General features: G+C 53.2%; 59 protein-coding genes and 1 pseudogene (2 of these 60 cut by a window edge). 48 read left to right on the top strand and 12 right to left on the bottom strand.

Annotated elements, in window-relative coordinates:
* A protein-coding gene (locus tag BMX91_RS11020) for a DUF554 domain-containing protein (protein WP_143059377.1) crosses the window boundary here: on the top strand, nucleotides 1–733 show its 3' portion. It extends 5 nt beyond the left edge of the window; the window shows 733 of its 738 coding nt (coding positions 6–738); its start codon lies beyond the left edge, outside the window; it ends in the stop codon at nucleotides 731–733.
* On the opposite strand, the gene yyaC is transcribed toward BMX91_RS11020, so the two are convergent.
* Nucleotides 614–1249, bottom strand: coding sequence for a spore protease YyaC (yyaC, locus tag BMX91_RS11015; protein ID WP_092053881.1), 636 nt, complete (start codon nucleotides 1247–1249; stop codon nucleotides 614–616). The two genes, BMX91_RS11020 and yyaC, sit on opposite strands and share 120 nt — an antisense overlap.
* 85 nt (nucleotides 1250–1334) lie before the next feature.
* Here yyaC and BMX91_RS11010 point away from each other — a divergent pair, with 85 nt between their 5' ends.
* From BMX91_RS11010 to ychF, 3 genes are all read left to right on the top strand, one after another.
* On the top strand, nucleotides 1335–2252 hold the full coding sequence (locus tag BMX91_RS11010) for a mechanosensitive ion channel family protein (protein WP_092053877.1): 918 nt from the start codon (nucleotides 1335–1337) through the stop codon (nucleotides 2250–2252).
* A gap of 44 nt (nucleotides 2253–2296) precedes the next feature.
* Nucleotides 2297–2500, top strand: coding sequence for a DUF951 domain-containing protein (locus BMX91_RS11005; RefSeq protein WP_092053873.1), 204 nt, complete (start codon nucleotides 2297–2299; stop codon nucleotides 2498–2500).
* Nucleotides 2501–2589: 89 nt separating this feature from the next.
* Nucleotides 2590–3690, top strand: a complete 1101-nt coding sequence (gene ychF / locus BMX91_RS11000) for a redox-regulated ATPase YchF (RefSeq protein ID WP_092053868.1) — start codon at nucleotides 2590–2592, stop codon at nucleotides 3688–3690.
* A gap of 288 nt (nucleotides 3691–3978) precedes the next feature.
* Here ychF and BMX91_RS10995 read toward each other — a convergent pair whose 3' ends face one another.
* Nucleotides 3979–4587 (bottom strand): DUF3267 domain-containing protein, encoded by a 609-nt coding sequence (locus tag BMX91_RS10995; protein WP_245744411.1) that lies wholly within the window; start codon nucleotides 4585–4587, stop codon nucleotides 3979–3981.
* A gap of 374 nt (nucleotides 4588–4961) precedes the next feature.
* On the opposite strand from BMX91_RS10995, the gene rpsF reads away from it, so the two are divergent.
* The 22 genes from rpsF to BMX91_RS10885 all read left to right on the top strand — a co-directional run bounded on the left by rpsF (nucleotide 4962) and on the right by BMX91_RS10885 (nucleotide 29054).
* A complete protein-coding gene (gene rpsF / locus BMX91_RS10990) occupies nucleotides 4962–5252 on the top strand; it encodes a 30S ribosomal protein S6 (RefSeq protein WP_092053859.1) in 291 nt (96 codons plus the stop codon).
* Nucleotides 5253–5293: 41 nt separating this feature from the next.
* Complete coding sequence (gene ssb, locus BMX91_RS10985; RefSeq protein ID WP_092053856.1) at nucleotides 5294–5806, top strand: single-stranded DNA-binding protein; 513 nt, start codon at nucleotides 5294–5296, stop codon at nucleotides 5804–5806.
* Between the two features lie 42 nt (nucleotides 5807–5848).
* On the top strand, nucleotides 5849–6082 hold the full coding sequence (gene rpsR / locus BMX91_RS10980; protein ID WP_092053851.1) for a 30S ribosomal protein S18: 234 nt from the start codon (nucleotides 5849–5851) through the stop codon (nucleotides 6080–6082).
* 182 nt (nucleotides 6083–6264) lie between these two features.
* Entirely contained in the window at nucleotides 6265–7206 is a 942-nt protein-coding gene (locus BMX91_RS10975; RefSeq protein WP_092053845.1) for a YybS family protein, read from the top strand.
* Nucleotides 7207–7217: 11 nt separating this feature from the next.
* Nucleotides 7218–9194, top strand: coding sequence for a DHH family phosphoesterase (locus BMX91_RS10970; protein WP_092053841.1), 1977 nt, complete (start codon nucleotides 7218–7220; stop codon nucleotides 9192–9194).
* Nucleotides 9191–9637 (top strand): 50S ribosomal protein L9, encoded by a 447-nt coding sequence (rplI, locus tag BMX91_RS10965; RefSeq protein ID WP_092053836.1) that lies wholly within the window; start codon nucleotides 9191–9193, stop codon nucleotides 9635–9637. Before BMX91_RS10970 ends, rplI begins: the two co-directional genes overlap by 4 nt.
* 12 nt (nucleotides 9638–9649) lie before the next feature.
* Nucleotides 9650–11002: a replicative DNA helicase gene (gene dnaB / locus BMX91_RS10960; protein ID WP_092053833.1), complete on the top strand. Its 1353-nt coding sequence runs from the start codon at nucleotides 9650–9652 to the stop codon at nucleotides 11000–11002.
* 137 nt (nucleotides 11003–11139) lie between these two features.
* Nucleotides 11140–12426, top strand: coding sequence for an adenylosuccinate synthase (locus BMX91_RS10955; protein WP_092053829.1), 1287 nt, complete (start codon nucleotides 11140–11142; stop codon nucleotides 12424–12426).
* A 573-nt stretch (nucleotides 12427–12999) separates the two neighbouring features.
* Complete coding sequence (locus tag BMX91_RS10950) at nucleotides 13000–14379, top strand: peptidoglycan DD-metalloendopeptidase family protein (RefSeq protein WP_177168358.1); 1380 nt, start codon at nucleotides 13000–13002, stop codon at nucleotides 14377–14379.
* A gap of 277 nt (nucleotides 14380–14656) precedes the next feature.
* Nucleotides 14657–15364: a response regulator YycF gene (yycF, locus tag BMX91_RS10945; RefSeq protein ID WP_092053822.1), complete on the top strand. Its 708-nt coding sequence runs from the start codon at nucleotides 14657–14659 to the stop codon at nucleotides 15362–15364.
* 6 nt (nucleotides 15365–15370) lie between these two features.
* On the top strand, nucleotides 15371–17194 hold the full coding sequence (gene walK / locus BMX91_RS10940) for a cell wall metabolism sensor histidine kinase WalK (RefSeq protein ID WP_092053817.1): 1824 nt from the start codon (nucleotides 15371–15373) through the stop codon (nucleotides 17192–17194).
* Nucleotides 17185–18513 (top strand): YycH family regulatory protein, encoded by a 1329-nt coding sequence (locus tag BMX91_RS10935; protein WP_092053813.1) that lies wholly within the window; start codon nucleotides 17185–17187, stop codon nucleotides 18511–18513. The genes walK and BMX91_RS10935 overlap by 10 nt, the downstream gene beginning before the upstream one ends.
* Nucleotides 18500–19312 carry a two-component system regulatory protein YycI gene (locus BMX91_RS10930; RefSeq protein ID WP_092053808.1) on the top strand — a complete coding sequence of 271 codons (813 nt, stop codon included), beginning with the start codon at nucleotides 18500–18502 and terminating at the stop codon, nucleotides 19310–19312. Before BMX91_RS10935 ends, BMX91_RS10930 begins: the two co-directional genes overlap by 14 nt.
* A gap of 11 nt (nucleotides 19313–19323) precedes the next feature.
* Complete coding sequence (locus tag BMX91_RS10925; protein WP_092053804.1) at nucleotides 19324–20112, top strand: MBL fold metallo-hydrolase; 789 nt, start codon at nucleotides 19324–19326, stop codon at nucleotides 20110–20112.
* Between the two features lie 122 nt (nucleotides 20113–20234).
* Nucleotides 20235–21416: a S1C family serine protease gene (locus BMX91_RS10920; protein WP_092053800.1), complete on the top strand. Its 1182-nt coding sequence runs from the start codon at nucleotides 20235–20237 to the stop codon at nucleotides 21414–21416.
* Nucleotides 21417–21602: 186 nt separating this feature from the next.
* On the top strand, nucleotides 21603–21794 hold the full coding sequence (locus BMX91_RS10915) for a CxxH/CxxC protein (RefSeq protein ID WP_092053796.1): 192 nt from the start codon (nucleotides 21603–21605) through the stop codon (nucleotides 21792–21794).
* A 62-nt stretch (nucleotides 21795–21856) separates the two neighbouring features.
* Nucleotides 21857–22336 (top strand): 23S rRNA (pseudouridine(1915)-N(3))-methyltransferase RlmH, encoded by a 480-nt coding sequence (rlmH, locus tag BMX91_RS10910; RefSeq protein ID WP_092053792.1) that lies wholly within the window; start codon nucleotides 21857–21859, stop codon nucleotides 22334–22336.
* A gap of 106 nt (nucleotides 22337–22442) precedes the next feature.
* Nucleotides 22443–23402, top strand: coding sequence for a zinc-binding dehydrogenase (locus tag BMX91_RS10905; RefSeq protein ID WP_092053789.1), 960 nt, complete (start codon nucleotides 22443–22445; stop codon nucleotides 23400–23402).
* A gap of 168 nt (nucleotides 23403–23570) precedes the next feature.
* Nucleotides 23571–23765 carry a hypothetical protein gene (locus tag BMX91_RS10900; protein ID WP_008300401.1) on the top strand — a complete coding sequence of 65 codons (195 nt, stop codon included), beginning with the start codon at nucleotides 23571–23573 and terminating at the stop codon, nucleotides 23763–23765.
* A 169-nt stretch (nucleotides 23766–23934) separates the two neighbouring features.
* A complete protein-coding gene (locus BMX91_RS10895) occupies nucleotides 23935–28134 on the top strand; it encodes an RHS repeat protein (RefSeq protein ID WP_177168357.1) in 4200 nt (1399 codons plus the stop codon).
* The gene (locus BMX91_RS10890; RefSeq protein ID WP_008300396.1) at nucleotides 28109–28747 is read left to right on the top strand and encodes a hypothetical protein; all 639 of its coding nucleotides are present in this window, start codon (nucleotides 28109–28111) and stop codon (nucleotides 28745–28747) included. Before BMX91_RS10895 ends, BMX91_RS10890 begins: the two co-directional genes overlap by 26 nt.
* A complete protein-coding gene (locus BMX91_RS10885) occupies nucleotides 28734–29054 on the top strand; it encodes a ribonuclease E inhibitor RraB (RefSeq protein WP_008300395.1) in 321 nt (106 codons plus the stop codon). Before BMX91_RS10890 ends, BMX91_RS10885 begins: the two co-directional genes overlap by 14 nt.
* Nucleotides 29055–29278: 224 nt before the next feature.
* On the opposite strand, the gene BMX91_RS16005 is transcribed toward BMX91_RS10885, so the two are convergent.
* Both BMX91_RS16005 and rluF read right to left on the bottom strand, forming a co-directional pair.
* Nucleotides 29279–29671 (bottom strand): hypothetical protein, encoded by a 393-nt coding sequence (locus tag BMX91_RS16005; protein WP_322787464.1) that lies wholly within the window; start codon nucleotides 29669–29671, stop codon nucleotides 29279–29281.
* Between the two features lie 214 nt (nucleotides 29672–29885).
* Nucleotides 29886–30593 carry a 23S rRNA pseudouridine(2604) synthase RluF gene (gene rluF / locus BMX91_RS10875; protein WP_092053782.1) on the bottom strand — a complete coding sequence of 236 codons (708 nt, stop codon included), beginning with the start codon at nucleotides 30591–30593 and terminating at the stop codon, nucleotides 29886–29888.
* Between the two features lie 215 nt (nucleotides 30594–30808).
* Here rluF and BMX91_RS10870 point away from each other — a divergent pair, with 215 nt between their 5' ends.
* Together BMX91_RS10870 and BMX91_RS10865 are read left to right on the top strand one after the other, a co-directional pair.
* On the top strand, nucleotides 30809–31141 hold the full coding sequence (locus BMX91_RS10870; RefSeq protein ID WP_092053778.1) for a DUF378 domain-containing protein: 333 nt from the start codon (nucleotides 30809–30811) through the stop codon (nucleotides 31139–31141).
* 352 nt (nucleotides 31142–31493) lie between these two features.
* Nucleotides 31494–32999, top strand: a complete 1506-nt coding sequence (locus BMX91_RS10865; RefSeq protein ID WP_092053774.1) for a malate:quinone oxidoreductase — start codon at nucleotides 31494–31496, stop codon at nucleotides 32997–32999.
* A 41-nt stretch (nucleotides 33000–33040) separates the two neighbouring features.
* On the opposite strand, the gene BMX91_RS10860 is transcribed toward BMX91_RS10865, so the two are convergent.
* Nucleotides 33041–33580, bottom strand: coding sequence for an ECF transporter S component (locus BMX91_RS10860; protein WP_092053769.1), 540 nt, complete (start codon nucleotides 33578–33580; stop codon nucleotides 33041–33043).
* Nucleotides 33581–33762: 182 nt separating this feature from the next.
* Between BMX91_RS10860 and BMX91_RS10855 the strand changes: the two genes are divergently transcribed.
* The 9 genes from BMX91_RS10855 (at nucleotide 33763) to BMX91_RS10815 (ending at nucleotide 41909) form a co-directional block, all read left to right on the top strand.
* Nucleotides 33763–34524 (top strand): SDR family oxidoreductase, encoded by a 762-nt coding sequence (locus BMX91_RS10855; RefSeq protein ID WP_092053766.1) that lies wholly within the window; start codon nucleotides 33763–33765, stop codon nucleotides 34522–34524.
* A gap of 413 nt (nucleotides 34525–34937) precedes the next feature.
* A complete protein-coding gene (locus tag BMX91_RS10850) occupies nucleotides 34938–35939 on the top strand; it encodes a PstS family phosphate ABC transporter substrate-binding protein (protein ID WP_092053762.1) in 1002 nt (333 codons plus the stop codon).
* Nucleotides 35940–36023: 84 nt separating this feature from the next.
* The gene (pstC, locus tag BMX91_RS10845; RefSeq protein WP_092053758.1) at nucleotides 36024–36971 is read left to right on the top strand and encodes a phosphate ABC transporter permease subunit PstC; all 948 of its coding nucleotides are present in this window, start codon (nucleotides 36024–36026) and stop codon (nucleotides 36969–36971) included.
* 70 nt (nucleotides 36972–37041) lie between these two features.
* A complete protein-coding gene (gene pstA / locus BMX91_RS10840) occupies nucleotides 37042–37884 on the top strand; it encodes a phosphate ABC transporter permease PstA (protein WP_407640878.1) in 843 nt (280 codons plus the stop codon).
* Nucleotides 37885–37916: 32 nt separating this feature from the next.
* A complete protein-coding gene (gene pstB / locus BMX91_RS10835; protein ID WP_245744409.1) occupies nucleotides 37917–38741 on the top strand; it encodes a phosphate ABC transporter ATP-binding protein PstB in 825 nt (274 codons plus the stop codon).
* 25 nt (nucleotides 38742–38766) lie between these two features.
* Nucleotides 38767–39429, top strand: coding sequence for a phosphate signaling complex protein PhoU (gene phoU / locus BMX91_RS10830; protein ID WP_245744407.1), 663 nt, complete (start codon nucleotides 38767–38769; stop codon nucleotides 39427–39429).
* An 85-nt stretch (nucleotides 39430–39514) separates the two neighbouring features.
* Nucleotides 39515–40306, top strand: coding sequence for an ABC transporter ATP-binding protein (locus BMX91_RS10825; RefSeq protein WP_092053741.1), 792 nt, complete (start codon nucleotides 39515–39517; stop codon nucleotides 40304–40306).
* Nucleotides 40307–40334: 28 nt separating this feature from the next.
* On the top strand, nucleotides 40335–41114 hold the full coding sequence (nadX, locus tag BMX91_RS10820) for an aspartate dehydrogenase (RefSeq protein ID WP_092053737.1): 780 nt from the start codon (nucleotides 40335–40337) through the stop codon (nucleotides 41112–41114).
* Nucleotides 41115–41126: 12 nt separating this feature from the next.
* Nucleotides 41127–41909 (top strand): MBL fold metallo-hydrolase, encoded by a 783-nt coding sequence (locus BMX91_RS10815; protein WP_092053734.1) that lies wholly within the window; start codon nucleotides 41127–41129, stop codon nucleotides 41907–41909.
* 46 nt (nucleotides 41910–41955) lie between these two features.
* Here BMX91_RS10815 and BMX91_RS10810 read toward each other — a convergent pair whose 3' ends face one another.
* From BMX91_RS10810 to BMX91_RS10800, 3 genes are all read right to left on the bottom strand, one after another.
* Nucleotides 41956–43293: a CitMHS family transporter gene (locus BMX91_RS10810; protein WP_092053730.1), complete on the bottom strand. Its 1338-nt coding sequence runs from the start codon at nucleotides 43291–43293 to the stop codon at nucleotides 41956–41958.
* A 160-nt stretch (nucleotides 43294–43453) separates the two neighbouring features.
* On the bottom strand, nucleotides 43454–44152 hold the full coding sequence (locus BMX91_RS10805) for a response regulator (RefSeq protein WP_092053725.1): 699 nt from the start codon (nucleotides 44150–44152) through the stop codon (nucleotides 43454–43456).
* Nucleotides 44149–45747 carry an ATP-binding protein gene (locus BMX91_RS10800; RefSeq protein WP_245744391.1) on the bottom strand — a complete coding sequence of 533 codons (1599 nt, stop codon included), beginning with the start codon at nucleotides 45745–45747 and terminating at the stop codon, nucleotides 44149–44151. Before BMX91_RS10800 ends, BMX91_RS10805 begins: the two co-directional genes overlap by 4 nt.
* A 72-nt stretch (nucleotides 45748–45819) precedes the next feature.
* Between BMX91_RS10800 and BMX91_RS10795 the strand changes: the two are divergent.
* Nucleotides 45820–46329 (top strand): annotated as a pseudogene (locus tag BMX91_RS10795) (tetratricopeptide repeat protein).
* 31 nt (nucleotides 46330–46360) lie between these two features.
* On the opposite strand, the gene pgeF reads toward BMX91_RS10795, so the two are convergent.
* Nucleotides 46361–47122 (bottom strand): peptidoglycan editing factor PgeF, encoded by a 762-nt coding sequence (pgeF, locus tag BMX91_RS10790; RefSeq protein WP_092053721.1) that lies wholly within the window; start codon nucleotides 47120–47122, stop codon nucleotides 46361–46363.
* Between the two features lie 165 nt (nucleotides 47123–47287).
* Between pgeF and BMX91_RS10785 the strand changes: the two genes are divergently transcribed.
* Complete coding sequence (locus BMX91_RS10785; RefSeq protein WP_092053718.1) at nucleotides 47288–47908, top strand: biotin transporter BioY; 621 nt, start codon at nucleotides 47288–47290, stop codon at nucleotides 47906–47908.
* Nucleotides 47905–48894, top strand: coding sequence for a biotin synthase BioB (bioB, locus tag BMX91_RS10780; protein ID WP_092053714.1), 990 nt, complete (start codon nucleotides 47905–47907; stop codon nucleotides 48892–48894). Before BMX91_RS10785 ends, bioB begins: the two co-directional genes overlap by 4 nt.
* Before the next feature lie 137 nt (nucleotides 48895–49031).
* Here the strand turns inward: bioB and BMX91_RS15780 are convergent, their stop codons facing one another.
* On the bottom strand, nucleotides 49032–49196 hold the full coding sequence (locus BMX91_RS15780; RefSeq protein ID WP_177168356.1) for a hypothetical protein: 165 nt from the start codon (nucleotides 49194–49196) through the stop codon (nucleotides 49032–49034).
* Between the two features lie 77 nt (nucleotides 49197–49273).
* The gene (locus BMX91_RS10775) at nucleotides 49274–49894 is read right to left on the bottom strand and encodes a LysE family transporter (RefSeq protein WP_092053710.1); all 621 of its coding nucleotides are present in this window, start codon (nucleotides 49892–49894) and stop codon (nucleotides 49274–49276) included.
* A 187-nt stretch (nucleotides 49895–50081) separates the two neighbouring features.
* On the opposite strand from BMX91_RS10775, the gene BMX91_RS10770 reads away from it, so the two are divergent.
* Entirely contained in the window at nucleotides 50082–51002 is a 921-nt protein-coding gene (locus tag BMX91_RS10770; protein WP_177168355.1) for an aminoglycoside phosphotransferase family protein, read from the top strand.
* A 156-nt stretch (nucleotides 51003–51158) separates the two neighbouring features.
* Here BMX91_RS10770 and BMX91_RS10765 read toward each other — a convergent pair whose 3' ends face one another.
* The gene (locus BMX91_RS10765; RefSeq protein ID WP_092053703.1) at nucleotides 51159–52547 is read right to left on the bottom strand and encodes an MFS transporter; all 1389 of its coding nucleotides are present in this window, start codon (nucleotides 52545–52547) and stop codon (nucleotides 51159–51161) included.
* Between the two features lie 168 nt (nucleotides 52548–52715).
* On the opposite strand from BMX91_RS10765, the gene BMX91_RS10760 reads away from it, so the two are divergent.
* The 7 genes from BMX91_RS10760 to BMX91_RS10730 all read left to right on the top strand — a co-directional run.
* A complete protein-coding gene (locus BMX91_RS10760) occupies nucleotides 52716–53768 on the top strand; it encodes a serine hydrolase domain-containing protein (RefSeq protein WP_092053699.1) in 1053 nt (350 codons plus the stop codon).
* Entirely contained in the window at nucleotides 53765–54196 is a 432-nt protein-coding gene (locus BMX91_RS10755; RefSeq protein WP_092053695.1) for a VOC family protein, read from the top strand. The genes BMX91_RS10760 and BMX91_RS10755 overlap by 4 nt, the downstream gene beginning before the upstream one ends.
* Nucleotides 54197–54211: 15 nt before the next feature.
* Entirely contained in the window at nucleotides 54212–54739 is a 528-nt protein-coding gene (locus BMX91_RS10750) for a DUF1572 family protein (RefSeq protein ID WP_092053692.1), read from the top strand.
* Nucleotides 54740–54798: 59 nt separating this feature from the next.
* Entirely contained in the window at nucleotides 54799–55416 is a 618-nt protein-coding gene (locus BMX91_RS10745; RefSeq protein ID WP_092053688.1) for a class I SAM-dependent methyltransferase, read from the top strand.
* 107 nt (nucleotides 55417–55523) lie between these two features.
* Nucleotides 55524–56015, top strand: a complete 492-nt coding sequence (locus BMX91_RS10740) for a flavin reductase family protein (RefSeq protein WP_092053684.1) — start codon at nucleotides 55524–55526, stop codon at nucleotides 56013–56015.
* A gap of 190 nt (nucleotides 56016–56205) precedes the next feature.
* Nucleotides 56206–56850, top strand: a complete 645-nt coding sequence (locus BMX91_RS10735) for a LytTR family DNA-binding domain-containing protein (RefSeq protein WP_092053681.1) — start codon at nucleotides 56206–56208, stop codon at nucleotides 56848–56850.
* 162 nt (nucleotides 56851–57012) lie between these two features.
* Nucleotides 57013–57671, top strand: the 5' portion of a protein-coding gene (locus BMX91_RS10730; RefSeq protein ID WP_092053677.1) for an acetyl-CoA hydrolase/transferase family protein. 865 nt of this gene lie beyond the right edge of the window; 659 of the gene's 1524 nt are visible here — the first part of the coding sequence; it begins with the start codon at nucleotides 57013–57015; its stop codon lies off the right edge, out of view.

Genomic DNA, 57671 nt, shown 5'->3' with positions numbered 1-57671 from the left:
ATTATTCGGAACACTGGTGAACGTGCTCCTCATCATTATCGGATCGGTCATCGGCCGGTTTCTCGGAAGGATACCCGAACGCATCAGGGAGACGGTGACCTATGCCATCGGCCTCGCAGTCATGGTCATCGGCATCCAGATGAGCTTTGCCACTTCACAGGTCATTATTGTCATCATCTCGATTGTCGTCGGAGCGGCCATTGGTGAATGGCTCGACCTGGATGGACAGTTGAACCGCCTCGGCCGCTGGATGGAATCCAAGGCAGGCAAGAGTCCCGGCGAAGATGGCCAGGGCGGCATTGCCCAGGGATTCGTCACGGCGACTCTCATCTTTGTCATCGGCTCAATGGCGGTGATCGGGGCGATCGACAGCGGGCTCCGGAACGACCATGACGTGCTGATTGCGAAGGGCATCATCGATGGCTTTACCGCGCTGATTCTCAGTTCGACGCTCGGTATCGGTGTCATCCTCTCCGTCGTACCCGTCTTTCTCTACCAGGGGGCGATCACGATGCTCGCATCGGTCATCAGCCGATTTATCCCGGATGACATGATGCAGTTTTTCATCGAAGAGATGACAGCGACCGGCGGCCTCATGATTCTTGCGATCGGACTAAACCTGATCGGGCTGACGAAGATCCGGGTGGCCAATCTCATCCCGGGCATCCTCATCGTGGCTCTCGTAACCGGACTCTTGTACGGGTTTGGTTTCATGCCGGCAGCAGGCGAGTGAGATCGCCCTGGCGGTTACACGGCTCATCATGAATGGCAGATGCAGGCGGGTATTCTGGAGGACTTCCTGGCTGTTCGGTGCCGCGGCATTGACAACGCCCTTGATCGACAGGTCTCCGATCGGCGGCAGCGTCTTTCCAACGGCCCGGCCCGGAAAAAGCGGGCGGTCTTCGATGACAATCTGTCCGATGTGTTCGGCTCTGCCAAGACAGGCATCAATCGCCACAGTGAACACATCCCCTTCTGTCTCGGCGATCCGCTGCAGATTCAGCGCATGGACCGGCATGTCGAGCGTGCCAAGGACCGGGTGGCGGAAACTGCCGGGATCCGTTAGCGCGGTTCCGGTCAGCGGCCCGTAGGCATCCCCTGTGGACCGGTCTGTCCCGATGCACACAAAGCGGACCGGCCGTTTGCCGAACGGTATGTGGCGGAGGAGGACGGAGGCGATTCTCCAGGCGGCCCCCGTCTCCGTGTAATGGAAACGACCCTGTTCAGAACTCGTCCCGATGCGGATCATATGAACCTCTTTTCTATGCGTGTTTTTGGAAGTATACGCTGGAATCTGAGAGGATATACAGGAAACAGAGGAGGTGGACACAGAAATGGCTACCGAAAAAACGGAAATACCTGCAACAGAAGAATTCAGTGAGGAAATTCAGAAGTCTTTCGATTTATTCGGCAAGGCGAAAGATGCACTTCTAAGCGAGGCACTCTGGCTGAATGTCGGCTTGATTGCCCTGAAAATCCTGCTCATCATCGTCCTTGCTGGCCTGGTCGTCCGCATCGGCAAGGCGGTCCTCAGGCGGATCTTCAGCGTCAGGCTGAAGCGTCCGCTTTCGGATCGGCGGGAACGCACACTTCTTAAACTTTTGGAAAATGTCATTTCCTACGTCGTCTACTTTGCGGCGATCCTCGCCATCTTGTCGACGTTCAATATCAATGTTGCCGGCCTCATCGCAGGGGCCGGGGTGCTCGGCCTGGCTGTCGGTTTCGGTGCGCAGAGCCTCGTCAAGGACGTCATCACCGGGTTCTTCATCATCTTTGAAGACCAGTTCTCGGTCGGTGACTATGTCCGTATCGGCGAGGCGGAGGGCACCGTCGAGGAGATCGGCCTCCGCACAACCAAGATCAAGGTCTACACGGGGGAGCTTCACATCATCCCGAACGGCAACATCCAGGAGGTCGTCAACTCGTCCATCTACAACTCATTGGCGATCATTGATGTCAGGGTCTCTTATGAGACAAATATTCCGAAAGCCGAGTCGCTGATTAAGGAATTCCTGGCGAGCCTCATGGATGATGAAAACTACGGGGATTTGCTTGCCCCGCCTGACCTGCTTGGTGTGCAGGCACTGGAACCGAACCACGTCGTCATGCGAATCTCCGCGGAAACTGCCCCGATGATGCACTTCGGTCTGGCGCGCCGGCTGCGCATGGACCTGAAGCAATTCCTCCAGGAAAACGGAATCGAGATCCCGTATCCGAAAATGGTCATGGTGGATTCGAAACCATCAGGCTGACGTGTTAGAATTATGAGGAAAGCAGAATCCCGGAGGTGGTCCCGGTGGAGCCGAAACAATATGGCATCGGAGACGTGGTCGAGATGAAAAAGCCGCACCCGTGCGGCACGAATGCATGGAAGATCATCCGCCTCGGAGCGGACATCCGGATCAAGTGCACCGGTTGCCAGCACAGCGTCATGATTCCGCGGCGCGATTTCGAGAAAAAGATGAAAAAGATGCTTGAACGTGCAGAGGCAGGGGAATGATGGACATCCCTGCCTTTTCTACTTATACTTAATTGGTTGTGAGTATCGAATTCAATGAACTGATATAGATTGAAAGGTTGTGGAAACCCATGGCATTAACTGCCGGAATCGTCGGGCTCCCGAACGTCGGGAAGTCGACCCTGTTCAACGCCATCACCAAAGCCGGGGCGGAAGCGGCAAACTACCCGTTCTGCACGATCGACCCGAACGTCGGGATCGTCGAAGTGCCTGATGCGCGCCTCGACAAACTGACGGAACTTGTCAAACCGAAAAAGACGGTGCCGACCGCATTCGAGTTCACCGATATCGCGGGGATCGTCAAAGGCGCCAGCAAAGGGGAAGGCCTCGGCAACAAATTCCTCTCGCATATCCGTGAAGTCGACGCGATCTGCCAAGTCGTCCGCTGCTTTGCCGACGAGAACATCACGCACGTATCCGGAAAGGTCAACCCGATCGATGACATTGAAATCATCAACCTCGAGCTGATTCTCGCGGACCTGGAAAGTGTCGACAAGCGCCTTACACGCGTGTCGAAGATGGTCAAGTCGAAAGACAAGGAAGCCATGATTGAAGAGCCGCTGCTGAAGCGTCTGAAAGAGGCTTTCGAGGACGAGAAGCCGGCCCGTTCCGTGGACTTCACAGAAGACGAGCTGAAGGTCGTCAAGAGCATGAACCTTCTCACGATCAAGCCGATGCTATATGTGGCAAACGTCTCGGAAGACGAGATCTCGGATCCGGACAACAACGAATACGTACAGCAGGTGCGTGAATTCGCGAAGGGCGATAATGCAGAAGTCATCGTCGTCTGCGCGAAAATCGAGGAAGAGATGGCCGAACTCGATGATGACGAGAAAGCCATGTTCCTCGAAGAACTCGGCATCGAGGAAGCCGGTCTTGACCAGCTGATCCGCGCAGCCTACAACCTGCTCGGACTGGCCACCTATTTCACGGCCGGCGAAAAGGAAGTGCGTGCCTGGACGTTCCGCAAGGGCATGAAGGCACCTCAGTGTGCTGGCGTCATCCACACCGATTTCGAACGCGGATTTATCCGCGCGGAGACGGTCTCCTATGAAGATCTGCTTGAAGCGGGGTCTATGCCCGCTGCCAAGGAAGCCGGGAAAGTCCGCCTGGAAGGCAAGGAATACGTCGTTCAGGACGGCGACGTCATGCTGTTCCGATTTAACGTTTAAACACACGAAAAAGCCCCGGATCCGCTTGTTGCGGAGCCGGGGCTTTCGTATACGTATAGAAGGAAGAAGTGCCGGAAGCGCGCATAGAATCCGGATAAACGCGCATAGAACCCACGGGAGCGCGCATAGAACGCCGGAGACCGCGCATAGGAATATATGCGCGCCCATCCGGTGTTTGAGTGAGCGCTCGCTCCGTGTCGCGACCACAATTCCCGGACGGGCCTTCACTCCGAGAGAGTACTTATTAATGAGCTTTGTGGGGACAGCAGACCGGAAAGCCGGGGACGCTCAGTTTTCAGGACCTGTGCCATCTTTCTGTGTTTCCGCCGTTCCTTGCGGATCATAGGCGTAAAGCTTCGGTTTCTCGGGGTCATCCCGGATCAGCCAGTCATCATGAAGCCGCTTGAGCTGGCGGTTCATCTCCAGGTCGCCCGCCGCCCCGCCGATCAGAAAGGCTGACAGCAGGATCAGGAGATGGCTGTCGAGCCAGATACCGATGATGCCCGGGAGGACTCCGGTCAGCCATAGCGGCAGGAGCAGCGCCCGCCGCATCGGCCTGTTCGGGAGCGGGATCTCGGTCGTCGCGTAGGCAATGCCCATTTCCAGATTCACCCCGTAAGCCATCTTCTTGAACGGCACCCCGCCGAAAATCCGGAAACCGAGCAGGTGGCACGCCTCATGAAGTACGATGAGCAAGACGTAGCCGACGGCGAACAGCAGCAATCCGAGCATGAAACCCCCGAACGAGACGGACACCGAAAGCTCTCCCCGCACGAGGAAACTGACCAGATAAAGAACGGCAACGCTTCCACCCGTCAGCCAGAGACTCTGCTTCATCACCCGCCGGAGATCCAGCTCAATCACCCGATCCGGCTCCCGCGATTCCAAATCTTCCATATTCACTTAATTGCCCCCTAGTTTTAAATGTCTGTTTGGTGTTGATTGCAGCGGAAGGCGGCGACTCCAGCGGGAATAGCTTGAGCCGAAGACCGCCGTCTGTTGCGCAACGCTTCGCGATGCACACAGACGCCAGTCTCCGTACTGGCGCCGGCTAAGGCCAAGCCCGCGGAAAGCGTCCGCCTGGAGCGAATATCAACCTGCCCCATACAACAAATTATACGACAACTTCCTTCTCCGGACTTTCCATAGAAAATAGTTGAAAACGGACAGGCACCGTGGTAGAATAAACCGATGTGAGTAAGTATTGAATATTTTACTCCTTGCCTGCCGCATCGCGGCCGGCCACAAGTCCACAAGGAGGTGACATCTTGATGAACAAGTACGAAGTTATGTACATCATCCAGCCGAAAATCGAAGATGAGGCGAAAAAAGCACTCGTTGAGCGCTTTGACGGAATCCTCACTTCAGAAGGTGCGGAAATCATCGAGTCAAAAGAATGGGGCAAGCGTCGTCTCGCTTACGAGATCAACGACTTCCGCGAAGGAATTTACCATATCGTAAAAACCAACGCACCCGCAACTGCAATCGATGAATTCACACGTCTTGCGAATATCAACGAAGACATCATCCGTCATATCGCAGTTCGCGAAGACGAGCAATGATTCTCCGTTAAACAGAATCTACAAAAGGGGGTTGTTGTCTGATGATTAACCGTGTTGTCCTGGTCGGCCGACTTACAAAGGATCCTGAACTGAAATACACGCAGTCAGGCCTCGCCGTCACCCGATTCACCCTCGCCGTGAACCGTCCGTTCACGAACCAGCGCGGAGAGCGGGATGCGGACTTTATCAACGTGGTGACCTGGAGGAAGCAGGCCGAGAACGTGGCCAACTTCCTGCGCAAAGGAAGCCTCGCGGGTGTCGATGGCCGCATTGAGACGAGCAGTTTCGACGGCCAGGACGGAAAGCGCGTCTTCATGACTGAAGTCGTTGCGGACAGCGTCCAGTTCCTGGAACCTCGCGGAGCAGGCGGCGATCGCAGCCAGCAGGGCTCCCCGTCTTATGGGAACCAGCCTCAGCAAAGCCAGCCGTCCTTCAACAATAACAATTATCAGGGGCAATCCCCGAATCAGAATAACTATACACGCACCGATGATGATCCGTTCTCGCCGGGCGGCGGTCCGATCGAAGTATCGGACGACGACCTGCCGTTCTGATCATCACGCCGGTCAATCCAAGAATAAAGGAGGCGAACCAGTATGGCACCACGTCGCGGACGCAGACGCCGTAAGGTCTGCTACTTCACGTCCAACAACATCACGCGCATCGACTACAAAGAAGTCGATCTGCTTAAGAAATTCATCTCCGAGCGCGGGAAAATCCTCCCACGCCGTGTGACGGGTACTAGCGCAAAATGGCAGCGCAAGCTTACAGTTGCCATCAAGCGTGCCCGTATCATGGGTCTTCTTCCATTCACTACGGAAGAGCGCTGATCATGAGAACAAAAGACGTTCCGGCCCATGCCGGGATGTCTTTTTTCTATCCGGGGGACGGGCGCTGCGGGCAACCGCGGGAGGCCCGTCCCCTTTTTGGTCCCGGCAGGAAAACATGATACAATGATAGGAAGATTCCACTTGAAAAAACGGTGGATATCCTATTGGAAAGAAGGCTGACCATGGGTAACGACAACGCGAGAAGACTGACCTTCGGCGCGATGATGGCCGCCTTGTTCACACTGCTCGCGGCCATCACTTATTATGTGCCGGTACTCGGTGTGCTCACGGTGTTCTTCATCCCGCTGCCGGTGGCGCTCTACAGTGCGCGCTACAGCCGGGGCCCGTCCCTGACGGTGACGGGCGCGGGGGTCATTCTCTCCTTCCTGATCGCCGGTCCTGGCGGGCTGATTCTGGCCCTGCTGAATGCTCCTGTCGGATTCATCATCGGGGACGGTATAAGGACCGGCAAGTCCAAACTGTATATTTTCATGGCGTCGGGGCTCGCGGTCCTCATCACCGGGGTACTGCAGTACGCGGCCGCCGCACTATTGCTGAATATGAACATCATCGCTGAAATGACCGGACAGATGCGTGCGATGTACGCCCAGGCGGGGGAAATGATGGACCGCATGGGCCAGAAGCCGGCAGAATATGATGAGATGGTTTCCGTTGCTCTGTTGCAGGTGGAAACGCTCATCCCGTCCGCATTCATCTTCGTTTCGTACGGGACCGCTTTCGTGACGCTTGCCATCCTCTTCCCGGTTATGCGGAAGCTGGGTACGGCGGTGCCGAAGTTTTCCAGGTTCCGTGACATGAGGCTGCCTGCGGTTCTCCTCCTCTACTATGTCATCGTGCTGGTCGCGTCACTGATCGGTGAATTCGAGCCCGGATCGACGGGCTATCTGATCGTCATGAATGCGATGCTGATCCTGCGCACGCTCTTTTTCCTGCAGGGTCTGTCATTGATCGCGTATCTCCTCCATGCCTCCGGCAAACCGGGCTGGCTCCTCCTGTTCGCGGTCTTCCTGGCGCCGCTGCTGTTCCCGATCATCTCTTTGCTCGGGATCATCGACATCGGCTTCAAGCTGAGGGGATTCATTACAGGAAGCAAAGGAAAGTGAGTGGCTGACGAATGGGAAGTTTTTTCAGACAACGGCCGATACGGACACCGCTTGCGGTCCTGACGGTGCTTTTTCTCGGGGCGACCGTCCCGATCTGGATTTATAATCAATGGGCGGCCGTCGCATGGCTGATCGTCGCCGTCCTTGCACTTGCAGCCGCCTGGCGGATGGAAGCGAGGACCTATGCGGAGACCGAAAAGCATATCGAGAACCTGTCCGTCCGGATGAAGAAGGTCGGTGAGGAAGCACTCCTCGAAATGCCGATCGGCATCATCCTCATCAACGACCAGTTCACGATCGAGTGGGCAAACCCCTACATGTCCCAGCTGCTTGAGCACGACACGCTCATCGGCGAGGAGCTGTTCGGGCTGTCTGAGGATTTCAAGACCTTCATCAAGGACGGAGCCGATCATGAAGGGGTTCTCTCCCTCGGCAACCGGAAATACAAGGTCATCTACAAGCCGGATGAAAAGCTGTTCTATCTGTTCGACATCACCGAACAGCTGGAAATCGAAACGCTTTACTATGCCGACCGGACTGTGCTCGGCATGATACTGGTCGATAACTATGACGAGCTTTCCTCCGGCATGGACGACCAGACGAAAAGCAGGCTGAACAGCCTGGTGACCACCCGCATCAACGACTGGGGCGCCGAATACGGCATTTATGTGAAACGGTTCAGCTCTGACCGTTTCCTCGCCGTCCTGAACGAGTCGATCCTCCACGATCTCGAGAAAGACAAGTTCCGCGTTCTCGATTCAATCCGTGAAGAGACGGCAAGGGAAAGCTCGGCACTCACCCTCTCCATCGGAATCGGAGCTGACTCCGCTTCTCTCCCGGAGCTGGGGGAACTCGCCCAGTCCGGCCTTGATCTCGTCCTCGGGCGCGGAGGCGACCAGGTGGCGATCAAGCAGCCGAGCGGCCGTGTCAAATTCTACGGAGGCAAGACAAATCCCGTCGAGAAGCGTACGCGGGTCCGTGCGCGCGTCATCTCACATGCACTGCGCGACCTGATCCAGGAAAGCGACAAAGTGGTCATCATGGGCCACAAGCTGCCCGACATGGATGCCATCGGGGCGGCTGTCGGCGTGCGCAGGATGGCGCATCTCAACGGCGTCGAAGGCTATGTCGTCATCAATCCGGACGAGCTCGACGCAAGCGTCCTCCGCCTCATGGAAGAAATCCGCTCGGAGCCGGACCTGTACCGGCACTTTATCACGCCGGATGATGCACTCGGCATCATCACGGACCGGACACTCCTCGTCATCGTAGATACGCACCGTCCGAATTTCGTCGTAGACGAAAGGCTCCTGGGCAAGGCGGAAAAAACAGTCGTCATCGACCATCACCGGCGCGGTGAGGAATTCATTGAAGATACTTTGCTCGTCTATATGGAGCCGTATGCATCCTCGACGGCTGAGCTCATAACAGAACTCCTTGAATACCAGCCGAAGGGCGAAAAAATTCTGCCGCTCGAGGCCACCACGATGCTGGCCGGCATCGTCGTCGATACGAAGAGCTTTACACTCAGGACGGGCTCCCGTACATTTGAGGCGGCTTCCTACCTCCGTTCTAACGGAGCCGATACGGTTCTGATCCAGCGGTTCATGAGGGAAGACATCGGCACGTATCTGGAACGGGCGGACATCATCCGGACGGTGGATATTCTCGAGGGCGGCATCGCCATTGCGCACGGAGCCGAAGGCCAGGTGCACAGTCCGGTCCTCGTCGCCCAGACAGCGGATACGCTGCTCACGATGAAGGGCGTCGTCGCGTCGTTTGTCGTGGCACTCCGGCCTGAAGGACGGGTCGGCATCAGCGCACGTTCTCTAGGAGACCTGAATGTCCAGCTGATCGCGGAAAGGCTTGGCGGAGGCGGACACCTCACCAATGCAGCGGCACAACTCGATACGGACTCTGTCAGTGAGGCACTGGCCATGCTGACAGATACGATATATGAAATGACAGAAGGGGGAACAGAAGAATGAAAGTAATCTTCCTCAAAGACGTAAAAGGCAAGGCGAAAAAAGGAGACATCAAGGAAGTCTCCGTCGGTTACGCACAGAACTTCCTGTTCAAGAACAATGTCGCCGTCGAAGCGACAGCAGCGAATATGAGCAAGCTCGAAGGCCAGAAAAAACGCGCCGAGAAAGATGCTGCCGAAGAACTGGCCGATGCAAATAACCTGAAGGGCCAACTCGAGCAGCTGACGGTTGAGCTCAAGGCGAAATCGGGTGAGGGCGGCCGGCTGTTCGGCTCGATCACGACGAAGCAGATCGCTTCGGCGCTTGAAAAGCAGCAGGGCATCAAGATCGACAAGCGGAAGATGGACCTTCCGGATGCCATTCGCGCACTCGGCTACACCAATGTTCCGATCAAGCTCCATCCGGACGTCACTGCGACGCTCAAGGTGCACGTGACGGAAGAATAAGGAGAGAACGGAATGGAACAGCAGTTTGACCGCATCCCGCCACACAACAACGAAGCCGAACAGTCGGTGATCGGGGCGATCTTCCTCGAGCCGCAGGCGCTCATCACGGCGGCGGAGACGCTCGTGCCTGAAGATTTCTACCGGGTCTCCCACCAGAAAATCTTCAGGACAATGGTGACCCTCAGCGACCGCGGCCAGGCAATTGACGTCGTTACCGTCACCGAGGAACTTTCGGCAAAAAAAGAGCTTGAGGACGTCGGGGGCATCTCTTACCTTACCGAGATTGCCAATGCCGTACCGACAGCGGCGAACGTTGCTTATTATGCGAAAATCGTTGAGGAGAAGGCACTTCTCCGGAGGCTGATCCGGACTGCGACGGGCATTGTCGAAGACGGCTTCACCCGTGAGGATGAGGTCGATGCGGTGCTTGCAGAGGCCGAGAAGAAGATGATGGAGGTTGCCAGCCGGAAAAATGCGGGTGACTTCAAGCACATCAAGGATGTCCTCGTCCAGACCTACGACAATATTGAACTGCTCCATACACGGAAAGGCGAGGTCACCGGTATTCCGACAGGGTTCCGTGACCTCGACCACATCACAGCAGGTTTCCAGCGCAACGACCTGATCATCGTTGCAGCCCGTCCGTCTGTCGGTAAGACGGCATTCGCGCTGAACGTCTCACAGAACGTGGCGACGAAAGCCGGCGAGAATGTCGCCATCTTCAGCCTCGAGATGGGCGCTGACCAGCTGGTCATGCGGATGCTCTGTGCGGAAGGGAATATTGACGCGCAGGTGCTGCGGACGGGGGCACTGGAAGCCGAAGACTGGCGGAAGCTCACGATGGCGATGGGAAGTTTGTCGAACGCCGGCATCTTCATCGATGATACACCCGGCATACGTGTGAGCGAAATCCGCTCCAAATGCCGCCGGCTCAAGCAGGAACATGGACTGGGCATGATCATGATCGACTACCTTCAGCTGATCCAGGGCAGCGGCAAACCCGGCGAGAACCGCCAGCAGGAAGTCTCGGAAATCTCCCGCTCGCTCAAAGGCCTCGCCCGGGAACTGGAAGTGCCTGTCATTGCCCTGTCGCAGCTGTCGCGTGGCGTCGAGCAGAGGCAGGACAAGCGCCCGATGATGTCCGACCTGCGTGAATCGGGTTCGATCGAGCAGGATGCCGATATCGTCTCATTCCTTTACCGCGAGGATTATTATGACAAAGAGACCGAAGACCAGAACATGATTGAAATCATCGTCGCGAAGCAGCGGAATGGCCCGACCGGTACGGTAAAACTCGCATTTGTGAAGGAATACAACAAATTCGTCAATGTCGACTGGAGCCAACATGAGGCACCACCGGCATAACTTTAAAACCCGAACGTTCGATGCTGGAGTGCATCTGTGCGTTCGGGTTTTTCTTGACCCGTTACCGGATCATTGGTACACTATATCTGTTTGAAATCGGACGTGAACAACAGGCCGTCCATCGGAGGTGCAGATCTATGCCATCAGTGGTGGTAGTCGGAACGCAGTGGGGAGACGAAGGAAAAGGGAAGATCACCGATTTCCTGTCGGAAAACTCGGAGGTCATCTCCCGTTATCAGGGCGGAAACAACGCAGGCCATACGATCATTTTCGGCGGAGAGACGTATAAGCTTCACCTGATTCCGTCGGGAATTTTCTACAAGGATAAAATTTCGGTTATCGGCAACGGGATGGTTGTCGACCCGAAGGCGCTTGTCACCGAGCTGGAAGGGCTCCATGCCCGCGGAGTCGAGACGGAGAACCTCCGCATCTCGAACCGGGCGCACGTCATCCTGCCCTACCACATCAAGCTGGATGAAGTCGAGGAACTCCGCAAGGGAGACAACAAGATCGGCACGACCGGAAAGGGAATCGGTCCGGCCTATATGGACAAGGCCGGACGGATCGGCATCCGGATCGCCGACCTTCTTGATAAGGAAGTCTTCGAAGAGAAGCTGACCCGTAACCTCAAGGAGAAAAACCGTCTTCTTGAGAAGTTCTATGAGACGGAAGGCTTCAAAGTGGAAGATATCCTCGACGAGTACTACGAGTACGGGCAGAAGATCGCACAGTATGTGACGGATACATCGAAAGTGCTGAACGATGCATTGGACGACGGCCGCCGTGTCCTCTTCGAAGGCGCGCAGGGCGTCATGCTCGACATCGACCAGGGGACGTACCCGTTTGTCACCTCGTCGAACCCGGTTGCCGGCGGTGTCACGATCGGCGCAGGTGTCGGCCCGACGAAAATCGACCATGTTGTCGGTGTCTGCAAGGCTTACACGTCACGTGTCGGCGATGGGCCGTTCCCGACTGAACTGTTCGATGAAGTCGGCGACCGCATCCGTGAAGTGGGCAAGGAATACGGCACGACAACGGGCCGTCCGCGCCGCATCGGCTGGTTCGACAGTGTTGTCGTCCGCCATGCGCGCCGTGTGAGCGGGCTGACCGATCTGACGGTTAACTCCATCGATGTTCTGACAGGTCTGGATACCGTCAAGATCTGCACAGCCTATCGCTATAAAGGCGAGCTGATCACCGAATACCCGGCGAACCTCCGGGTGCTGGACGACTGCGAGCCGGTCTATGAAGAGATGCCGGGTTGGAGCCAGGATATCACGGGTGTTCGTTCTCTTGACGAGCTTCCGGAGAATGCACGCCATTATCTGGAGCGGATCGCTCAGCTGACAGGCGTCCAGATCTCCATCTTCTCGGTCGGTCCTGACCGCACGCAGACCAATATCATCAAGAGCGTCTGGCGCTAAGGCTATATAAAGAGAAAGACTGGTTTTCGCTACAGGCCGACCAAAGCGGAGCTTTGGTCACAGACCCCGTTCTTCGTGACGGCGCCCGCAAGCCCGCGGACGGCCCGCAAGCCTCCTCGGACTTCGTCCTGCGGGGTCTCGCCTGGCCCGCTGTTCCCGCAGGAGTCTCGGGCCCTCCGCTACAATCAGGTAATCGTGTTATTTCAGCAGCCGCCGCTCTCCATTCCGGAGAGCGGTTTTTGCCGTTTCTTGCATGAGCAGAAGGAAATTGGCACCTTATCAGCTTTGATTTGTTCGTTACGCTTGTCATTTCACCGAAATAATAGACGAATATTCTGGAATGTCCACTGGGTATTGGGTCCCGTTTTACATTTGCATTACAAACGACCCATATTTCTTGTTCCTATATATATGAACTGTTAAAGTAGCTAAGGCTGAGATTATAAATACAGAGATATAGATAGAGAAACCTAGAAAGGACAAGGGAATGAGATGACAGGAAACACAGATAATACCCGAGGAAATTCTCCATCCACTGGACGGAAGAGGACGGGGAAAATCAGGAAAGTTTCGTTGGCTGTACTTATGGGATCCCTTCTCTTCACCGGGACGGGCTTCGCAAAGGAAAGCCTGCATGATCAGTATCATGTTTATGAGAATGGTGAATATATCGGGACCGTCAAAAGCCCGGAAGTCGTCAACCATGCGGTGGATGAGAAAAAGGCCGAGGCTGAAGCAGCCCACGAAGACCTTGATCTGGTCGTTGGCAGGGACCTGAATGTCGTTAAAGAGAAAGTGTTCGGAAATCCCGAAACGGCAGATGAGGAAACCGTAAAGGAAACCCTGGGAGAGTCACTTGCCGTCGAAGCGCAGTCGGTCGCTGTCCGAATAGGTGATGAAACCTTGTTTCACCTGAAGGATACCGGGGCATTCGAACGGGTGATCCGCGGCGTCAAGCTGACCCATATGACAGAGGAAGAACTGGACGGCTATGAAGCCGCACGGGAAGACGGCGATTTTCCGGAGCCTGAAGCAGGACAGACAGTGGTGACGGATCTGTCCCTGAAAGCTGATCTTCAGGCCAAGGAGGTTTATACCGCTCCGGATAACATCATGACGGAAGAGGAGGCACTCGACCTTCTGCTTTCCGGAAGACCTGTCGAGCAGGACTACACAGCTGCAGAAGGCGATACTCCCGGATCGGTCGCAGAAATGCACGGCATGGATCTGGAGCAGCTCATTGAACTGAATCCGGAAATGGATCAACAGGCTGATCTCGTTCCGGGTGATTCCGTGAAAATCCTCGTTGACGAACCGTACGTGGAGGTCACAGTGTCGCGGAAACACAAGGAAGCCACCGCGATCGCCCACAAGAAGGTCGCTAAAGATGACCCGAACATTCTGAAGGGCCAGAATAAGGTTTCCCAGGCCGGAAAAGACGGCAGGAAAGAGATGCTGACGGTCACTGAGACAGTGAACGGGAAGAAAATGTCCGAGGAAGTGCTTGAAGACAAAGTTGTCGAGGAACCGGTGGATGAAATTATCCTGAACGGCACAAAAGCCGTGCCTGGCGCTGCCACAGGGCACTTTGCATGGCCTGCGCAGGGCGGGTATATCTCGAGCAAGAAGGGGCCTCGCTGGGGCCGCCAGCACAACGGTATTGACATCGCCCGCCCGTCTGGTAAGGACATCCTTGCATCTGACGCGGGAACCGTCAAGGCGACCGGTCCTCAAGGAGGATTCGGAAACCGGGTCGTCGTCGACCACGGAAACGGCTATACGACACTGTATGCCCACCTATCGTCGATCAGCGTCAAACCGGGCCAAAAGCTTCTCCAAGGCCAGAAACTTGGCGTAATGGGCAACACAGGAAATTCCACCGGCGTGCATCTTCACTTCGAAGTGCGCAAAAACGGGGAACTCATCAATCCGCTAACTGTGCTAAAGCGGTAATCGTATTGGAGGACGGCAGGCCGGGGGGCCTGCCGTTTTTTTAAGACTAAATATTTCACGGCATATTCTCGGGAAATATGTCGTCCGGAGGCGATTATTGCCCGGGAAATAAGGCAATTATTTCCCGGATTCGACAGATGCTGCACCGCTTACCGTAATTCATTCCGGAGGGTATATAAATAGGTTGAGACCTGCACCGCAAAGATGCGGAACTTGCAATCTCGTGATAGCATAAAGGAAACGGGCATTGACCTGATAACGAGAAGGGAAGACCATCATGGACAAGACGATTCTTGTAGTGGATGATGAAAAGCCAATTGCGGACATCCTCCAGTTCAATCTGAAAAAAGAGGGCTATAACGTCATTACGGCATATGACGGTGAAGAGGCGCTGGCAAAAGTTGAAGAAACCGTGCCTGATCTTGCGCTGCTCGATATCATGCTGCCCAAGAAGGATGGCATGGAAGTATGCCGTGAATTGCGCAAGAAATATGATTTCCCGATCATCATGCTGACAGCGAAGGACTCCGAAATCGACAAGGTCCTCGGACTTGAGCTCGGAGCGGATGACTATGTCACCAAGCCGTTCAGTACCCGCGAGCTGATCGCGCGCGTGAAAGCCAATATGCGGCGCCATCAGGCCGCTCCGGCTGATACGGAAGAGGAAGTGTCCAATGACATTACCATCGGACATCTGACGATCCAGCCTGACGCGTACCTCGTCCAGAAGCGCGGCGAGCAGATCGAGCTCACGCACAGGGAATTCGAACTGCTTCACTATTTATCAAAGCACATTGGCCAGGTGATGACGCGTGAACACCTGCTCCAGACAGTCTGGGGCTACGACTACTTCGGGGATGTTCGGACCGTCGACGTGACGATCCGCCGTCTCCGCGAGAAAATCGAGGACAGCCCGAGCCATCCGGCATGGATTGTGACAAGGCGCGGTGTTGGCTATTACCTGAGAAATCCGGAACAGGAGTAACCTTTGATGCAGAAAGTCAGCTTTTTCCGGTCCATTCATCTGAAGTTTGTTCTGATGTACGTTCTTCTCATCCTGATCGCGATGCAGATCATCGGTATCTACTTTGCCCAGGAACTCGAGAAGACGCTGAAGGAAAACTTCGAGGAATCTATCGAGGACCGGGTGAACCTCCTGGTATTCAGTGTCAGGGAGGAATTGACACGGCAAAGGACCGAGGAAGACCCCTCCCCGGAGGAGAGTCTCCATACGGTCCTTTCCGGTTTTTCCTCCGATGATATTATCGAAGTGAGAGTCATCGACTCCAAGATGCGGATTCTCGCCACATCGGAATATGAAAACCAGCATCTTGTCAACCAGCGAACAGCGGACGAACTCGTCCGGAATTCTATCCAGTCAGGTACCCAATTCAGCAAAACCTACTTGGATGAACCTTCACAGCGCCGGATTTGGGGGCTGGCAATGCCGGTTGTTTCCGGTGACGAAGTAATCGCATCCGTGTACATCCAGTCGGACATTGAGAAGGTATTCGGCCAGATCAACGACATCAACCAGATCCTTGCCGGCGGGACTGCTTTTTCCCTCGGGATCACCGTGATCCTGGGCATCCTCCTTGCCCAGACGATCACCCGCCCGATCGCCGACATGACCAAGCAGGCGAGCGCCATGGCAAAAGGGAACTTCGCCCGGAAGGTACGGGTATACGGCCAGGATGAGATCGGTGACCTGGCGAAGGCGTTCAACCATCTGACGACAAGACTCCAGGAAGCACAGTCCTCGACGGAGTCCGAGCGGAGGAAGCTGGCGTCTGTCCTGTCCAATATGACCGACGGAGTTATTTCGACTGACCGGAAAGGGCGCATCATCCTGATCAACGACACGGCGCTCGATATGCTGGGCGTCCCGCGCGAACATGTGCTGAACCGTCCTGTGCCGGCCGTGCTCGGACTTGAGCAGGAACAAACTTTTGAGGACCTCGTCGATATGCAGGATCCGATCACGATCGACTTCAGCAACGAGGAGGGGCCCTATATCCTGCGGGCGAATTTCTCCGTGATCCAGAAGGAAACCGGGTTTGTGAACGGCCTGATCGTTGTCCTGCATGATATCACCGAGCAGGAGAAAATCGAGATGGAGCGCCGGGAATTCGTTTCCAACGTGTCGCATGAGCTGCGCACCCCGCTCACCTCGATGAGGAGCTATCTCGAGGCGCTGGCTGACGGCGCGTGGAAAGACGAGGAGATCGCACCTTCCTTCCTGCACGTCACACAGACCGAGACGGAGCGGATGATCCGCCTCGTCACGGATCTTCTGCAGCTGTCACGAATGGATAGCCGAGAGTATGAGCTGAACACCGACATCGTCGACTTTGTGAAGTTCTTCCACCGGATCATCGACCGGTTCGAGCTCATGAAATCCAACGACGTCCAGTTCGTCAGGCTGATTCCGCCTGGACCGCTGTATACAGAGCTCGACATGGACAAGATGACCCAAGTCATCGACAACATCATCTCCAATGCCTTGAAGTACTCACCGGACGGAGGCAATGTCCGGTTTACCGTCCAGGCGGAGGATGACCATATCAAAATAGCCGTCTCCGACGAAGGGATGGGTATTCCGGAATCAAATGTGAAGCGGATTTTCGAGCGGTTCTACCGCGCCGACAAGGCCCGTTCACGCGCAATGGGCGGCACGGGGCTGGGACTTGCCATCGCCAAGGAAATGATCCAGGCACACGGCGGCCATATCTGGGCGGAGAGTGAGGAAGGCAAAGGCACGACGATCTTCTTCACGCTTCCATTCGAGGTTGAAGAGGCGGGTGAATGGGATTGAAATATATAGAGCCTATCAAGACGGCAGTACTCATTCTGCTCATTCTTCTGAGCATCACGCTGACATTCTCGATCTGGACATTCAGGCCAAATTACCAGCCGATCGAACAGGCGCCGGCCGTAGAGGTCACCATCGCGGAGAAACTGAAGCTGAGTGATGTCATTCTTCCGTATAAGCTGATTGCCAACTCCGGGGACCGAATGACCGGCACCACGGATAGAGAGAACATTAAAACGATGGTGGACTTCATGTCGACATGGTCGTTCAGAAATCTGCAGGAAGCTGACCCGGAAGTGACCATTGACGAAGTGGACAGCATCGTCAATCATCCGGAAAGCATGACGCTCTTTTTCCGGTCCCCCATACCGTTCGGAGTCGCGGACAATCTGTTCCGATTCAGCGAGCCGGTAACGAATGAAGCGAGCTTCAGCCGAATTGTCATCGAAACAGATTCGGACAGAGGCCTCGTCCACTTTATCGGAAGGGAAGGCGGGCGCAGATTCACCGCCCAGGCATCAGAGATAGACGAGGAACGGCTGAAAAGTCTGACGGCCGGGGCGGAAGCGTTTGAGCCGTATGCCGCGGTGGAGCGGGAGGAAGCCCTGAATCTTTATGTGCCGGCGGAAAGCAAGCCGATCAGCAACCTGACCTTTATCCAGCAGCAGCAGGAGGTCAGCCCGTCCGAGTTCAAGGATGCGCTCTTCCCCGACCCGAGTCTTGTCGAGCGGGAGAGGTCCGGCGAGCACAAGGAAATCTATTATGACATCGAACGCCAGATGACTGTCGACACGCAGCTGAGGACATTGAGTTTCACAGACACGAAGGCCGAGAGCCAGGGCGTCTCGATACCGAGTGAGCTGCTTCTCGACAGTCTGGATTATGTCAACGGCCATAGCGGCTGGACTAATGAATTTGTCCTTTCCTACATGGATCCGATCCGCAAGCTGATCAAATACCAGCTGATCGTCGATGGTTATCCCGTCTTTAGCGATAAGACGATGACATGGACCGATATCACCCAAGTTTGGGGTGACGGCAGGGTTGTCCGCTACTCACGTCCCTATTACGTGCTGGCGAATCCTTTGCCTGAGGAGACTGAAAAAGTCCTTCTGCCGGGGACGGATGTGGCGGAAAAACTCCGTGCCGAAGAAAGTGTCGACTTCGCCGAAGTCGGGGAGATTGTCCGTGGCTACGATCTCCGCCGAGATGATGCGAATAACACGTACACGCTGGAACCGGCTTGGTTCTACGAGGAAGACGGGGAATGGCAATCCGTGAAGAAAGCCGGAACGGGAGGTGGCATGGGTGGACTGGAATAAGACAAAGACAATTTTCATCGTCGTATTCGCCATCCTGAACGTCTTCCTGTTCTCGCTGTATATGAACCGGATCAATGGGTTCGACAAGCTGGAAGTGCTCGGGAAAGACAGCATTGAAGACCGTCTGAGCGGGGATGATATCACCTACGGAGAACTCCCGGAGATCAAGATGGCATCTAATGTTTCCGGCGAACTGGAGCCGGTCGATCCCGCAGAATTGAGGGAGCTGTCCGGCCAAACCCCCCGGATCATTGACGAACATAGGCTCGTTTCCGAGCTGGACGAGCCTTTCAGTCTGGAGGACGGCGACGGCAAGCTGAGCTTTAAAGATTTCCTGGAGAAGTACGTGCCGCAGGGCGAGGACTATACACTTTGGGAAATTGATCAGGAAAAGCGGACAGCGACTTTCTTCCAGAAGTATGACGGCAGCACAATCTATTACAATGAAAATTCGACACTGATTGTACAGTGGAACGAAGACCGGGAAGCCACCGGCTACGAGCAGACGATGGTCCACAATCTGGTGGAGTTTGATGTGGAGAAAGATCTTTATTCGCCAATTCAGGCGATCAATGCGCTGTACCGGTCGTCCGGTGTCCTGAAACCCGGTTCCAATATCACCGATGTGGAATTAGGCTACTCGCCGATTGTCCAGCTTACCCAGACACAGGTGTTTGCACCGACCTGGCATATTCATATAGAATTGGAAGATGGCACATCGGCTGACCACTTCGTCAACGCAGTGGACGGCAAGGTTCTCGATAAACTTTCCGAACCAGTCATCAAAGAAGAACAGTAGGAGGCCGAAACGTGAGATTCAGTGTATTGGCCAGCGGCAGTACAGGAAATTCCATTTATATAGAAAATGACGAACATGCCTTTCTTGTGGATGCGGGGCTGAGCGCCAAAAAGCTCGAGGGACTCCTCGGGGGAATCGGCCGCAGCATGAAACAGATCGACGGCATCTTCGTCACCCATGAACACAGCGACCATATCAGGGGCCTGGGTGTGGCTGCCAGAAAGTACGGCGTGCCTGTGTACGCCAACGAAAAGACATGGAAAGCGATGGACGGCCTGGTAGGCGAAATTCCGTCCGATCAGCGTTTCATGTTTGACATGGAAACGGTCAAGTCATTCGGCAGCCTCGACATCCAGTCGTTCGCGGTTTCACATGATGCAGCGGACCCGATGTTTTATGTGTTTCATGACGGCGGCCGAAAGCTTGCCCTCATCACAGATACAGGCTACGTGAGCGACCGGATGAAAGGCTGGATCTCCGGTTCTGACGCTTTCGTCTTTGAGAGCAACCACGACGTCGGTATGCTCCAGATGGGGCGCTATCCATGGAATGTGAAGCGGCGTATCCTGAGCGATGTCGGCCACGTGTCCAATGAGGATGCCGCGGTCGCCATGAGCGAGGTCGTGGAGCAGAAAGAGACACGCATCTACCTTTCCCACTTGTCGAAGGACAATAATATGAAGGACCTGGCAAGAATGAGTGTGGCGCAGACGCTTGAAACCTGCGGCATCCGGCCCGGCGAATTCGTGCATCTGTATGACACCGATGCCGAAGCACCGACCGAACTGGTCATGGTCTGAATCGGATCCGTCCCGTTATGGGGCGGGTTTTTTGTGTTCGTCAGACGTATCTGATCCTGCTGTGTTCGATTTCCTCCAATCGGGTAGATTAACCGTATATGTGATAAGAGAGGATGAATCGGATGACGACTATGGAACCGGGAAGGCGGAGACTGCGTTTTGCGGGTACGGCAGGCATCCTGTCGGCGGCTCTGCTCCTGCAGGGCTGTCTTGCTCCCGAACAGAAAGCGGATGGCGAAGAAAACAATATTAATACCGTAGCGGATACAGAGTCGGCAGAAGGAGACGGAAGCGGAAATGGCAACGCGGCGCCCGACACGGCGCTTAAACTGCAGGATGGCATCGTCGGGGCAGTCGAGGAGGCATCCGCCGCTGTTGTCGGGGTGACCAATCTCCAGACAGCGGGGAATTACTGGACAGGCTCCGAAGAAACGGTCCCGGCCGGAGTCGGTTCCGGGGTCATCTATAAGAAGGAAGGCGGCAAAGCGTATGTCGTGACGAACAATCATGTTGTCGAGGGAGCGTCACAGATTGAAATCACACTTGAAGATGGCACAAAAGTTGCCGCCAGGCTGCTTGGAGCGGATATTTGGACCGATCTGGCAGTTGTCGAAATGGAAGATGCCGCCGTTCAGGATGTGATCGAATTCGGTGATTCCGATAAGCTGAAGCGCGGACAGACTGCAATCGCCATCGGGAACCCGCTTGGCCTGGGCTTTTCCGGTTCGGTGACAGTCGGCGTCATCTCAGGAAAGGAGCGGTCCATTCCGGTTGATCTGAATGGTGACCAGTCGGTAGACTGGAACGCCGAAGTCCTTCAGACAGACGCCGCCATCAACCCGGGCAACTCCGGTGGCGCGCTTGTCGACCTGAACGGCCAACTGATCGGAATCAACTCGATGAAGATTGCGGAAGCATCGGTCGAAGGGATTGGCCTGGCCATCCCGATCAATTCCGCGGTGCCGATCATCGAGGACCTGGAACAGCACGGAGAGGTCCGCCGTCCTCAGATGGGTGTCACCCTGTTTGATCTGATGGATATCCCGGCTGTTTATCAGCAACAGGAACTGAACCTTCCGGAAGATGTGACGGAAGGCGTCGTCGTCGACCAGGTGATGCAAGGCTCCCCGGCACAGGAAGCGGGACTCCGCCAATATGATGTGATCACGGCGATGGACGGTGAACGCATCGCGAATTTGATCGATTTGAGGAAGTACTTGTATAATGAGGTGAAACAGGGAGACACGGTTGAGCTCGAGGTCTACAGGGGCGGAGAAGCAAAGGATATCGAGATCAATTTCTAGCAACTTGCAACTAAATAACTGAAATTTTGGTCTAGTGTTACAAATATAACTATCCACAAGGGGCAGCTCGGGAAGATTTCAACCGGCTGCCTGTGTTTTTTGGAGGAATAATTGCAATTGTCCACTAATGTGGATAACTATATGCAAATGTTTATAACTTTCTGGAGGGTGAAAGGAGGATTTTAAATGGAAACGGTCACAAAAAAAGCTTGCGAAACCCATGTATACCGGGCTTTGGACGAAGTCACTGCCGAAACGGAAGCATTCCCGATCATGGAAACCATGAACAAAGGAGAGGAGTTATCCACATCCTGTGATTTTTGCCAACAGGCTGCAGTATATGTGGTATCGAACATGCAGTCGCCCCCCATATCTTGATTTCAGCTGTGGATATGTGCATAATTCCTGTGTACAACCGATTTGATAAAGGTGGACAAGCTGTGAATATTACAATTGTTACAGTCGGAAAGCTCAAAGAAAAGTATCTTAAAATGGGTATCGAAGAGTATGAAAAACGGCTGCGTTCCTATGCGAAAATCCAGTTGGCTGAAGTACCGGACGAAAAAGCACCCGAGCAGCTGAGTGACGCGGAGATGGAAATGGTGAAGAAAAAAGAGGGAGAACGGATCCTGTCGAAGATCCCTGCGGATGCGCATGTCATCGCACTCGCCATCGAAGGAAAGCAACGCTCATCGGAAGAGCTTGCGGCAAACCTTGAATCCCTCATGACCTACGGCAAGAGCAAAGTCATATTTATCATTGGCGGCTCCCTCGGCCTGCATGATGAAGTCCTCAAGCGTGCCGACGATAAGCTCAGCTTCTCCAAAATGACCTTCCCCCACCAGCTGATGAAACTGGTGCTGATGGAGCAGGTCTATAGAGCATTCCGGATTATGAAGAATGAGCCATACCATAAATAATTGCGATTTCATGAAAATCAAGCCTAAGACGTAAGCGTTGACTCATAAATCATGACACTGCTATATTTAGTTTGAATTAAAGACAATATAAAAAGGTGGAGAGATCATGAAAGGTTGGCAATTCACTAAAACACATGAACCACTTCAACTCGTAGAACTAGAAGATCCCAAGGCGGCTCCAGGACGTGTAGTGATTGATACGAAGGCAGTAGGTTTATGCCATTCTGATGTCGGGTCTCTAGAGGATGAGGGCTGGATGGCATTGATGGATGCACCAGTCATTATGGGCCATGAGAATGCCGGCGTCATATCTGAAGTAGGCGAAGGTGTGACTGATTTTAAGGTAGGGGATCGTGTCGCCATATGCCCGACCGGGCCATCTGGAACAGCTCCAGGATATGTTTATGATGGTGGTTTCGGGACCAAGATTCATGCGCCTGCAGAAGATTTAGTCCGTGTTCCAGATGAACTTTCCATGGAAATGGCTGCTTCAGCGACGGATGCGGGAATGACTTCATACTCCGCTTTGTTTAATGTAGGACAAGCAAAACCAGGCATGAACATTGCCTTGATTGGTATTGGCGGACTGGGTCAAATTGCACTGCAGGCGGCTATAGCCAAAGGAATCAAGAATATTTACGCTGCAGATGTGAGTGAAAAAGCACGTGAACTGGCCAAGGAAATCGGGGCTGTAGAAGTGGTATCCGATATTAAAGATCTGGCAGACAAAGACCTTGACCTGATTGTGGACTATGCAGGATTTGGAGTGACCACTTCAGATGCACTGGAGGTAGTCAAACCAGGTGGAACGGTTGTGTTGGTAGGTATGGGGAAACTGGAAACTACAATCAACACGACTTCATTTATCACAGGTGCCAAGAGATTGCTGGCGAATGTGGGCGGGACACCTCAGGATATCGCGGATATTTATGAATTGATGGCTGCAGGCAAACTGAATCCAAAACTCACGAAGATTAAATTTGAGGATATCCCTGAAGGCATTGAGAAACTAAAAGCCGGAGAAGTACAAGGCCGTTTAGTAGCTGTGTATGACGGGGATGAATAAATAAGGTAAATTAAAAGTCTCATGACATTGCTCATGAGACTTTTAATTATAAAAGATGTAGCTGCCAGACTAAAATGGGCAGATCCTGCTTGATCGAATTGAATACTGCCTGCCCAGTTCACCCATGATGAGCTTTAACAAATAGGCAATTAAAAAGGATGTGATGAGATGCGATACAGCAAAACCGTCATGACAAAACTGATCAACCAGCACCGCGATTTGCATGATGAACTAAAGAAGATCAAAGTTGAAATGGGCCTGGAGAAAAACTTGGCCATCAAAGCGCTGTATCATTCAGCCGTAGCGGATGATGGCCCGTATATGAAGGAATACCAAGCTTTGGATCGCCAGCACGGGGAGTAAAGGCAGGCGGCCAAAAGAAATGATCATCGGATTTGTCCCTTTGACTGGACAAGGATCCGATGATCATTTTGTTTATTACGCCATTACCATTCTTTCGGCTCGTAATCCAGCTCTCTGAATAATGCAGTCCGTTCTTTTTTGGATGACCTATGAAACAAGCGGGCATGTAATGGAATTGTCGCTTGTTACCGAAGAAATAGATGAAAAACAATTTAGTGAACCGCAGGAAGTCCTCCCGGTTATTGAAGAGAATCAATTGACGGCGGAAGAAGTATTTCCAAATGTCACAATGGAATACATTGTAGACGAACTGATCCGGACGTCTTCGGGCTATGAACTGCGTGATACATCCGAAACAGTGAGGTACTTCGATCATTCGGGCCGTCTTTATGAGATCAAAGACGAAAAAGGGAACCAGGTGCTTTATACATTCGATGGCTCCTCAACACGCATTACAAAAATCACTGAGAAGACAGGCGCCTCGGTGCGAAGCATCGAACTGACTTATGATGTCAACGGCCGGCTGGATACAGTTAAGGATTTCAAAAACACTCCGGTAAAGTTTGCTTACGCAACCGTCAACAATCAGCCAGTCCTTCAAAAGATCACATTTGCGGTCGGAACGACTGCCGAGAAAACAGTCGAATTCGGCTATGATCCGACGACTGCCCGCCTGACTTCTGTTAAGGATGCCAACGGGAACACCGGCAAGATCGAATATGACAAAGTAAATAACCGGGTCACCAAACTGATTGACCCGAGAAGCTCATCCATCTATTCACAGCTGATTTATGCAAACCAAAAAACCACCTATGTGGATTCAAAAGGGAATAAGACGGAGTATACGTATTCAATTCCGGAAGCCCGCACAGTCAATGTGACGCAGATCATTGAAAATGCCGGCGGAGCCAATCAGAGCACCACTAAGTATGAGTGGAAAAACAACCTGCTTGAAAAGGAATATGAGCCGGATAAAGACACGGGTGCCGCTGCGACGGCCACAACCATCACTCAATACGACAGCAAGGGAAATGTCACCGGTGCTTCCACAACCGGCAACCAATCGTTTACCCAGACAATTGATGCCAAAAACAATGTGGTCAGTTCGAAGGAGTCCAGCGGTATCTTCGAAAACAATATATACGATGCCGTCAGCAATCTGATCTCCAGCACAACCAACTTTAACCTGACCGATTATAGCCAGTATGACAAGTTCGGCAACGTTACCCGGAGCGTTAGCCCAACCCGCGACATTTATAACCGGCTGGCCAACAGCCAGTTTGAAACTGCCGATGCTTCCGGGCTGCCTTCCGGATGGATACGTTTTTCAGCGTCCAATGCGGGCAGCCACACATTGTCAACCGACAGTAAGTTCGGCCAGAAAGCTGCGCAAATCAGCTTGTCCGGAACCGGAGATGCGGGTTACTTTAGACAGCAATTCAAGGTAGACCCTGCAGAATCCCAGCGGATCTACACTGTCTCAGCTCGTGTGAAGACGATTAATCTGACAGGTGAAGGCGCCCGTATCCGGATTTATCCGCTGGATAGTGCCAATGTCAACCTTAAAAACACTGACGGTTCCATCTATCAGGAGATGAGCGCCCCGCTGACTGGGACAACTGATTGGACAGAACTGTCCAAGACCGTCACTTTACCGGCAGGGACTGCAGCGGTTCGTGTGGACTTGCTGGCAAAGGGCCAGGGTACGGCACTGTTTGATGGGGTTCAGGCAGTTTACGGCACGACACTGCCGGAATACTCCGCCAATGAAAACACCGGTTTTGAAGCAGGGGCTTCTGCTTCCTTAGACGGCTGGACCTTGAATAACTTAGGGACAGGAGACGGTCCAAGTACTGTCGTCAAACAGTCGGGCGCTTCCAGTGTGCGTGTTACCGGCAATGGAACCCAGCGTTATGCGGGCCAGTATGTCGAAGTGAAGGGGAAGCAAAATGATCCGATTACATTCTCCGGCTGGGCGAACACGACAAGTGCCGCGGCCGCAGGGGATCTGAAGCTCCGGCTCTGGCTCACTTATACCGACGGAACTTCTGCTTCGTTCGACCTTCCGTTCATGAGCGGCAGCCATGCCCACAACAAGTGGCAGTTCGCCAAAAATACGATCCGTGCACCGAAAGACTTTAAACAGGCCAAAATCTATGCCATCTACAGCAAGACCTCCGGATATGCCTATTTTGACAACATCAAAGTCGAGCCGACCGGCTCTTCCGTAGGGAAGACATACGATGCAAATGGCGTCAACATGACATCGGAGACAGATGCTTTCGGCAACACGACCACCTATGTCTACGACGCAAACGGCAACGAGACGAAAGTCACCGATGCGGAAAACCGGGTGAAAGATCGTCAATACGACCCGATGAACCGGGTCACTTCGGTCAGCCTGGGCCCGACGAAAGGCATCCAGACGACCTATTCCTATGACAAGCAAGGCAATCTGCTCTCAAGGATTGATCCTCGCGGCAACAAAACATCGTTCTCCTATAATGCCATTAATGAGGTAGAGCGAGAGACGGACCCGCTCGGGAAGTTCTATAGATACGAATACGATGGCGAAGCCAATGTCACAAAAATCGAGCGTGGCCAAAACACCACAGTCTCTTCCACGGTGACATTCGGCTATGATGCAAAAAATAACGAAGTGACCAAATCTGTCAACGGCGCGAAGCTTTATGACAAGACTTATTTCAAAAACAATCTTCTGAAGTCCATCTTGACGCCGGCCGACGGCACCTATACATTCGACTATGATTCAAGCCAGCGCTTGACCAAAGCCGTGTCGCCGGGGTATACAATCGAAAACATCTATGAAACAGCGTCGAGCAATCCGGCGAACGGGCTGAGGACCAGCTTTAAGGAAACACTTGGCACCAGCGTCTTTACAACGCGCTATGCCTACGACGGCAGTCAGCGTCTGACGACGCTGACTGCGCCGGACAACACAGCATACAACTACTTCTTCAATGAGAGAAGCCAGCCGGTCCGGCAGGAAAGTCCGAATGTTGTCCAGCTTCACGAATTTGATGAAGACGGGCAGCTCACCGCCCAGACGGTTCTTGGCCAGTCCTCTGTCCAATATCGCTACAGCTATGACCGAAGCGGACAAGTCATTTCATACGCAGCAGGCAACAAGACCCACCGGTACACGTATGACGAGTACAATCGGCTTGTGAAGTGGCACAATGGTTCAAAGGAGACTTCCTACCGCTACGACATTGCGGGCAATCTGGAGAATCCGCAAGGCCGCACCCTGTCCTTCAACACAGCGAACGAAGTGGCTGGCTTCACCTATGACTCGGAAGGCAACCTGTTGGACGACGGACGACTTACCTATACATGGGACGGCCTTGGCCAACTCGTATCCTCGACCGACCAGGCCACTGGAAGTCAGGTCCGCTACACGTATCATCCGGACGGCCTCAGGAAGACAAAGATCGTAGGAAGTACGATCCACCGTTATCACTATGACGGATCACAGCTCGTCCGCATCACAGACTCTAGCGGACGCACCGTTTGGGCCTTCACTTGGAATGCCAGCAAGCTCATCCAGGTGACGAACGCGGCAGGGGAGACCTTCGAAGCCGTCACAAACCACCGGGGCGACGTTGTTCGTCTTCTTGACAAGGCAGGGAACACAGTCGCCGAGTACGATTATGACCCGTGGGGCAACCTGGTCTCTCCTGAGCCATCCGACTCGCGCGTGAAAGGCCAGCCAATCCGCTATGCCGGCTACGTGTATGATACGGAAATGAAGCTCTACTACCTGCAAGCCCGATACTACGATCCAGCCACTTCCCGTTTCGTTTCTCGTGATCCTGATCCAGGAGACGAAGATGACCCTGCTACGATGAACGGCTATACCTATGCGGATGGGAACCCGGTCACGAAAATTGATCCAGATGGGCATTTTGCACAGTTTATTCCTATAGCAATTGCAGGCTATCGAGTATATAAAGCTTACAAGACCTATAAGAAGGTTAAGGGTCTTACTAAGGTTACCAATAAGACAGGTACCTATGTAATCTCCTATAGTAACGGTTATAAATACATTGGGAAGGGAAGCTTGAAAAGAGCGAGAAAGTCCGCAAAGCAACATCAAAAGAAAGACGGCGCGAAAATTAATACCATTGCATGGAGACCAGCTAAAAATTCAAGACAAGCTTTCATAAGAGAATATAAATTAATGAAAAAAATGGTTTCTATTCAAATGTGGCAAGAAACAAAAAATCAAACAGGCACAAACTATATAACCAAATTAATAGTCCAGGGAGAAAATATCACAAAAGGGATTATGGTAGATATTAAAATACGTTGGAGTGAGTTGAATGTGGCAAGACTTAACCCTGATTAATGCAGATATTCCAAGTGAAATTTTCTATGGTGCAGATTTGAATGCTGAGAAAGCATATCATCCGAATTTTGAGGGAATTAAATATATACATCTTTATTCTTATAAAAAGAAAGAAAACAAATCCAGTAACTTTTTTAAATTTAATCAGTTTGAAAATCTGCTTAGCTTGGAACTAGTCCTTACAAATGTCACAGAATTTAATGATTTTAAAGGATGTCACTCATTGAAACGGCTTGGCCTTTGGCGAAATCGGAACCTACAATCATTCGAAGGTATCAGTGATCTTTCCAATCATCTTGAGGTATTAATTATCCAATACGCCAGGAAACTCAAAGTGGACGAAGAGCTATTTCAGATGAAGGAACTAAAAACATTGAGCCTTGTAGGAATCAGCCCACTTGAGAGCCTGGATTTTTTAAAACACTTTCCTAAACTTGAGAAGTTCGTCTTCGTGGACACGGATGTACTGAACGGAGACATGACACCACTTCTTGAACACCCGACCCTTCGTTATGCGGGCTATCTCGATAAACGGCATTACAACGTGAAAAGTGATGAGATGGAACGACTGCTTAAAGAAAAGAATGGAGGGATTTCAGGTGTTTCCAAATGATGACGATGGACTGGTTTTGCAAATGTTAAAGGACGAAGGTATTGATTTTAGCATTCCTCAGCCCCTAGATTTTGCAATATCCTGTCCCGACAAGCGAAGCGCAAAGAAAATCCTAAAAGCGCTCAAAAGAGAAGGTTTTACGGCCGAAATAGAAGAGGATGAAGGTGAGTGGAGTTGCTATGCCTTTGTTGTAACGCATCTCGACTACGACACGATTGTGGAGATTCAGGAACGCCTTCATCAGCTCGCCACACCTTTTGACGGTCAATCAGACGGATGGGGCGTTATGGTTGTACCAGAGGATTAACCCCCTAAGATTACGGAGTGTTCATTCCGGTTTATGAAGCAACACAGGAAGAGTACGGAGTGCCATGGAACCTTCTTTCGGCCCATCATCGGGTGGAAACCCGATTCTCGACAATTGAGCCGATGATCTCTCCCGTAGGGGCTACCGGGCATATGCAGTTCATGCCGTGTACCTGGGTCGGTTGGTCGCATCCGACATGTTCGGGATTAGGGAAGGGAGATATTTCACAATCTGAGTTGACCAGTAGCGCTGCTATAGCGCGATAGGGCGGTTACGGAGTCGATGGTGACGGCGATGGAAAGGCTGATCCGAATAATCTGGAGGATGCAGTTTTTGCAGCAGCCAAGTACCTGGCTGCGAATGGCGCCTCGGAAGGCCGGATCCGTGATGCAGTCTTCGCCTATAATCATGCGGATTGGTATGTAGAAGAAGTAATGGGCTTTGCAGATTCCTATGTAAAGGGCTACGTGGCCATTGGAGGAACGGAAGGGCTTAGCGGAGTTGAAGTGGTGGATGTCGGTCAAAAATGGATCGGCAACTCCCAATACATTTTCGGCGGAGGGAGAAACCAGAGTGATATCGCAAGGGGCAGATTCGACTGTTCCAGCTTTGTTCACTGGGCTTTCGCCCGATTGTAGCGGAGGGCCTGAGACACCTGCAGGAAAAGCGTTAACCGAAGACCCCGCAGAGCGGAGCTCGAGGAGGCTGAGGCAACGCCCGCGGTAGCGAGGGCCCGCAGCGGAAATCTAAAGGCGCAAAAAAATAAAATGATCATCGGATCTGTCCCTTTGACTGGACAAGAATCCGATGATCATTTTATGTTCTATGCCATTACCATTCTTTCGGCTCGTAATCCAGCTCTCTGAATAATGCCGTCTTTTCTTTTTTGGACAGGTCTCTCCATTGTCCGGGAGGAAGGTTGCCCAGATGGATATTCATGATCCGGATTCTCTGCAGCCGGTACACTTCATATCCCAACGCCTCGCACATGCGGCGGATCTGACGGTTCAGCCCTTGTGTCAAAATGATTTTGAAATCGTATTTTGATAATTGTTCCGTTTTGCACGGAAGTGTTTTGGTCCCCAGTATCTTGACGCCCTCTTCCATGTTCTTCAGGAATTCAGGGTTGATCGGTTTATCTACTGAAACGATGTATTCTTTTTCATGCCTGTTTTCGGAGCGGAGGATTTCATTGACGATATCGCCATCATTCGTAAGAAGAATCAGGCCCTCCGAATCTTTATCAAGGCGACCGATATTAAACACTCTTAATGGATGGTTGACCAGATCGACAATATTTCCTTTAACACTCTTTTCAGTTGTACTCGTAATGCCTACCGGTTTATTCAGGGCAAGATAGACATTGTTTCTTGCTACACGGACAGGGTTCCCGTCCACCCGGACATCATCACCGGGTTCGACTTGGGTGCCGATCGAGACACGTTTGCCGTTGATCGTCACCCGTCCTTCTTCAATGAGCCTATCGGCACCCCGTCTGGATGTTTTTCCCGATTCACTGATGTATTTATTGATCCGCATGTGTGCACATCCTTTATCAGAGGATTGTTTGGTTTGATGCTTACTATACGTTGTTTTACGGGTGAATCACAAATTTTGATTATAGAGCCGTCCTGAGAAACGGCTCGCAAGTGGACCAGTTCAAATCATTTGAGTACCTCTCTTCACGATTAAATATGTATTAAAAATGGGTTTCGGTAAAGGATAAATACGAATCAGGAAGGAGGATTTAAAGTATGAGCATGCTTTCACGGATTGCGCTGGCTCTCCTCATTATCGGCGGCATAAACTGGGGATTGATTGGGTTGTTTCAGTTTGATTTAGTTGCAAGCTTGTTTGGCGGTCAAGATGCATTCTTATCGAGAGTCGTTTATGGTCTTGTCGGGATCAGTGCCCTGATCTGTATCGGTCTGTTGTTTAAGCCGAGCGAAGAGATGGACACCATGGATAACATTGACCGGCCATCGAGAATCTCCAATCAGGATTTGCGCACAGAATTCGGTGAGGAGCCCGATTTCAGTAAAGAGCGGGACAGTGAGTTAAAAAAGGACAACCGTAACAACGATTGATTGTTATCATCAACACTGCTTGGCTTCGCGCAGAATGTAGGGTGCGTCCGCGTTAATGCGATCTCATCGGCTTTCATCCGTATCATGCGGATGAAAGCCTTTTCTATTCTGTACAGTTGAATGCTATTTCAGGCGGTGTGTTCCTTGTTCAGCCCGAGAGGCCTGATTTGACACACAAAAAAGGTATAATTGTACTGTATGCAATCGGCAGTAAATAGGAAAGTCAATTGTCGAACTATGTTATAATGAAGATTGAGAATAAACCTAAATGTGTTCCCGGCCGGTGCCTGTTGGTCACCGGAGCAGGAGCTCTGTTATTAAATTATAAATCCAGGGGATAAGGAAGGTTGTCATGAGCAGCATGCAAAAGCAGACAGATGTGATTTTGATCGGTGCCGGTATCATGAGCGCGACTTTGGGATCCTTGCTGAAAGAGCTCTCGCCGGACATGAAGATCAAGGTGTTTGAGAAACTGGATAAACCGGGGGAAGAAAGCTCCAATGAATGGAACAACGCAGGCACAGGCCACTCTGCCCTGTGCGAGCTGAACTATACGCCCCAGAAAGAAGACGGTACAGTCGAGACGAAGAAAGCGGTCCGCGTCAACGAGCAGTTCCAGCTTTCCCGTCAGTTCTGGGCACACCTGGTCAAGAACAATCTGATCCAGGATCCTGAGAAGTTCATCATGCCGCTTCCGCATATCAGCTTTGTAGAAGGCGAGGACAATGTGTCTTTCCTGAAAAAGCGTTATGAAGCGTTGTCCGGCAATCCGCTGTTCGGGGGAATGGAATTCAGCGACTCTCCGGAGACGCTGAAGGAATGGATTCCTCTGATGATGGAAGGCCGCGATGTCAACGAGCCGATTGCGGCAACGAAAATCGACTCCGGCACAGACGTTAACTTCGGCGAACTGACACGTGTCCTTATCGATCACCTGCAGCGCCAGGAAGTATCGGTCGATTACCGCCACAGTGTCGAGGATATCCGCCGTTCCGGCGACAAATGGGAAGTAAAGGTCCGTGACCTCGATGGCAACAAGCTGGAGTACCACACTGCGAAGTTCGTCTTTATCGGCGCGGGCGGCGGCAGTCTTCACCTGCTCCAAAAAACAGGCATTCCTGAATCCAAGCATATCGGCGGCTTCCCTGTAAGCGGACTGTTCCTCGTCTGCAACAATCCAGAAGTCATCGAGCAGCACCGCTCGAAAGTATACGGCAAGGCCAAGGTCGGCGCGCCGCCGATGTCTGTGCCTCACCTTGACACCCGCTATATCGACGGCAAGCGCTCCCTTCTCTTCGGGCCTTACGCAGGCTTCTCGCCGAAGTTCCTGAAGACAGGTTCCTATCTTGACCTCGTCAAGTCCGTGAAGCCGAACAACCTGCTGACGATGCTGTCCGCAGGCGCGAAAGAACTGAAGCTGACGAAGTACCTGATTGAGCAGCTCATGCTGAACCAGGAACAGCGCATCGATGTGTTGCGTGAGTTCATTCCCAACGCGAAAAGCGAGGATTGGGATGTTGTCATCGCCGGCCAGCGTGTCCAGGTTATCAAAGACACCGAGCAAGGCGGCAAGGGCACACTTCAGTTCGGAACAGAAGTCGTAACGGCACAGGATGGATCGGTCGCGGCGCTTCTTGGCGCATCCCCGGGTGCATCCACCGCGGTCCATGTCATGCTCGAAATCCTCGAGCGCTGCTTCCCTGAGCAGTACGGCGAATGGGAACCGAAGATCAAGGAAATGGTTCCTTCCTACGGCATTTCACTCTCGGAGAATCCGGAAGTGTTCGAGAAAGTCCATTCGGAAACGGCCGAAGTGCTCGGCCTGAATGAAAACGAAAAAGAAGCTGTCCATAACTGATCATAGAAAAAGCGCTGTTCCGCATGGAACAGCGCTTTTTGTTATTTAAAAGCCGGGACTTTCTTGAGTGCGATACACACCGGAATCGCAACGATCAGGCCGACAACGTTCTGGGTGATGTTGCCCGGGATCGAGGCAGCCGGAATGATCCAGTTGCTGAACAGGACGGCTTCACACAGGTAGTAGCCCGCCAGCATGAACGGCAGCGAGACAATCGCTGCAATCGTATTGAAGACCGGGCTTTTGCCTTCACGGCCGCCGGACCATGCAATTTTCCCGACGATGTAGCCCTGCAGGCCACGCGTAAGCAGTGTGAACGGAGCCCACAGCGTCCAGCCGGAGACGAGGTCGAAGAGTCCCATCCCGACGCCGCCTGCGATCGCGCCCTTTTTTGGACCAAACAGAATGGAAGAAATGAATAGCATGGCCGTGCCGAGATGGACGAGCCCGCCGTTCGCGGTGATTGGAAGCTTGATGTTGAGCAGCAGCGTTGCGGTAAAGACAAGCGCAATGAGCATGCCGGAGATGATCATATCGTATGTTTTGTTCCGTGTGACGGAAACCGGATGTGTTTTCTGCATGATGACCCCTTCTTTTCTGAAAGATATGATTTATCATACCGGATTGCTGGCTTATGAAAAGGTTCAATTTTGTGTAACTGGAAGGGGTCAGTTTGGAGGGAGCATGTTTAAAATGACTTTATAAAAAAAGGGTCGCTATAATGAAGAGAGAGTCAGAAGGATAAGAAGTGGAGGGGACAAATATGAAACTTGAAAACAAAGTGGCGGTCGTAACGGGAGCGGCATCCGGCATGGGGAAATCAATTGCAGAACTGTATGCCAGGGAAGGCGCGAAAGTCATCGTGGCGGATCTGAATCTGGAAGGTGCAGAGGCGGTCACGGAAGGCATCATCGCTCAGGGTGGCACAGCAAAAGCGGTGAGCGCGAACGTAGCCAACCAGGAAGACGTAGACGCCATGATCGATGCGGCCGTTTCCGAATACGGAACGCTGGACATCCTCGTCAACAACGCTGGCATCATGGACGGATTTGAAGCGGTCGGCGACATTCAGGACGAGCGCTGGGATATGATCTTCGACGTGAACACAAAAGGTGTCATGCGGGCTATGCGCAAGGCGATCCCTATCTTCCTCGAAAAAGAGTGGGGTGTCATCATCAACATCGCCTCGACGGGCGGCCTGAACGGTGCACACGCCGGAGCTGCCTACGGGGCATCCAAGCACGCGGTTGTCGGCCTAACGAAGAACACCGGTTATATGTATGCGGAGAAAGGCATCCGCTGCAACGCCATCGCACCGGGCGGCGTGGCGACAAACATCGCTTCCTCGATGCAGGGCTTCAATGAGTTCGGTGCTTCACGCACCAAGGCGGTTCAGGAAGTCATGCCGCGCATCGGCCGGCCGGATGAGATTGCCCGTGTCGCCCTCTTCCTCGCCTCTGATGAATCCAGCTTCGTCAACGGCACGGTCATCGTCGCGGACGGCGGATGGACTGCGGCATTCTGATATTGATGAAAAAAGACTGATTGCAAAGCTGATCAGTCTTTTTTCTATAATGGCTTCAAATAGGAGGTCGAATCAGTCTCATAGACCTGTATTCAATTCCATGAATATACGACTTTCTGACCGCGATTCTCCCTATTCCTCCTCATCCATATTTCCTGTTATGCAAAACCGGATTCCTAATTCGATAGTCTTATTCATTCTCTATTACGGCCCTTCTAAGGGCATAGAACGAATATCGGCCGGATTCCCGGAACGCCGTCATGCCGTCTTTCCTCGCACTCTGTTAACTTTGTAAATCCTCTTCATTTTCACCTTAACAAATCCTTTACAGTCTATTCATTTCCCCTCAATAACCCGCTGATAAAGTAGGGACTGTAAACAAAACGACTACGATTAACAGGGGGAACATTTACATGAAAAGCTGGAAACACTATCTCGGACTCACTGTCGTCTCATCAGCTCTGCTGCTTGGCGCATGCGGAAGCGACGCAGAAGAAGATGCAGCAACAGATGAAGCAACTGAAGAACAGGCAGCTGAAAGCGGCACGGCAAGCGAATCTGCAGATCAGTCTTCTGAAGAAGCAGTTGAAGGCCAAGTTTCCGGTGATGGCTCGAGTACAGTCGCGCCGGTCATGGAAGCCCTCGTCGAAGAATATGCAGCAAGCGGAACTGACGTCCAGGTAACCGTCGGTGTATCCGGTACGGGTGGCGGAATGGAGAAATTCATCGCAGGCGAGACTGACTTCTCGAACGCATCCCGTGAGATCAAAGACGAAGAAAAGCAGAAGCTTGAAGAAGCAGGCGTCGACTACACTGAATTCCTTCTCGCTTATGATGGCCTGACAGTGGTCGTCAACTCTGAGAACGACTGGGCAACGGAACTGACGGTTGAAGACCTGAAAAAGATCTGGGTTGAAGACGGTACAACCAAGAAATGGTCCGACATCAATCCGGAATGGCCTGAAGAAGAAATCGTCTTCTACTCCCCTGGTACAGACTCCGGTACGTATGACTACTTCAACGAAGTCATCCTTGAAGAAGAAGACATGGTCCAGGACGCAACACTCTCTGAAGACGACAACGTCCTCGTACAGGGCGTACAGGGTGACAAGAACGCAATCGGCTTCTTTGGATACTCGTACTACGTGGCCAACCAGGACACAATCACAGCAGTTGCAATCGATGGTGTAGAACCAACGAACGAAACGATCGAGTCCGGTGAATACTCGCCGCTGTCCCGTCCGCTTTACACATACGTAAGCAACGAATCGCTCCAGAACGATGCAGCAACTTATGATTTCTTTGAGTTCGCACTGGAAAACGCCGGTGACATGGCTGAAGCAGTCGGCTATGTCAGCCTTCCACAGGAAGTTTCCGACGAACAGATTACAAAGCTTGAAGAATTCAAAAACTAAACTGACTTTAATCTCTCTGCAGGGAAAATGAGCGGCAATCCGCTGCTCATTTCTTTCTGCTTTCCAAATAAATGGAGGTAAATGATGGTAAATCCGACACCCCGGGAACGGGCATCCGTACAGGAACTTATCGCCAAAGCGGGAAACAACAAACGAAAAAAAGTCATCGAGAAAATCATCCCGATCATTCTCTTCATGATCGCTGGCGTCTCTGTGCTGACGACCATCGGAATTGTCGCGACACTGATCTTCGAGACGGTGACATTCTTCAGGCAAGTGCCGATCCTGTCGTTCATCTTCGGTACGGAATGGCTGCCGTTCTCCAATAAGGAGCCAAGATTCGGCATTCTGCCGCTGATTGTAGGCACGCTCAAGATCACACTGATTGCCGTGGTCGTCGCAGTGCCGATCGGCCTTGCAGCCGCGATCTACCTGAGCGAATATGCTTCAGATACCGCGCGCCGCATCATCAAGCCGGTTCTTGAGGTATTGGCGGGCGTTCCGACGATCGTCTATGGCTTCTTCGCCCTGACATTTGTGACTCCGGTTCTGCAGACGATCATTCCGGACCTGAAGATCTTCAATGCCCTCAGCCCCGGTATCGTGGTCGGATTTATGATCATCCCCATGATCGCTTCACTTTCCGAAGATGCGATGAGTGCCGTGCCTAACGCCATGCGGGAAGGGGCGCTTGCAATGGGCGCGACGAAATTCGAGGTCGCGATGAAGGTTGTCCTCCCTGCTGCCCTGTCCGGAATCCTCGCATCTGTCGTTCTGGCAACATCGCGCGCAATCGGAGAAACGATGATCGTATCGCTCGCAGGCGGTTCGACGCCGCGCTTCGATGCGGACTTCACGGGCTCCATCCAGACAATGACCGCTTATATCGTGCAGGTCTCCACAGGTGACGCAGGCTACGGCACGCCGATCTACTATTCGATCTACGCGGTCGGCTTCACACTGTTCCTCTTCACGCTCCTGATGAACTTCCTGGCGAACCGCATTACGAAACGATTCAGGGAGGCGTACTGATATGAGAATCACCGAACAGCAGCCCGGCGCTAACAAACGCTTTATCGATCCGGCTTCCGTGTCCAAACGGATGGACGGCCGGAAAATCACAAACACGGTTTTCAAAACGTTGTTCTTCATGGCGACGCTTGTAGCACTGCTTGTGCTCGGTATCCTGTTCTACAGAATCCTGTCACAGGGCCTCGGCTTCCTGTCCCTGGACTTTTTCCAGAACTTCGCATCGCGATTCCCCGAGAAGGCCGGCATCAAGGCCGCACTTGTCGGATCGCTCTGGCTCATGGCTGTCGTCGCACCGGTTTCGATGTTCCTCGGTATCGGCACGGCGATCTACCTGGAGGAATACGCCAAGAAAAATCGGGTCAATGATTTTATCCGCATGAACATCTCGAACCTGGCCGGCGTTCCGTCCGTCGTCTTCGGTCTTCTCGGCCTGACAATCTTCGTACGGGCGCTCGCCCTCGGCAACAGCATCCTGGCTGCAGGCTTCACAATGAGCCTGCTCATCCTTCCGGTCATCATCGTGGCTGCGCAGGAAGCAATCCGCGCTGTGCCCCAGCACGTGCGTGAAGCATCCTACGGGATGGGTGCGACAAAATGGCAGACAATCGTCCGTGTTGTGCTTCCGAGTGCAATCCCGGGCATCCTGACGGGCAGCATTCTCGCCCTGTCCCGCGCGATTGGTGAAACTGCACCGCTCATCGTCATCGGTGTGCCGGTCATCATCCAGTTTCTGCCGTCCGGCGTCATGGATACGTTCACTGCGCTTCCGATGCAGATCTACGACTGGGCGAAGCGGCCGCAGGCTGACTTCCAGCAAGTTGCCTCAGCGGGCATCATTGTTCTTATGGCGTTCCTGCTTTTGATGAATTCGATTGCTGTCCTGATCCGGAATAAATTCCAGAAGCGATACTGAGAACTGGGAGGAAAAAAGGAATGGTACAACTTATGAACCGAACCGAAAACGAGACCCAAGCAGCCGTGAGCCCGCTGGAAGCCCCAGTCCGGGAAGCGGCAAAGCCGGTCGTTTATGATACGAAACAACTGAACCTCTGGTATGGCAGCCACCATGCACTGAAGAACATCGACCTGCCGATCCGCGAAAACGAAGTGACTGCGATCATCGGGCCTTCGGGCTGCGGGAAGTCGACCTACATCAAGACATTGAACCGCATGGTCGAACTCGTTGACGGAGTCCGCACATCGGGGGAAATCCTCTACCGCGGCCGCAACATTTTCGAAGCGAAGTATTCGGTCGAAGAACTCCGCACACGCGTCGGCATGGTATTCCAGAAGCCGAACCCGTTCCCGAAATCGATCTATGACAACATCGCTTACGGCCCGCGCATCCACGGCATCAAAAACAAAAAGGTCCTCGATGAGATTGTCGAACAGAGCCTTCGCGGCGCGGCGATCTGGGATGAGGTCAAGGACCGCTTGAATACAAATGCCTACTCGCTCTCGGGCGGCCAGCAGCAGCGGATCTGCATCGCCCGCGCGCTGGCGATTGAGCCGGACGTTATTCTTATGGACGAACCGACTTCCGCACTCGACCCGATCTCCACACTGAAAGTCGAGGAGCTCGTCCAGGAACTCAAAGAAAACTACTCGATCATCATCGTTACGCACAATATGCAACAGGCCGCACGGATCTCGGACAAGACGGCATTCTTCCTGAACGGGGAAGTCATCGAGTTTGACGATACGGATAAGATCTTCCAGAACCCGGCCGACCAGCGGACCGAAGATTACATCTCCGGCAGGTTCGGTTAAGAAGGGGGACACGAAGTTGAGAAAAGTGGGAAATGTAAGGAAGACGTTTGAATCGGAACTGGAAGAGCTCAAGGGCACCTTGCTTCGCATGGTGGACCTCGCGGAGCGGCAGCTCGGGGACTCGATGTCCGCACTGCAGACGCAGAATCTGACACTCGCAAATGCGGTGAAGCAGAACGATGCCGAAATCAATGCGCTCGATGATGAAATCAACCAAAAAGTGATCCAGCTGATCACCCAGCAACAGCCTGTCGCGACCGACCTCCGCAAGATCATTGTCGCGCTCAAGATCTCGACTGACATGGAACGCATCGGGGACCTTGCGGTGAACATCGCCAAGTCTACCCTCCATATTGGAGATGAACCGCTCATCAAACCGATCGTTGACATTCCGAAGATGGCGGACGCGGTCCGGGTCATGCTCCGGAAGGCATTCGACGCCTATGACCTGGAGGATATCGATCTCGCATTCGAGCTGGCCAAGGAAGACGATGCGATCGATGAGGCATACGGGCGGCTGATCCGGGAACTCATGGGATACATGCACCGGAACCCGGATCATGTGAACCAGATCACCCAGCTGGCCTTTATCTGCCGCCACCTCGAGCGGGTCGGCGACCACGTCACGAACATGGCAGAGAACATCATCTTCATGGTCAAAGGGAAAACACTGAATCTGAATGAATGATTTTAAAGAGGCTCCGGATAGGGGCCTCTTTTTCCTATGGACAATCAGGTGTACAATATAGTCAGAACATTAAGAAGGTGAAGCCGTGATTATCGAGATGGAAAATGTCTCCCGCAAGCGGGAGGGGAAATGGATACTAAAAGACATCAATTGGACAGTCCAAAAAGGGGATCACTGGGTGCTTTACGGGCTGAACGGTGCAGGCAAGACCTCGCTCCTTGAGCTCATCAATGCCTATCTGTTCCCGTCTACAGGAACGATCCGTGTGCTCGGGATGGAGTTCGGGAAGACGTATCTTTCAGAGCGGCTCAGGAAGCGGATCGGCTTTGTCTCTTCATTGGTCCAGCAGAAACTGGAGCCGGGAGACAATGCGTATGAGGTCGTCCTGAGCGGCGCGTACGCATCATTCGGGCTGTATGAGGAGACAACGGAGGAGATCGACCAAAAGGGGATCGACATCCTCAGGGAACTCGGCTGCCTCGAATATGCCAACCGAAACTATGAAACTCTGTCGCAGGGTGAAAAGCAGCGGGTGCTGATCGGCAGGGCGCTTATGGCCGATCCGGAACTGCTGATTCTGGATGAGCCGACAAACGGGCTCGATTTTCTTGCGCGCGAGGAATTGCTGGAATCAATCGGGCGGATCGCGGAAAGGTCCGATGCGCCGACGATCCTGTATGTCACGCATCATATTGAGGAGATCCTGCCGGCCTTCAACAAGACCCTTCTTTTGAAGGAAGGACAAGTCTTCGATGCGGGGGAAACTGATGAGCTCGTCACAGGAAAGCGCATGTCCGAGTTTTTCGGCATACCGGTCAATGTCATCTGGGACAATGGGCGGCCGCTTCTCTCGAAAGCGCAGGCGGTCAGGAACTGATTTGGGAACCTGAAAGGAGGGATTTCCATTGAATATCGGCATCATGGGTACAGGAAACATTGCGGAATACCTGCTTAAGTCCATTAATAAAGAAAAACAGGTCACGGGAATCGTCACCGCCGTCTTCGGCCGCAACCAAGCGGCGGGGAAGGGTCTTGCGGAAACATACCAGACCCGTTTTTATCGGGATTTTAACTCGTTCATCAAATCGGACATTGACATCGTTGTGGAGGCTGCCGCTGTTGAAGTGGCCGCCGCCTATTCGGTTCCGGTTCTGGAGAATGGAAAAGACCTGATTGTCAGCAGCGTCGGTGCATTTGCAGACGGCGGATTTCTGGAAAACGTCAGGGAAACCGCTAAAGATCATGGCCGCACCGTTCACCTGCCGTCGGGTGCTGTAGGGGGGCTGGATCTGCTGAAATCCGCAAATGCCCTGGGCGGACTGGAAAAGGTGATGATCACTACGAGAAAATCGCCCGCGTCCCTCGGGCTTGAGGGGATCAGCGAAGAAAAGAGGCTGTTTGATGGGCCTGCAGGCGAGGCGATCCGGGAGTTTCCTAAAAACGTCAACGTCGCGCTCGCCCTGTCTCTTGCCGGCATCGGAACGGAAAAGACGAGAGTCAGGGTCATCGCGGACCCGTCCGTTGAACGGAACACCCATACAATCGAGGCCGAAGGAAGTTTTGGAAACATAAAGACGACCATCGAAAATCTGCCCATGCCGGGCAACCCCAAAACAAGCTATCTGGCCGCCCTGAGTGTCCTGGCTGCTTTGAAAAATCAGGGGAATCCGGTGGTTATCGGGTAGGGGGGGGATAGTATGATCCGGGATGACTGGTTCACGGTTCAGAAGATCGATTCCGATACATATGCCATCAGCGAATATGGCCATTGGGAGAAAGTGCACTCATTTTTGCTGGTCGGCCGGGACAAAGCAATCCTGATTGACACCGGACTTGGAATCGGCAACATCCGGACGATCACCGACCAGCTGACCGATCTGCCGGTCGAGGTGCTGACCACCCACGTCCATGCGGATCATATCGGAAGCCACGGTCAGTTTGACAAGTTCTACGTTCATGAGGACGAGCTGGACTGGATCGTCAATGGAATCAAAGGGCGGACTGATGAGCAGATCAGGAAAGACATGACCCGCGACATCACCATCCCGACGCCGTCCGGTTTTGATCCGGAAGCCTATCGTCCGTTCCGTGGCGTTCCGGCCGGCACCCTGAAAGAGGGGGATGCCTTTGATCTGGGCGGGAGGATACTCAGAATCTATCATACGCCCGGACATTCGCCGGGCCACGTCACGATCCATGATGAGACGAAGGGCTATCTGTTCACGGGGGACCTGCTATATGACGGGACGCCGGTTTACGCGTTTTATCCGACCACGAGCCCCGAGGATCTGATCCGCTCACTGGAGCGGATTGCGGATATTCCGGGTGTGAGCAGGATTTTCGGTTCGCACAACACCTTGGGGCTGGACCCGGAGATTCTGCAAGAAGTCAAAGCGGCAGCAGGTGGGCTGCGGGAACGGAACCTCGTCAGGTTCGGCACGGGCACCCACCGGTTCAAAAGCTTCAGCGTACAGTTCTGATAAAAGCAGCAAAAACCCGCCCCGGACCCGGGGCGGGTTTGTCTGATTAAACTTGGATAAGGCCCATCAATACAGCGATGAACAGCAGGACGAGGGCCAGTCCCCACAGCCAGAAGAGGGAATAGCGCAGGTGCTTGCCCATCTCTAGGCCGGAGAGTCCGAGTGCCAGCCAGACGGCCGGCGCAAGCGGGCTGACGAACGTCCCGACAATGTTCCCGATGATCATCGCATAGGCGGTGGACAGCGATGGTACGCCATACGTCGCAGCAATCTGCTCGGCTACCGGGAACAGGCCGAAGTAGTAGGCGTCCGTGCTGAGGAGCAGGTCGAATGGAACGCCGAGAATCCCGATGATGATATGGAGGTAAGGCGCGACGGAAGCCGGCAGGATATTGACCGCGTCTGTCGCGATGGCATTGAGCATGCCTGTTCCGTTCAGGATACCGAGGAACAATCCGGCTGCCAGAATGATGGAGGCCATCGTCAGGGCGCTTGGCGCATGGGCGCGGATCCGGTCCATCTGGTCCTTGGTGTTCGGATAGTTGATCGGCAGGGCGATGGCGACACCGATCATGAAGGCCAGGCCTGCCGGGATGATGCCCGACATGAGCAGAGCGATGATGGTGATTGCCAGGATTGCATTGATCCAGAGAAGTTTCGGACGTGCGAGGGAGTTGGCGTCTTCTGCCGTATCCTGTTCGTCATTAATAGCATCATCAGCGGTCATATCGATTGTGGCCGCCAGTTCAAGAGAACCATACTTTTTGATAATGCGGCGCTGTTCCCTCATACCCAGAAGAACGGCGAGAACCAGCATCAGCACCATGCCGATCACCTGTATCGGAATAAGTGGCTGCCAAAGTTCCGTGACGTCCATGCCGAGGACGGACGCAGTACGCCCGAGCGGTCCCGCCCAAGGCAGCATGTTCATGATCGCCGCTGATCCTCCGACCAGGAGAAGAAGCAGGTACGGGTTCATCTTCAGCCGCTTATAAAGCGGGAGAAGGGCCGGTATCGTAATCAGGAATGTTGAGGCCCCCGAGCCGTCCAGCTGGGCGATTGTAGCGATCAGAACCGTGGCGATGCTGACAAGGATGACATTTCCCCTCGACCAGGCCACCATCTTGCTGATAATCGGGTCAAACAGCCCCACATCCTGCATGATGCCGAAGAAGATGATCGCGAAGATGAACATGACGGCGACCGAGATGACCGTGGCGATCCCGTCATCGAAGAAAGTTCCCAGTTCGGAGAAGGTGAATCCCGCGATGAAAGCACCGATGATCGGCGGAATCACCATCGCGACAATAGGGGTGACCTTCCCGCTGATCAGCAGGGCGACGATTACCAGTATGGTAAGAAATCCAATAACACTCAGGCTCATTTATAAGACCCCTTCCGATTATGTGAATGAATACGTTTGCAAGAGAGTGAAACTTTCCGCGTTTCGCATTGTAGTGAAAATATCACATGAAAGGGAAGGGGATAAAGATTACTATGATAAAACGGATATTTCTCATAAGAGACAATAAAGTTCATAAGTTTCACAGAGGCGTGTATCGGCGCTCCGGCCGTCCGACCGTTCCGTAGATCAGATGTGTCCGGATCTTGCCGGCGGCCACCAAATATTCCAGATAGCGCCTCGCCGTGGAGCGGCTCGTTCCAATTTCTTTGCTGAGTTTGGCTGCCGTAATGCCTTCCGTTCCGGATTCCCCGAAGAATTTGAGAATCTGGCCGAGTGTGATCGGATCGATTCCCTTCGGGAGGTTGTCCCCTTCTTTCGGGGCAGATGTGGAAAGCCCCCGGAAGCCGGTGAACCGGTCGATTTCCTGCTGGCTAAATGACGTCGCACTGTCGGCCAGCTCGCGGAAGGACCGATATCTTTCGAGGGTCCCCGCGAACCGGCCCGCGTCAAACGGTTTGATGACAATATCAAAGATGCCGCCGCGGAGAAGGCCCCGGATCGTTTCCGCTTCATTGGCCGCTGTGACGGCGATCAGGTCGATGTCAGGGTATTGATGCCTGATCGTCCGGAACAGCTCAAGCCCCTGTACATCCGGAATATAGAGATCAAGCAGGACCAAGTCGGGCAGCGGATCCGTCCCGGCGAGAAAGTCCAGTGCCTCCCGGCCGCTCCGTGCCGTTCCGGATACGCGGAAATCTCCCACGGACTCGATATACTGCCTATTGATATCGGCTACCCTGAAGTCGTCTTCGACGATCAGGACGGAAAAGTCATTCACAATCCTTCCTCCTCTTTTTTCGGGATGCTGATGATGAAGCAGGCGCCGGATTCCCCTTCTTCATAGGTGATTTCGCCACCGACTTCTGACAAGGACTGCCTTGAAAGGGCGAGGCCGATGCCACGGCTCTCTCCGTCCTTAGTGGAGAACCCGGACCGGAACAGCCGGTCGAAGTTCCCGGGCGCGACACCGCCGCCTGTGTCCTCGACTTCAAACAGGACATCATTCCCCAGGTCGGTGAAGTACACGGAAACAGCACGTTTTCCTCCCGGCTTTGCGCGCACGGCTTCAAAGGCGTTCTCGATTACATTGCCGAGTGCGGTCAGGAGGGCATCCTGACGGGCTTCGGACAATTCATGGGAAAGCCTGCTGTCCGGGTTGATGGACAGCCTGATGCCGAGTTCCGCCGCCCGGCTCTGCTTGCCCTGCAGGAGGGCTTGGATGAGCGGATCGGACAAGTGATCCTCCAGAAACTTCAGCTGTCCGGTCTGCATGCTGTTTTCTTTCCGGATATAGTCGATGGCTTCGTCAGAACGGCCGTTTATCAGCAGGCCGAGAATGATGTGCATCTTGTTGGAGTGCTCATGTGTCTGTGCGCGCTGCGTATTTGCATATTGCCGGATCCTGGAAAGTTCCTCCGTGATTTTCTGGAGATCGCTTTTTCTGCGGAAAGTGATGACCGAACCGGCGTATGCCCCGCTTCCCGCTATCGGCGTCCTGTTGGCGACAACAGTCTGGTTGCCGAGAACCATCTCCCTCCCCTGATAGGCTTCACCGGAATCCTCCGGGACGGGCAGCAGCCTGCTTGCGGAGCCGCCCGGCACCGCTTCCGGACTGTCGTCCAGAATCTCTCTGGCGGCTGCGTTGATGAGCGTAATCCTGTTGGATCCATCCGTTGCGATAATTCCTTCATGCGTGGACTGGAGAATTGCCTGCTGACGCGTATACAGAGAAGAAATTTCCTCCGGCTCCATGTTGCCGAGCAGCCGTTTGATATAGCTGGAGATGAGGACAGCACCAGCAATGCCGATGAGCAGGACAAGCCCGAGCGTAAGCCAGAGTGAGCGGGATCTGTGATCGATCAGCGTCTGTACGCTGTTGTTCAGGATACCGACTGAGACGACACCGACGATTTCCCCGTCCTCATATACCGGAACCTTTCCCCGGATTGACAGCCCGAGTGTACCCCTCTGCTTGGAAACATATGATTCTCCGTAACGAAGGGCGCGTTCGTTGTCGCCTCCGACCATTTCATCTCCGATCTTTTCCGGATCAGGATGGGAATAGCGGATTCCTTCCAGGTTGCCAACAACGATGAACTCCGCTTCCGTTTTATCCATTATGGGCGTAACGATGTCCTGTATGACGGCTGCGGGGTCTTCCAGGGCAAAGGCGTCCTGCAGCTCGGGAATCTCCGCGACACTGTGTGCGATGCTGAGAGCCCGCTTGCCGACCTGGTCCTCGATTGTATCCGAGAGGAGGTCGTGCAGAAGAAAAGCGAACAGGAGGGAGACCGTCGCAATAAGCAGGCTGATAAGCAAAATCATTTTGCCGCGCAGGCTGAACCGCCCGGAGAGGATGTTCCCTTTTTCCAAAGCTGTCGGCCTCCTTTCCGCTTCCGGATCGGGAAGATTTATTTTTTAATTATAGCTGAACGTAACATGTTGATGGGACAAAGGAGGGGAAGTTCGTTGATAGAAGAAATCAGGAAAGCCGTACGGCTGCGAAAGGAAGGACGACTAAAAGAATCAAATGCATTGTTGGTGGAACTGGCAGAGAAACACCCGGATGATCCTGAAGTCCGATATCAGGCAGCGTGGAGCTTTGATGTGATTGGGGAGGAGGGTTCGGCGGTACCGCACTATGAGACAGCCATCCGTACGGGTCTGTCAGGAAAAGATCGGGAACGGGCGTACCTCGGACTCGGCAGCACATATAGGACACTTGGTGATTATGAAAAGTCAAATGAAGTCTTTACCCGGAGAAGTTAAGAATTCCCGGAGAACCGCGCTATTCAGGTGTTCCATGCCATGGTGCTTTACAACCTGGGACGCCACACGGAAGCGATGGAACTTCTGCTGATCAACCTGTCGGATACCACATCGGATCCGGCAATCAGCGAATACGGGAAGGCGATCCGCTTTTATGCGGACAAACTGGACCAAACCTGGACATAAAAAAACGTCCGGACATGCCGGACGGATGTACTCATCGTTTTTTCCTCACGATAAAGCTCAGATGGCGCCCCGCCTTCTTGTCCTCGCGGTACGAGAAGCCGTCGGGGCTTTTGAACGTGCATGTACGGTCAATGCTGATCCGGTCTGCCGGAATGCCCGCCTGGAGGAGCTGGGCTTCGACTGTTCTCTGGTTGTCGATATGCCATTTTCCGGTTGCTTCATTGTACTCGATGAATTCATCGGCATAGCCGAGTGCCCTGAACTTCTCATAGACGTCGCGGTTCACTTCGAACTTTTCCTGGCTGAGCGCGGCGCCGAGCTGCACGCGGAAGCCGCCGGGATCGCAGCCTTCAACCTCATTAAGGTGCCTGAACAGCTTGGGGGTGATTTCCTTCACGGTTCCCTGCCAGCCGGAGTGGATCACTCCGGTCAGGCCGGCTCCATCATGGGAAAAGATGACCGGCACGCAGTCCGCGGTGAAGCTCCCGATCAGCACATCCGGCTCGAAGGTATAGAGTGCATCGGTGTCCGGTATCGCGGTGTCCGCATGCTCTGCACCGCGGCCGAAGTCGTCAGCGGTCACTTTGTGGAACCGGTCGCTGTGCGTCTGGTGGGCGAGGACAAAACGGGACAGCGGCACGCCGGCCCAATCTGAAAGTGCCAGGCGGTTCTCCATGATCTTCTCCTGACTTTCGCACGAGTGGAGCGCCATATTGTTGGACTCCGGCCGGGCCGGCTCCTTCATCGTCATGCCTGCCAAGACATGGTCGTTCATATAGATTTTTGGTTTCATTTTTCATCACCTGCTCTCATCTTATCGAAAGTTGTGAGCCTCACACAAGTTAACATGGGTTAACTAAAATAAATTATAGGTTGACTAAATGGAGTTTCTCTATCTATGATATTTGTGTTAACAAAATTTATATGTTGGTTAACATAAGTGTGGGGGGAATGAATCATGCAAGCAACCGCAACAACAAGAGCTCAGACCAGATGGCATCCTCTAGATCTCATCCATTGCGCGCTGTTCGCGACGCTGATGATGATCGGTGCGAACATTACGTCATTCGTGCCGTTTCTCGTGGTCGGGGGTGTGCCGATTACGCTTCAGACGTTCTTTGCCATCCTGGCGGGACTGATTCTCGGCAGCCGCAAAGGGGCCATTGCCTGCACGGTGTATATGCTGATCGGACTTGCGGGCGCGCCGGTGTTTGCCAGGTTCGGCGGAGGTGCTTCATCGCTCGTGTCGCCGACATTCGGCTTTATCGTCTCGTTTATCCTGATCGCTTATGTGGCGGGACGGATTGTTGAGCGCAGGGGGACGCTCAAGTCATTTGTCATCGCTGCTCTGGCTGCGACAGTGATTAATTACCTATTTGGGACAAACTGGATGTACGCGGCGTATAGCCTGTGGTTCAGTGCTCCTGAAGGCTTTTCCTACTGGATGGCATGGGCCTGGATGATGCCGCCGCTCCCGAAGGACATTCTGCTTGCGGTACTGGCTGGGATTTTTGCTTTCCGGCTGCAGAAAGTGCTGAAAATCATTCCGATTAAAACAGATGAGGGGGAAATGCGATGAATTGGCAGACGCTCGCAGAAGAAGTGATCGGGGGAAAAGTGCTGACGGATGAAGAGGCGATGAACATCCTCGAAACGGACGATGATGATCTCCTGCCGCTCCTGCACGGGGCGTTTACGATCCGGAAGCATTATTACGGGAAAAAAGTGAAACTGAACATGATCATCAACGCAAAAAGCGGCTATTGCCCGGAAAACTGCGGCTACTGTGCGCAGTCCAGGGACTCCACCGCACCGATCGAGAAGTATCCGTTCATCACGAAGGAACAGATTCTTGAAGGCGCCAGGCGGGCGTATGAAAACAAGGCCGGCACGTACTGCATCGTGGCGAGCGGCAGGGGCCCGACGACAAAAGATGTCCGCGTTGTCAGCGAGGCAGTCGAGGAGATTAAGGAAACGTACGGACTGACGGTATGCGCCTGCCTCGGCATCCTGAAAGAGGAGCAGGCGGCAAAACTCAAGGAAGCCGGTGTTGACCGTTATAACCATAACCTGAACACATCCGAACGCCACCACGATTTCATCACGACTTCCCATACATACGAAGACCGGGTAGGGACAGTCGAGATGGCCAAGCGCAACGGCATGTCCCCGTGCTCCGGCGCCATCATTGGCATGAGGGAGACAAAGGAGGACGTCATCGATATCGCGCGGTCGCTGCGTGCACTGGATGCGGATTCGATTCCGGTCAACTTCCTCCATGCCATCGACGGGACGAAACTGGAAGGTACGGATGAGCTGAATCCGCGCTACTGCCTGAAAGTGCTTGCCCTCTTCCGCTACATCAATCCGACCAAGGAAATCCGCATCTCCGGAGGGCGCGAAGTCAATCTGCGCTCCCTTCAGCCGCTCGGCCTGTACGCGGCCAACAGCATCTTCGTCGGCGACTACCTGACGACAGAAGGACAGGAAGAAAACAGCGACTTCAAGATGCTCCAGGATCTCGGATTTGAGATTGAGATGCCGAAGATGGCAGAGCCCGTCTGAACAATAAACGAAGAGAGACATCCGGGACGTTAATTCCCGGGTGTCTCTCTTGTTTGCCGCGTTCTGATGCGGCGGACCGCCAGCAACGCAAAGACGCTATAGATCGACAGCAGCATCAAGCTGGCTGCGGTTGAGAACTAAAAGGCATTATAAATCTGATGGGCACCGAGAAAAATCAGGAAGGCCAGGAGGATCCATCCATTGCGCCGGCTGTTCAAAAAGACCGCCGTCCAGATAACCGCCGCGATCGCTCCTGTCACCAGTACCATCGCTAAAATCGAAACGAACTCAATCATCCCCATCCTGAACGCCCCCTTTTTTCCAGTATAAAGAAAATCGGCAAGGGTAGAAACCCTTGCCGATTACTTATACAAATTGGTTAGAGTGCTGTCTTGATCCCGAAGCCGACAAGCAGGGCGCCCGCCGCTTTCATGAAGCCATTCTGGAAACGGGCGTTGTTCAGCCAGCGCTTGGCATGGTCCATGATGAACACTAAGATGAAGAACCAGCTGACCGCAAGTCCTGTCAGGATGAGGCCGAGAACGATCAGCTGCTCCGGCACGTTGCCTTCCAGACTGATGAACTGTGGCATAATGGTCACATAGGCGATGACGGTTTTCGGGTTGAAAATGTTGCTGAGCAGGCCTTGGCGGAACGATTCCTTATGATAGGATTTCGTTCCCACGGAAGGATCCGCTTCGAGTTCTTCCACGGAAAGCAGGTTCTTCGCGAACAGGCTCCTGATGCCGAGGTAGATCAGATAGGCGGCCCCGAGGTACTTGATGATGGTGAACAGCACAACCGATTTTGCGATGACGACGGCGAGTCCGAGCACCGCAATGAGCGTCCAGAACATCAGGCCCGTCGCCATGCCCAACGTCGAATACCGGCCGGCTTTCGTCCCGTGACTCAAGGTGTTGCGGACAAGCAGAATCGTGTCCGCTCCCGGCATAATGACAATCATCGCCGCTATCGTAATGTATCCCAAGAGTCCGTCCATCTGAAAACCTTCCTTCCGTAACGAGTGTTTTGCATAATTATAACTGGATTTTTACGGAATTTATATATGAAAGTGTTTTCAGACAATATATTGCGTATTATTCATGCGTGTTTTTAAACTTTATATGCATATAGTTGCATATCGTATACATTCATCCCGCCATGAATCCGGAGATGGGAGCCTATTCATGAAACCTTCAAATCATCAGGCCGATCCGCCGCAGGAATTTAAAAAACGGATGGTTGCTGTCTTCGGGGAGGCGGGCAGGACCTATTTGGATGGGCTTGGAGAAACAATCGCCCGTTACACGAAGGATTGGGGGCTGACCGTCAAAGGTCCCGCACCGAATCTCTCTTACAACTATGTGCTATTCGTAACACGTGCGGACGGGACGGAGGCCGTGCTGAAGATCGGTGTGCCGACGGAGGGCAGCCGGAATGAGGTTCTTGCCGTGTCGGCCTACGCAGGGGACGGTTGTGCCGAACTTCTCCGCGCAGTACCCGAGGACGGGGTCCAGCTGATCGAACGGCTGTCGCCGGGGTTCATGCTCCGGACGATCCGGGATGAAAGGGAAGCAACGGAGCGCTTCTGCGAGGTTTGGGCGCAGATCCGCAGGCCGCTTCCCGATGGCGCGGCTATCCGCCCGGTCGGAAAAATGGGATTGGAGGCGTTCGCCAATTACCGGGCCATGCATCCTGGCGGCGGTCCTGTTCCGGAAAGCCATGTCGCGCTTGCGGAGGATTGTTTCCGGTGGCTGGCCGAGCATGGCCGGACAGAATTGCTCCACGGCGACCTCCATCACCAGAACATCCTGCTGGATAAAAAGCGAGGCTGGATGGCAATCGATCCGCATGGCTATGCGGGCGACCCCGCCTGTGACCTGGCACCTTACCTCTACAATGAGCTGGAAGGAAAACCGCTCGAAGAAACGCTTGCCCTGCGCACGTCTGTTATGCTCGGGCGGCTCCCGGTAGGCAGAGAGCGGCTTTTCCGTGCCTGCATCGCGATGACCGTCATGTCTGCCTGCTGGAATGCAGAGGAGGGGAACCTACCGGGAATCCGCCTGCAGAACAGGATGACCGACTGGTGTCGAGGCCAGCTCACGTAACAACACGAGCCGTCCGGAAGCACCCGGGCCGCAAGGCGGAGGACAATGGATGGATCTGATGGCGGCATTCCTAATCGGGGATGCCGTTTTTGCTGTTCTGATGTACCCTAAGGCATTCAAATAGGCGGCCATATTTTTGCATGGCCGCCAATCAGCTTATTTCCCTTCACTTTTGCCTGCATCATTCGGAACCAGGAACATAATTGACAGCAATGCGAGCACGCCGAAGGTGACATTGGTGATAATCCCTGCGGTTGCCGCGACATCCAGCCCGACGTTGGCTGCGATTGACGCATAGACAGTTCCGGAAATCGCGACTCCGAAAGCGGCGCCTAGGGAACTCGCCATTTTATAAATACCCGACGCAGCCCCGATTTTTTCATTAGGAGCATTTGAAACTGCGGTGTCCGTAGATGGCGTCGCATAAATCCCCAGTCCCAAACCAAATAAGGCGAATCCGATAATGACGACGATGGTGTATCCGATATCCGGCAAGAAAGTCAGGCCCATCAGCCCAACTCCGATCACCGTCAAAATGTTACCCCAGAGCATCGGTTTTTTTGCACCAATCCGTTGAAGAATCTTTTCTCCTACACGGATCATGGAAAGGACGGCAATCAGATATCCGATGGAAAGAAGCCCCGACTGAAACGAGGTATATCCTCTTCCTTCCTGCACATATGTGTTCGCCACAACTAATGTTCCGGCAATGGCATTGAGAAGGAAGTTTGAAATGGTTGCACCCGTATAGGGCCCGTTCTTAAATAACTTGAAATCGATGAGGGCATTCGGTTTCCCGTTTTCAATCTTGATAAAGACAATGGTACCAATGACTGCAACGACAATCAGGGAGATCGTCAGCCAGTTGCCCCAGCCCATGTCAGCACCTTGTGTAATGAAAATATTCAGGGCCAGCATGGCGATGATGAAAACGATCAGACCGCCAACGTCAAATTTGGAATGTCCGGTCTGCTTTGCCTTGCTCTCCGGCGTATCTTTGATCAGCCACAAAGCCAGAACGGCAAAAATGATGGATAAGATAAAAATCCACTTCCACCCCATATAAGTGGCCACCGCTCCGCCAAACAGCGAACAAAGGCCGGAACCGCCCCAAGAACCGATGGACCAGTAGCTGAGTGCCCGCTGCCGGTCTGCCCCTTCAAAATAGTCTTTGATCAGGGCAATCGTTGACGGCATGATACAGGCAGCCGATACGCCCTGAATGATCCGGCCGACAATGAGTAGGAATGATCCGTTTGCCAACACTAAACAAAGTGAGCCGATGATGCTTAAGATCAGGCCGACGTTCGTGATTTTTTTCCTTCCGATTTTATCGGCAAGACCGCCCGCAGCAACAATGAAGATCCCTGAGAAAAGGGCGGTCAGGCTGATTGCGATGTTTACCGTTCCCGCTGATACCCCCAGGTCCTCTTGGATTGCCGGAACGATGTTGACCATGGCCTGGGCAAAAAGCCAAAAGGTCAGTACCCCAAATACAATTCCGATGATTAATCTGTTCGTCCCCCGATAGGCGGTTTCCACCATTCTCACTTCCTTCGTTTTGTCCTCTATTCAGTCTTTGCCGAACCGGCTGACCTATACGCACATAACCCATTCATGGTGTGCCGGCGAAAAAAGATCTTGATGGGTAAAGGGCTGCCGGTGGTTTTGTCGAACAGTAATAAAGGACTGAACATAAATGGGGGAGAATTGATGGAAACTGCATCTGGAAAAGAAGGAACGATGGAATACCGGCTCGACCAAGCCGCAGAGAAAGAGGGGTTCTCCGGTGCTGCCGGGGCGGATTCTGGTGACGCAAAAGTCCGTGCATTTGCATGGGGACTTGCTGACAGATCGGAGGAGCGTGAAAACCGGCCGGATACAAAGTTCGGCATTGCATCCGGGTGCAAGGTATTCACGGCAATCGCCGTCCTCCGGCTTGTGGAGGAAGGGAAGCTTTCTTTGGAATCGACACTGGCTGAATGCCTGGACGAGACGTTCCCGAATTTTGATCCGGATATCACTATCCATCAGCTGCTGACGCATACGTCCGGCGTGCCGGATTACTTTGACGAGGCTGTTATGGACGACTTCGAGGAGCTGTGGAAGGAACTTCCAATGTATACGATTCGCAGCCTGAATGACTTTCTGCCGCTTTTCCGCGACCGCGGAATGATGTTCACGCCGGGCGAGCGGTTCCACTACAACAATGCGGGCTACATCCTGCTCGGACTGATCGCCGAGCAGGTATCCGGCATGCGCTTCACCGATTACGTGGAGAAGCACGTATTCCGTCCTGCCGGCATGACGGATTCCGGCTACTGGCCACTGGACCGCCTGCCGAAAAACACGGCTACAGGTTATATCGATGAAGGAGACGGCACGTGGCGTACGAATGTCTACTCGCTGCCAGTGCAGGGCGGTTCCGACGGCGGTGCGTTCACGACCGTGCCGGATATGCACAAGTTCTGGGACGCGCTTCTCGGCAGGCGTCTGCTCGGGGACGAACTCACCGCGAAACTGCTCACCCGGCACGCGGAGGACGAGGACGGTGATGGATATGGTTACGGGGTGTGGGTCGACATGGAAGACGGACGCGCCGAACGGATCCATGTCATGGGCTATGACCCGGGTGTCAGCTTCCATTCCGCCATTTATCCGGCATCAGGAGCGGTGTTCACCGCAGCATCAAACAAGTCGGAGGGCGCGTATCCGATGATGGAAGCCTTTGAGGAATATCTTCATTCAATGGAGGGGAAATCATGAACCGGATCAATCTTCTGACGCTTGGCGTCAGTAACATGGCCGACTCACTCCGCTTTTATCGGGACGGCTTGGGTTTTGAGACCTCTGTCACGGAAGACAGTCCGGACGTTGTGTTCTTCAGGAACGGCGGCACCCGCCTGGCGCTTTATCCGCTGGAGGAATTGGCCAAGGACATCGATGCGTCCGATCCTCCCCGAGGAAGCGGTTTTGCCGGCATTACCATTGCCTACAATGCCAAGTCCGAAGAGGAAGTGAACACCGTCATGGAACAGGCCCGCAATGCCGGAGGAACCGTGCTGAAACAGCCTGAGAAAGTTTTTTGGGGCGGCTACTCCGGATATTTTTCGGATCCGGACGGCTACGTATGGGAAGTCGCCTATGGACCAGATTGGCAGTTCGATGGGCAGGACATGCTTGTCATCGATTGATTAGGGGGAAAGCAAATGAGCATTGGTAAGGAGTATCTGAAAGCGGTCCGCGGCAGATTCGACCAGCTGAAAGATCAGGGGGACCGGGCTGTTGCCCAGCTTGGGGAGCGGGAGATCCACTATGTGCCGGGAGCGGAATCCAACAGCATTGCGGTGATTGTCCGTCATCTCTCTGGAAATATGATTTCCAGATGGACCGACTTCCTTACGACAGACGGTGAAAAGCCCGACCGAAACCGGGACGGGGAATTCGAAACCGTATCTGTTACAAAGGCGGAGCTGCAGGAAATCTCCGAAGCGGGATGGAAGGTCCTCTTTGAAGCGCTGGATAGCCTTGATGAAGACGATCTGCTGAAAGAGATCCTGATCCGCGGAGAGCCCCATACCGTAATTGAAGCGATGGAGCGCCATTTGAGCCACGTCGCATCCCATATCGGCCAGATCGTCTACATTGCCAAGATGCTGAAGGGTGAGAACTGGAAAACGCTCAGCATACCGAAAGGCCAATCAGAGGCATACCGGACAAAGACGCCGGGGCAATAACGTGAGATATAATAAACTCACCCGAATCCGCGGGTGAGTTCTTTTATGGAGGCATTCAGATGAACGAACATGAAACAGACCGGCTCCTCGGCATCCGGACGGCGGGCATCCAGGACTGGGGCGTGCGCTCCATCCATGACAACCGGTACGAAGCGACCCCTTACGAAGGGCTGGATGCCCTGCTGGATGAATACCGGCCCGGCAAGACAAGTTCTGTCGTGGACTTCGGATGCGGCAAGGGACGGACGGCTTTTTATATCAACCACAGAACCGGTGCCTCCGTGACAGGAGTAGAGATGGACGGCCAGCTTTACTTGGATTCACTGGAAAACCGGGATCTGTATATGATAAAGAAAAAGAACCGGCTAAAGGGGGCGGTCACATTCATCCGCTGCAGGGCTGAAGAATACCGCGTGAAGCCTCTCGATGATGTCTTCTATTTTTTTAATCCGTTTTCGGTCAGCCTGTTTGCCAAGGTGGTCTCAAACATCCTGAAGTCGGTGGAGGAACGGCCGCGGATGGTTGATCTCATCTTGTATTATCCGACGCTCGATTACCTCAGCCACCTCGAAAACCATTCTCCGTTTCTCCATCTGGAGGATGTCCCTGTGCCGGGCCTCGAAGAGAAAAACCCGAATGAACGATTTTCAATTTGGCGATTCGGAAGTTTCACGTGAAACAGAAAGGCGTCCATGTCGAAAAATGTTGGACGGTTCTGATATAGTTGGGCTGTATAGAAGTCCTGAAAACCCACCACCCACCAGGAAAAGAGGTGAATACATAAATGACAAATGAGAAAATCAATGACTTCAAACAAGTGATGGGGAATTACCCGACCGGCGTGACGGTCATCACGGCGACGGCACCGGATGGAACACCCGTCGGCATGACGGTCAACTCGTTCGCTTCCGTATCGCTCGACCCGATGCTGATTCTCTGGTCAATTGACAAGCGGGTCTCCACTTACGATACATTCATAAATGCCAAGCAGTTTGCAGTCCATATCCTGGCGGCTGATCAGGCAGAAATGTGCACCCTGTTTGCGAGCCATGGTCTGGACCGGTTCAAAAACTGTGATTGGGAAATGTCAGCGGAAGGCCTTCCGATCATCAAAGGTGCTGCTGGTGTTCTGCACTGCAGCATGCATACAACAGTTGGAGGCGGCGACCACCGCATCCTGATCGGCGAAGTCAAGCATATCGATAACCACGGAAAAGAACCGCTTCTTTACCACCGCCGCAAATTTGATGCCATCCCTGAGTCGTTCTACGAATAAGGTCATGGCTGAAGCAGCTCTTTTGATTGGCTCCCCGGAACGCCCAACGATGTTCGGGCCTTCCCGGGAGCCTTTTATATGTACAAAGAACCAAAATAATAATTGTTATCCATAACCACGCTAACTGTATAGGCGCGGGTGACTGTTTTCGTTATAATGGGAACAATGAAAAACGGAGGAAGGTGACATAGTGGAAAAACTTACAGAAAAAGAACTGCTGGATGTACTGGGGGAACTGTTCTCCGATGAAATCTCGATCGGTGTCACCGATAATGAAAAATATATCTATTACCGTCCGAGCAAGCGGGTCGACCTGAAGATTCGCGTAGGAGACCCGGTTAAGGAAGGCACGATTGCCCACAAGGCGCTTTCCTCGGGACAGAAGGAATCAGAATTCATCGACCGTCAGGTGTTCGGAATCCCTTATCACGGGATGGCTGTACCTTTCCATAAGGATGGGGAACTGCAGGGCACGGTTCTGGCCGTTTATCCGACCTATACGGAAGGTAAGTCAGTGGTGACGATCAGGACAGAAGACGGCTGGAAGCCTGTCCCGTTCAGTGACGTCAAATACTTTGAAGTGAAGGACCGCAAGACTCAGGTCGTCACGGAAGGGCTGACGGGCACGCACAAAAATACATTGCAGGAATTCGAATATGTCCTGCCGAGGGACATGTTTGTCCGCTGCCACCGTTCGTTTATCGTGAACGTCCATCACATCAGGGAAATCTTCCCGGACTCCCATTCCACATTCCTGCTGGAGATGGACAATGGAGACCGAGTGCCGGTGAGTCAATCCTATTCCAGTTATTTTAGGAAAATATTAGGATATTAAAATTGTGCGGTTTTAGTCACACTTTTCTGTAGGTCGAACATGAAACCGGCTTTTCTGACCCAAAACCTCTTCCGTGAAAGCGTTTTAGGGAATAATGAGAATAAGTTAATTTATACTTGCTCCTAATTCCAACTAAAACTTTCAGAAGAGGTTGATTATACGATGACTAACATTCAACTGGATCGCATTGAAAATGAAGCATTGCGTAATCGTGTTGTATCGCCTGAGGAGGCAGCATCCTGGATCGGAGACGGCATGACGCTCGGACTCAGCGGCTTTACCCGTGCCGGTGACGTGAAAGCGGTTCCGTTCGCGTTGGTCGACCGTGCAAAAGAGAACGGCTTCAAAGTGAACGTATTCACCGGAGCGTCCCTCGGTTCGGATGTCGACACGCTGTTCGCCGAGGCGGGCATCGTCAACAAGCGTCTGCCATTCCAGGCGGATCCGACAATGCGCAAAAGCATTAATGCAGGCGATATGTTCTTCGTGGACCAGCACCTTTCGCACACGGCTGAGCTTGTACGTTCCGGCGTCATGGGCCCGATCGATTTTGCAATTGTCGAAGCGGTTGCGGTCAAGGAAGATGGTACGATCATCCCGACAACATCGGTCGGCAACTCATCGCTTTTCGCCACTCATGCGAAAAACATCATTGTGGAAATCAATATGGCACAGACCCCGCTTCTGGAAGGCATCCATGATATTTATGAGCCGGGCAAGCAGGGCGAGCGCGGCCCGATTCCTCTCCAGAAAGCGGATGACCGCATCGGCGCGCCGGGCATCAAAGTGGACCCTGAGCTGATCCGCGGCGTCGTCTTCAC

It is taken from the genome of Bhargavaea ginsengi (assembly GCF_900109165.1).
GTDB lineage: Bacteria > Bacillota > Bacilli > Bacillales_A > Planococcaceae > Bhargavaea > Bhargavaea ginsengi.
The sequence above is the reverse complement of the archived record's forward strand: the minus strand, read 5'-3'. Positions and strand labels throughout refer to the sequence as shown.

What these genes read in the sequence shown, in the direction of transcription:
- yyaC (WP_092053881.1), bottom strand. Translation starts at nt 1,249, where the DNA reads ATGATCCGCATCGGGACGAGTTCTGAACAGGGTCGTTTCCATTACACG.
- BMX91_RS11010 (WP_092053877.1), top strand. Translation starts at nt 1,335, where the DNA reads ATGGCTACCGAAAAAACGGAAATACCTGCAACAGAAGAATTCAGTGAG.
- ychF (WP_092053868.1), top strand. Translation starts at nt 2,590, where the DNA reads ATGGCATTAACTGCCGGAATCGTCGGGCTCCCGAACGTCGGGAAGTCG.
- BMX91_RS10995 (WP_245744411.1), bottom strand. Translation starts at nt 4,587, where the DNA reads ATGGAAGATTTGGAATCGCGGGAGCCGGATCGGGTGATTGAGCTGGAT.
- rpsF (WP_092053859.1), top strand. Translation starts at nt 4,962, where the DNA reads ATGAACAAGTACGAAGTTATGTACATCATCCAGCCGAAAATCGAAGAT.
- ssb (WP_092053856.1), top strand. Translation starts at nt 5,294, where the DNA reads ATGATTAACCGTGTTGTCCTGGTCGGCCGACTTACAAAGGATCCTGAA.
- rpsR (WP_092053851.1), top strand. Translation starts at nt 5,849, where the DNA reads ATGGCACCACGTCGCGGACGCAGACGCCGTAAGGTCTGCTACTTCACG.
- BMX91_RS10975 (WP_092053845.1), top strand. Translation starts at nt 6,265, where the DNA reads ATGGGTAACGACAACGCGAGAAGACTGACCTTCGGCGCGATGATGGCC.
- BMX91_RS10970 (WP_092053841.1), top strand. Translation starts at nt 7,218, where the DNA reads ATGGGAAGTTTTTTCAGACAACGGCCGATACGGACACCGCTTGCGGTC.
- rplI (WP_092053836.1), top strand. Translation starts at nt 9,191, where the DNA reads ATGAAAGTAATCTTCCTCAAAGACGTAAAAGGCAAGGCGAAAAAAGGA.
- dnaB (WP_092053833.1), top strand. Translation starts at nt 9,650, where the DNA reads ATGGAACAGCAGTTTGACCGCATCCCGCCACACAACAACGAAGCCGAA.
- BMX91_RS10955 (WP_092053829.1), top strand. Translation starts at nt 11,140, where the DNA reads ATGCCATCAGTGGTGGTAGTCGGAACGCAGTGGGGAGACGAAGGAAAA.
- yycF (WP_092053822.1), top strand. Translation starts at nt 14,657, where the DNA reads ATGGACAAGACGATTCTTGTAGTGGATGATGAAAAGCCAATTGCGGAC.
- walK (WP_092053817.1), top strand. Translation starts at nt 15,371, where the DNA reads ATGCAGAAAGTCAGCTTTTTCCGGTCCATTCATCTGAAGTTTGTTCTG.
- BMX91_RS10935 (WP_092053813.1), top strand. Translation starts at nt 17,185, where the DNA reads ATGGGATTGAAATATATAGAGCCTATCAAGACGGCAGTACTCATTCTG.
- BMX91_RS10920 (WP_092053800.1), top strand. Translation starts at nt 20,235, where the DNA reads ATGACGACTATGGAACCGGGAAGGCGGAGACTGCGTTTTGCGGGTACG.
- BMX91_RS10915 (WP_092053796.1), top strand. Translation starts at nt 21,603, where the DNA reads ATGGAAACGGTCACAAAAAAAGCTTGCGAAACCCATGTATACCGGGCT.
- BMX91_RS10905 (WP_092053789.1), top strand. Translation starts at nt 22,443, where the DNA reads ATGAAAGGTTGGCAATTCACTAAAACACATGAACCACTTCAACTCGTA.
- BMX91_RS10900 (WP_008300401.1), top strand. Translation starts at nt 23,571, where the DNA reads ATGCGATACAGCAAAACCGTCATGACAAAACTGATCAACCAGCACCGC.
- BMX91_RS10895 (WP_177168357.1), top strand. Translation starts at nt 23,935, where the DNA reads ATGGAATTGTCGCTTGTTACCGAAGAAATAGATGAAAAACAATTTAGT.
- BMX91_RS10890 (WP_008300396.1), top strand. Translation starts at nt 28,109, where the DNA reads ATGTGGCAAGACTTAACCCTGATTAATGCAGATATTCCAAGTGAAATT.
- rluF (WP_092053782.1), bottom strand. Translation starts at nt 30,593, where the DNA reads ATGCGGATCAATAAATACATCAGTGAATCGGGAAAAACATCCAGACGG.
- BMX91_RS10870 (WP_092053778.1), top strand. Translation starts at nt 30,809, where the DNA reads ATGAGCATGCTTTCACGGATTGCGCTGGCTCTCCTCATTATCGGCGGC.
- BMX91_RS10865 (WP_092053774.1), top strand. Translation starts at nt 31,494, where the DNA reads ATGAGCAGCATGCAAAAGCAGACAGATGTGATTTTGATCGGTGCCGGT.
- BMX91_RS10860 (WP_092053769.1), bottom strand. Translation starts at nt 33,580, where the DNA reads ATGCAGAAAACACATCCGGTTTCCGTCACACGGAACAAAACATACGAT.
- BMX91_RS10855 (WP_092053766.1), top strand. Translation starts at nt 33,763, where the DNA reads ATGAAACTTGAAAACAAAGTGGCGGTCGTAACGGGAGCGGCATCCGGC.
- BMX91_RS10850 (WP_092053762.1), top strand. Translation starts at nt 34,938, where the DNA reads ATGAAAAGCTGGAAACACTATCTCGGACTCACTGTCGTCTCATCAGCT.
- pstC (WP_092053758.1), top strand. Translation starts at nt 36,024, where the DNA reads ATGGTAAATCCGACACCCCGGGAACGGGCATCCGTACAGGAACTTATC.
- pstA (WP_407640878.1), top strand. Translation starts at nt 37,042, where the DNA reads ATGGACGGCCGGAAAATCACAAACACGGTTTTCAAAACGTTGTTCTTC.
- pstB (WP_245744409.1), top strand. Translation starts at nt 37,917, where the DNA reads ATGAACCGAACCGAAAACGAGACCCAAGCAGCCGTGAGCCCGCTGGAA.
- BMX91_RS10815 (WP_092053734.1), top strand. Translation starts at nt 41,127, where the DNA reads ATGATCCGGGATGACTGGTTCACGGTTCAGAAGATCGATTCCGATACA.
- BMX91_RS10810 (WP_092053730.1), bottom strand. Translation starts at nt 43,293, where the DNA reads ATGAGCCTGAGTGTTATTGGATTTCTTACCATACTGGTAATCGTCGCC.
- pgeF (WP_092053721.1), bottom strand. Translation starts at nt 47,122, where the DNA reads ATGAAACCAAAAATCTATATGAACGACCATGTCTTGGCAGGCATGACG.
- BMX91_RS10785 (WP_092053718.1), top strand. Translation starts at nt 47,288, where the DNA reads ATGCAAGCAACCGCAACAACAAGAGCTCAGACCAGATGGCATCCTCTA.
- bioB (WP_092053714.1), top strand. Translation starts at nt 47,905, where the DNA reads ATGAATTGGCAGACGCTCGCAGAAGAAGTGATCGGGGGAAAAGTGCTG.
- BMX91_RS15780 (WP_177168356.1), bottom strand. Translation starts at nt 49,196, where the DNA reads ATGGGGATGATTGAGTTCGTTTCGATTTTAGCGATGGTACTGGTGACA.
- BMX91_RS10775 (WP_092053710.1), bottom strand. Translation starts at nt 49,894, where the DNA reads ATGGACGGACTCTTGGGATACATTACGATAGCGGCGATGATTGTCATT.
- BMX91_RS10770 (WP_177168355.1), top strand. Translation starts at nt 50,082, where the DNA reads ATGAAACCTTCAAATCATCAGGCCGATCCGCCGCAGGAATTTAAAAAA.
- BMX91_RS10765 (WP_092053703.1), bottom strand. Translation starts at nt 52,547, where the DNA reads ATGGTGGAAACCGCCTATCGGGGGACGAACAGATTAATCATCGGAATT.
- BMX91_RS10760 (WP_092053699.1), top strand. Translation starts at nt 52,716, where the DNA reads ATGGAAACTGCATCTGGAAAAGAAGGAACGATGGAATACCGGCTCGAC.
- BMX91_RS10755 (WP_092053695.1), top strand. Translation starts at nt 53,765, where the DNA reads ATGAACCGGATCAATCTTCTGACGCTTGGCGTCAGTAACATGGCCGAC.
- BMX91_RS10750 (WP_092053692.1), top strand. Translation starts at nt 54,212, where the DNA reads ATGAGCATTGGTAAGGAGTATCTGAAAGCGGTCCGCGGCAGATTCGAC.
- BMX91_RS10745 (WP_092053688.1), top strand. Translation starts at nt 54,799, where the DNA reads ATGAACGAACATGAAACAGACCGGCTCCTCGGCATCCGGACGGCGGGC.
- BMX91_RS10740 (WP_092053684.1), top strand. Translation starts at nt 55,524, where the DNA reads ATGACAAATGAGAAAATCAATGACTTCAAACAAGTGATGGGGAATTAC.